At 71.6% G+C, this 53167-nt stretch carries 60 protein-coding genes and 1 pseudogene; 23 read left to right on the top strand and 38 right to left on the bottom strand.

Features of this window, described 5'->3' with window-relative positions:
* Nucleotides 1–82: 82 nt before the first annotated feature.
* Nucleotides 83–1900 carry an AMP-dependent synthetase/ligase gene (locus ACZ60J_RS19485; protein ID WP_469683397.1) on the bottom strand — a complete coding sequence of 606 codons (1818 nt, stop codon included), beginning with the start codon at nt 1898–1900 and terminating at the stop codon, nt 83–85.
* A 118-nt stretch (nt 1901–2018) separates the two neighbouring features.
* On the opposite strand from ACZ60J_RS19485, the gene ACZ60J_RS19480 reads away from it, so the two are divergent.
* Entirely contained in the window at nt 2019–3035 is a 1017-nt protein-coding gene (locus ACZ60J_RS19480) for an AraC family transcriptional regulator (RefSeq protein ID WP_469683395.1), read from the top strand.
* A gap of 33 nt (nt 3036–3068) precedes the next feature.
* Here the strand turns inward: ACZ60J_RS19480 and ACZ60J_RS19475 are convergent, their stop codons facing one another.
* The 4 genes from ACZ60J_RS19475 to ACZ60J_RS19460 form a co-directional block, all read right to left on the bottom strand.
* Complete coding sequence (locus ACZ60J_RS19475) at nt 3069–3617, bottom strand: hypothetical protein (RefSeq protein ID WP_469683393.1); 549 nt, start codon at nt 3615–3617, stop codon at nt 3069–3071.
* A 191-nt stretch (nt 3618–3808) separates the two neighbouring features.
* Nucleotides 3809–4195: a hypothetical protein gene (locus ACZ60J_RS19470; RefSeq protein WP_469683392.1), complete on the bottom strand. Its 387-nt coding sequence runs from the start codon at nt 4193–4195 to the stop codon at nt 3809–3811.
* Nucleotides 4192–4821, bottom strand: a complete 630-nt coding sequence (locus tag ACZ60J_RS19465) for a DUF6232 family protein (protein ID WP_469683390.1) — start codon at nt 4819–4821, stop codon at nt 4192–4194. The genes ACZ60J_RS19470 and ACZ60J_RS19465 overlap by 4 nt, the downstream gene beginning before the upstream one ends.
* On the bottom strand, nt 4818–5465 hold the full coding sequence (locus ACZ60J_RS19460) for a DUF6232 family protein (RefSeq protein WP_469683388.1): 648 nt from the start codon (nt 5463–5465) through the stop codon (nt 4818–4820). The genes ACZ60J_RS19465 and ACZ60J_RS19460 overlap by 4 nt, the downstream gene beginning before the upstream one ends.
* 242 nt (nt 5466–5707) lie before the next feature.
* Here ACZ60J_RS19460 and ACZ60J_RS19455 point away from each other — a divergent pair, with 242 nt between their 5' ends.
* Nucleotides 5708–6883, top strand: a complete 1176-nt coding sequence (locus tag ACZ60J_RS19455; protein ID WP_469683386.1) for a lipase family protein — start codon at nt 5708–5710, stop codon at nt 6881–6883.
* 40 nt (nt 6884–6923) lie between these two features.
* On the opposite strand, the gene ACZ60J_RS19450 is transcribed toward ACZ60J_RS19455, so the two are convergent.
* From ACZ60J_RS19450 to ACZ60J_RS19440, 3 genes are all read right to left on the bottom strand, one after another.
* Nucleotides 6924–7529, bottom strand: a complete 606-nt coding sequence (locus ACZ60J_RS19450; protein WP_469683384.1) for a hypothetical protein — start codon at nt 7527–7529, stop codon at nt 6924–6926.
* A 52-nt stretch (nt 7530–7581) separates the two neighbouring features.
* Nucleotides 7582–9207, bottom strand: a complete 1626-nt coding sequence (locus ACZ60J_RS19445; protein WP_469683383.1) for an alpha/beta hydrolase — start codon at nt 9205–9207, stop codon at nt 7582–7584.
* A 156-nt stretch (nt 9208–9363) separates the two neighbouring features.
* Nucleotides 9364–11244: an AMP-dependent synthetase/ligase gene (locus ACZ60J_RS19440; protein WP_469683381.1), complete on the bottom strand. Its 1881-nt coding sequence runs from the start codon at nt 11242–11244 to the stop codon at nt 9364–9366.
* A gap of 205 nt (nt 11245–11449) precedes the next feature.
* On the opposite strand from ACZ60J_RS19440, the gene ACZ60J_RS19435 reads away from it, so the two are divergent.
* Both ACZ60J_RS19435 and ACZ60J_RS19430 read left to right on the top strand, forming a co-directional pair.
* A complete protein-coding gene (locus tag ACZ60J_RS19435) occupies nt 11450–12052 on the top strand; it encodes a hypothetical protein (RefSeq protein ID WP_469683380.1) in 603 nt (200 codons plus the stop codon).
* Nucleotides 12053–12164: 112 nt separating this feature from the next.
* Nucleotides 12165–12752: a DinB family protein gene (locus tag ACZ60J_RS19430; protein WP_469683378.1), complete on the top strand. Its 588-nt coding sequence runs from the start codon at nt 12165–12167 to the stop codon at nt 12750–12752.
* Nucleotides 12753–12765: 13 nt separating this feature from the next.
* Here the strand turns inward: ACZ60J_RS19430 and ACZ60J_RS19425 are convergent, their stop codons facing one another.
* The 4 genes from ACZ60J_RS19425 to ACZ60J_RS19410 form a co-directional block, all read right to left on the bottom strand.
* Entirely contained in the window at nt 12766–13461 is a 696-nt protein-coding gene (locus ACZ60J_RS19425; RefSeq protein ID WP_469683376.1) for a hypothetical protein, read from the bottom strand.
* On the bottom strand, nt 13461–13592 hold the full coding sequence (locus ACZ60J_RS19420) for a hypothetical protein (RefSeq protein ID WP_469683375.1): 132 nt from the start codon (nt 13590–13592) through the stop codon (nt 13461–13463). The genes ACZ60J_RS19425 and ACZ60J_RS19420 overlap by 1 nt, the downstream gene beginning before the upstream one ends.
* 152 nt (nt 13593–13744) lie before the next feature.
* On the bottom strand, nt 13745–14662 hold the full coding sequence (locus ACZ60J_RS19415) for a helix-turn-helix domain-containing protein (RefSeq protein WP_469683373.1): 918 nt from the start codon (nt 14660–14662) through the stop codon (nt 13745–13747).
* Nucleotides 14663–14923: 261 nt separating this feature from the next.
* On the bottom strand, nt 14924–15292 hold the full coding sequence (locus ACZ60J_RS19410; RefSeq protein ID WP_469684084.1) for an ATP-binding protein: 369 nt from the start codon (nt 15290–15292) through the stop codon (nt 14924–14926).
* A 160-nt stretch (nt 15293–15452) separates the two neighbouring features.
* Here ACZ60J_RS19410 and ACZ60J_RS19405 point away from each other — a divergent pair, with 160 nt between their 5' ends.
* The 3 genes from ACZ60J_RS19405 (at nt 15453) to ppnP (ending at nt 16911) form a co-directional block, all read left to right on the top strand.
* Nucleotides 15453–16310, top strand: a complete 858-nt coding sequence (locus tag ACZ60J_RS19405; RefSeq protein ID WP_469683371.1) for a helix-turn-helix domain-containing protein — start codon at nt 15453–15455, stop codon at nt 16308–16310.
* A complete protein-coding gene (locus ACZ60J_RS19400) occupies nt 16307–16492 on the top strand; it encodes a DUF397 domain-containing protein (RefSeq protein WP_469683370.1) in 186 nt (61 codons plus the stop codon). Before ACZ60J_RS19405 ends, ACZ60J_RS19400 begins: the two co-directional genes overlap by 4 nt.
* 137 nt (nt 16493–16629) lie before the next feature.
* Complete coding sequence (gene ppnP, locus ACZ60J_RS19395) at nt 16630–16911, top strand: pyrimidine/purine nucleoside phosphorylase (RefSeq protein ID WP_254387276.1); 282 nt, start codon at nt 16630–16632, stop codon at nt 16909–16911.
* A gap of 3 nt (nt 16912–16914) precedes the next feature.
* Here the strand turns inward: ppnP and ACZ60J_RS19390 are convergent, their stop codons facing one another.
* A complete protein-coding gene (locus ACZ60J_RS19390; protein WP_469683368.1) occupies nt 16915–17451 on the bottom strand; it encodes a GNAT family N-acetyltransferase in 537 nt (178 codons plus the stop codon).
* 199 nt (nt 17452–17650) lie between these two features.
* On the opposite strand from ACZ60J_RS19390, the gene ACZ60J_RS19385 reads away from it, so the two are divergent.
* The gene (locus ACZ60J_RS19385) at nt 17651–18229 is read left to right on the top strand and encodes an O-methyltransferase (RefSeq protein ID WP_469683367.1); all 579 of its coding nucleotides are present in this window, start codon (nt 17651–17653) and stop codon (nt 18227–18229) included.
* A gap of 22 nt (nt 18230–18251) precedes the next feature.
* Here the strand turns inward: ACZ60J_RS19385 and ACZ60J_RS19380 are convergent, their stop codons facing one another.
* Nucleotides 18252–18914, bottom strand: coding sequence for a DUF6461 domain-containing protein (locus tag ACZ60J_RS19380; RefSeq protein ID WP_469683365.1), 663 nt, complete (start codon nt 18912–18914; stop codon nt 18252–18254).
* A gap of 302 nt (nt 18915–19216) precedes the next feature.
* Between ACZ60J_RS19380 and ACZ60J_RS19375 the strand changes: the two genes are divergently transcribed.
* Nucleotides 19217–19780, top strand: a complete 564-nt coding sequence (locus tag ACZ60J_RS19375; RefSeq protein ID WP_469683363.1) for a TIGR03086 family metal-binding protein — start codon at nt 19217–19219, stop codon at nt 19778–19780.
* A 65-nt stretch (nt 19781–19845) separates the two neighbouring features.
* Here ACZ60J_RS19375 and ACZ60J_RS19370 read toward each other — a convergent pair whose 3' ends face one another.
* The 6 genes from ACZ60J_RS19370 to ACZ60J_RS19345 all read right to left on the bottom strand — a co-directional run bounded on the left by ACZ60J_RS19370 (nt 19846) and on the right by ACZ60J_RS19345 (nt 26041).
* Nucleotides 19846–21231, bottom strand: coding sequence for a dicarboxylate/amino acid:cation symporter (locus tag ACZ60J_RS19370; RefSeq protein WP_469683361.1), 1386 nt, complete (start codon nt 21229–21231; stop codon nt 19846–19848).
* Between the two features lie 445 nt (nt 21232–21676).
* Nucleotides 21677–21949: a DUF4229 domain-containing protein gene (locus ACZ60J_RS19365; protein ID WP_469684082.1), complete on the bottom strand. Its 273-nt coding sequence runs from the start codon at nt 21947–21949 to the stop codon at nt 21677–21679.
* A gap of 119 nt (nt 21950–22068) precedes the next feature.
* Nucleotides 22069–23631, bottom strand: a complete 1563-nt coding sequence (locus ACZ60J_RS19360; RefSeq protein ID WP_469683360.1) for a hypothetical protein — start codon at nt 23629–23631, stop codon at nt 22069–22071.
* A gap of 41 nt (nt 23632–23672) precedes the next feature.
* A complete protein-coding gene (locus ACZ60J_RS19355; RefSeq protein ID WP_469683358.1) occupies nt 23673–24209 on the bottom strand; it encodes a GNAT family N-acetyltransferase in 537 nt (178 codons plus the stop codon).
* Nucleotides 24210–24315: 106 nt separating this feature from the next.
* Entirely contained in the window at nt 24316–25479 is a 1164-nt protein-coding gene (gene mqnE, locus ACZ60J_RS19350; RefSeq protein ID WP_469683357.1) for an aminofutalosine synthase MqnE, read from the bottom strand.
* 106 nt (nt 25480–25585) lie between these two features.
* Nucleotides 25586–26041, bottom strand: coding sequence for an Lrp/AsnC family transcriptional regulator (locus ACZ60J_RS19345; protein ID WP_243340137.1), 456 nt, complete (start codon nt 26039–26041; stop codon nt 25586–25588).
* A 130-nt stretch (nt 26042–26171) separates the two neighbouring features.
* Here ACZ60J_RS19345 and ACZ60J_RS19340 point away from each other — a divergent pair, with 130 nt between their 5' ends.
* Nucleotides 26172–26306 (top strand): hypothetical protein, encoded by a 135-nt coding sequence (locus tag ACZ60J_RS19340; RefSeq protein WP_266905748.1) that lies wholly within the window; start codon nt 26172–26174, stop codon nt 26304–26306.
* Here ACZ60J_RS19340 and ACZ60J_RS19335 read toward each other — a convergent pair.
* Entirely contained in the window at nt 26303–26989 is a 687-nt protein-coding gene (locus tag ACZ60J_RS19335) for a UbiX family flavin prenyltransferase (protein WP_469683355.1), read from the bottom strand. The two genes, ACZ60J_RS19340 and ACZ60J_RS19335, sit on opposite strands and share 4 nt — an antisense overlap.
* Nucleotides 26990–27082: 93 nt before the next feature.
* On the opposite strand from ACZ60J_RS19335, the gene ACZ60J_RS19330 reads away from it, so the two are divergent.
* Nucleotides 27083–27703: a rhomboid family intramembrane serine protease gene (locus tag ACZ60J_RS19330; protein ID WP_469683353.1), complete on the top strand. Its 621-nt coding sequence runs from the start codon at nt 27083–27085 to the stop codon at nt 27701–27703.
* Here the strand turns inward: ACZ60J_RS19330 and ACZ60J_RS19325 are convergent.
* The 4 genes from ACZ60J_RS19325 to ACZ60J_RS19310 form a co-directional block, all read right to left on the bottom strand.
* Nucleotides 27700–28284, bottom strand: coding sequence for a Uma2 family endonuclease (locus ACZ60J_RS19325; RefSeq protein WP_469683352.1), 585 nt, complete (start codon nt 28282–28284; stop codon nt 27700–27702). The two genes, ACZ60J_RS19330 and ACZ60J_RS19325, sit on opposite strands and share 4 nt — an antisense overlap.
* A gap of 78 nt (nt 28285–28362) precedes the next feature.
* Nucleotides 28363–29289: a menaquinone biosynthesis prenyltransferase MqnP gene (mqnP, locus tag ACZ60J_RS19320; RefSeq protein WP_469683351.1), complete on the bottom strand. Its 927-nt coding sequence runs from the start codon at nt 29287–29289 to the stop codon at nt 28363–28365.
* 34 nt (nt 29290–29323) lie between these two features.
* Nucleotides 29324–29794 (bottom strand): hypothetical protein, encoded by a 471-nt coding sequence (locus ACZ60J_RS19315; RefSeq protein WP_469683350.1) that lies wholly within the window; start codon nt 29792–29794, stop codon nt 29324–29326.
* A complete protein-coding gene (locus tag ACZ60J_RS19310) occupies nt 29791–31248 on the bottom strand; it encodes a menaquinone biosynthesis decarboxylase (RefSeq protein WP_327305209.1) in 1458 nt (485 codons plus the stop codon). Before ACZ60J_RS19310 ends, ACZ60J_RS19315 begins: the two co-directional genes overlap by 4 nt.
* Before the next feature lie 116 nt (nt 31249–31364).
* Between ACZ60J_RS19310 and ACZ60J_RS19305 the strand changes: the two genes are divergently transcribed.
* A complete protein-coding gene (locus ACZ60J_RS19305) occupies nt 31365–31709 on the top strand; it encodes a PLD nuclease N-terminal domain-containing protein (protein WP_469683348.1) in 345 nt (114 codons plus the stop codon).
* Between the two features lie 31 nt (nt 31710–31740).
* Here the strand turns inward: ACZ60J_RS19305 and ACZ60J_RS19300 are convergent, their stop codons facing one another.
* The gene (locus ACZ60J_RS19300) at nt 31741–32652 is read right to left on the bottom strand and encodes a LysR family transcriptional regulator (protein WP_469683347.1); all 912 of its coding nucleotides are present in this window, start codon (nt 32650–32652) and stop codon (nt 31741–31743) included.
* 109 nt (nt 32653–32761) lie between these two features.
* Between ACZ60J_RS19300 and ACZ60J_RS19295 the strand changes: the two genes are divergently transcribed.
* A complete protein-coding gene (locus tag ACZ60J_RS19295) occupies nt 32762–34258 on the top strand; it encodes an MFS transporter (protein ID WP_469683346.1) in 1497 nt (498 codons plus the stop codon).
* 9 nt (nt 34259–34267) lie between these two features.
* Here ACZ60J_RS19295 and ACZ60J_RS19290 read toward each other — a convergent pair.
* Nucleotides 34268–34447 (bottom strand): annotated as a pseudogene (locus ACZ60J_RS19290) (cupin domain-containing protein); the annotation flags it as partial.
* A 229-nt stretch (nt 34448–34676) separates the two neighbouring features.
* On the opposite strand from ACZ60J_RS19290, the gene ACZ60J_RS19285 reads away from it, so the two are divergent.
* On the top strand, nt 34677–35117 hold the full coding sequence (locus ACZ60J_RS19285; protein WP_469684080.1) for a MarR family winged helix-turn-helix transcriptional regulator: 441 nt from the start codon (nt 34677–34679) through the stop codon (nt 35115–35117).
* 83 nt (nt 35118–35200) lie between these two features.
* Here the strand turns inward: ACZ60J_RS19285 and ccsB are convergent, their stop codons facing one another.
* The 7 genes from ccsB to hemL form a co-directional block, all read right to left on the bottom strand.
* Nucleotides 35201–36289 carry a c-type cytochrome biogenesis protein CcsB gene (ccsB, locus tag ACZ60J_RS19280; protein WP_469684078.1) on the bottom strand — a complete coding sequence of 363 codons (1089 nt, stop codon included), beginning with the start codon at nt 36287–36289 and terminating at the stop codon, nt 35201–35203.
* A complete protein-coding gene (gene resB, locus ACZ60J_RS19275; protein WP_469683345.1) occupies nt 36289–38154 on the bottom strand; it encodes a cytochrome c biogenesis protein ResB in 1866 nt (621 codons plus the stop codon). The genes ccsB and resB overlap by 1 nt, the downstream gene beginning before the upstream one ends.
* A 13-nt stretch (nt 38155–38167) precedes the next feature.
* On the bottom strand, nt 38168–38971 hold the full coding sequence (locus ACZ60J_RS19270) for a cytochrome c biogenesis CcdA family protein (protein ID WP_469683343.1): 804 nt from the start codon (nt 38969–38971) through the stop codon (nt 38168–38170).
* Nucleotides 38972–38975: 4 nt separating this feature from the next.
* Complete coding sequence (locus ACZ60J_RS19265; RefSeq protein WP_469683341.1) at nt 38976–39608, bottom strand: TlpA family protein disulfide reductase; 633 nt, start codon at nt 39606–39608, stop codon at nt 38976–38978.
* 88 nt (nt 39609–39696) lie between these two features.
* Nucleotides 39697–40938 (bottom strand): polysaccharide deacetylase family protein, encoded by a 1242-nt coding sequence (locus tag ACZ60J_RS19260; protein WP_469684076.1) that lies wholly within the window; start codon nt 40936–40938, stop codon nt 39697–39699.
* Nucleotides 40939–41120: 182 nt separating this feature from the next.
* Nucleotides 41121–41831 carry a histidine phosphatase family protein gene (locus ACZ60J_RS19255; RefSeq protein ID WP_469683339.1) on the bottom strand — a complete coding sequence of 237 codons (711 nt, stop codon included), beginning with the start codon at nt 41829–41831 and terminating at the stop codon, nt 41121–41123.
* Nucleotides 41828–43150, bottom strand: a complete 1323-nt coding sequence (hemL, locus tag ACZ60J_RS19250; RefSeq protein ID WP_469683337.1) for a glutamate-1-semialdehyde 2,1-aminomutase — start codon at nt 43148–43150, stop codon at nt 41828–41830. The genes ACZ60J_RS19255 and hemL overlap by 4 nt, the downstream gene beginning before the upstream one ends.
* Nucleotides 43151–43283: 133 nt before the next feature.
* Between hemL and ACZ60J_RS19245 the strand changes: the two genes are divergently transcribed.
* Nucleotides 43284–43880: a hypothetical protein gene (locus tag ACZ60J_RS19245; RefSeq protein ID WP_469683335.1), complete on the top strand. Its 597-nt coding sequence runs from the start codon at nt 43284–43286 to the stop codon at nt 43878–43880.
* A gap of 81 nt (nt 43881–43961) precedes the next feature.
* On the opposite strand, the gene ACZ60J_RS19240 is transcribed toward ACZ60J_RS19245, so the two are convergent.
* Nucleotides 43962–44858: an NADP-dependent oxidoreductase gene (locus ACZ60J_RS19240; protein WP_469684074.1), complete on the bottom strand. Its 897-nt coding sequence runs from the start codon at nt 44856–44858 to the stop codon at nt 43962–43964.
* Between the two features lie 144 nt (nt 44859–45002).
* Between ACZ60J_RS19240 and ACZ60J_RS19235 the strand changes: the two genes are divergently transcribed.
* Both ACZ60J_RS19235 and ACZ60J_RS19230 read left to right on the top strand, forming a co-directional pair.
* Nucleotides 45003–45431, top strand: coding sequence for a winged helix-turn-helix transcriptional regulator (locus ACZ60J_RS19235; RefSeq protein WP_469683333.1), 429 nt, complete (start codon nt 45003–45005; stop codon nt 45429–45431).
* Between the two features lie 42 nt (nt 45432–45473).
* Nucleotides 45474–46223 (top strand): Mut7-C RNAse domain-containing protein, encoded by a 750-nt coding sequence (locus ACZ60J_RS19230; RefSeq protein WP_469683331.1) that lies wholly within the window; start codon nt 45474–45476, stop codon nt 46221–46223.
* A gap of 45 nt (nt 46224–46268) precedes the next feature.
* Here the strand turns inward: ACZ60J_RS19230 and ACZ60J_RS19225 are convergent, their stop codons facing one another.
* Entirely contained in the window at nt 46269–46769 is a 501-nt protein-coding gene (locus ACZ60J_RS19225) for a hypothetical protein (protein WP_469683329.1), read from the bottom strand.
* Between the two features lie 105 nt (nt 46770–46874).
* On the opposite strand from ACZ60J_RS19225, the gene ACZ60J_RS19220 reads away from it, so the two are divergent.
* Together ACZ60J_RS19220 and ACZ60J_RS19215 are read left to right on the top strand one after the other, a co-directional pair.
* On the top strand, nt 46875–47210 hold the full coding sequence (locus tag ACZ60J_RS19220; RefSeq protein ID WP_469683327.1) for a YnfA family protein: 336 nt from the start codon (nt 46875–46877) through the stop codon (nt 47208–47210).
* A 62-nt stretch (nt 47211–47272) separates the two neighbouring features.
* Entirely contained in the window at nt 47273–48034 is a 762-nt protein-coding gene (locus tag ACZ60J_RS19215; protein ID WP_469683325.1) for an SDR family NAD(P)-dependent oxidoreductase, read from the top strand.
* Nucleotides 48035–48044: 10 nt separating this feature from the next.
* Here ACZ60J_RS19215 and ACZ60J_RS19210 read toward each other — a convergent pair whose 3' ends face one another.
* Nucleotides 48045–48767, bottom strand: coding sequence for a polysaccharide deacetylase family protein (locus ACZ60J_RS19210; RefSeq protein WP_469683323.1), 723 nt, complete (start codon nt 48765–48767; stop codon nt 48045–48047).
* A 203-nt stretch (nt 48768–48970) separates the two neighbouring features.
* On the opposite strand from ACZ60J_RS19210, the gene ACZ60J_RS19205 reads away from it, so the two are divergent.
* Nucleotides 48971–49543 (top strand): Uma2 family endonuclease, encoded by a 573-nt coding sequence (locus ACZ60J_RS19205; protein ID WP_469683321.1) that lies wholly within the window; start codon nt 48971–48973, stop codon nt 49541–49543.
* A 73-nt stretch (nt 49544–49616) separates the two neighbouring features.
* On the opposite strand, the gene ACZ60J_RS19200 is transcribed toward ACZ60J_RS19205, so the two are convergent.
* Nucleotides 49617–50810, bottom strand: a complete 1194-nt coding sequence (locus ACZ60J_RS19200; protein ID WP_469683319.1) for an RtcB family protein — start codon at nt 50808–50810, stop codon at nt 49617–49619.
* Nucleotides 50811–50979: 169 nt separating this feature from the next.
* Here ACZ60J_RS19200 and ACZ60J_RS19195 point away from each other — a divergent pair, with 169 nt between their 5' ends.
* From ACZ60J_RS19195 to ACZ60J_RS19185, 3 genes are all read left to right on the top strand, one after another.
* On the top strand, nt 50980–51834 hold the full coding sequence (locus ACZ60J_RS19195; RefSeq protein ID WP_469683317.1) for a DUF3558 domain-containing protein: 855 nt from the start codon (nt 50980–50982) through the stop codon (nt 51832–51834).
* A gap of 147 nt (nt 51835–51981) precedes the next feature.
* A complete protein-coding gene (locus ACZ60J_RS19190) occupies nt 51982–52782 on the top strand; it encodes a DUF3558 family protein (protein WP_469683315.1) in 801 nt (266 codons plus the stop codon).
* Between the two features lie 101 nt (nt 52783–52883).
* Nucleotides 52884–53167: DUF2637 domain-containing protein (locus tag ACZ60J_RS19185; RefSeq protein WP_469683313.1), on the top strand; the 284-nt coding region annotated here is incomplete at its 3' end.

Raw genomic sequence — 53167 nt, 5'->3', positions numbered from 1 at the left:
GCGACCCACGCAGCCGCCGGCCGGCCAGCAGTCCCCGGAGCACCTCGACACAGCTCGGCGCACCCGGCCGCGCCTCGGCGTCCTACGCGTACAGCTCCTCGATCTCCCGCGCGTACCGCTCCGCCACCGCCCGGCGGCGGAGCTTCAGGGTCGGGGTGAGGGTGCCCGATTCCACGGTGAACTCCCCGGGCAGGACCCGGAAGGCGCGGACGCGGGCCGGGCGGGAGACCGTGGCGTTGGCCGCCTCGACCGCTTCCGCGACGAGGGCCCGTACGGCGGGATGCTCGCCGGGGGCGGCCGGGTCCAGGGTCACCGATTCGCGGGCCGCCCAGGCGGCGATCTCCTCCGCGTCCAGGGTGATCAGGGCCACCGGATGCGGGCGGTTGTCGCCGATCATGACCGCGTGGGAGACGTAGCGGGAGCGCTGGACGGCGAACTCCAGCTCGGTGGGGGTGATGTTCTTGCCCGCCGAAGTGATGATGAGCTCCTTCTTGCGGCCGGTGATGGAGAGGTAGCCGTCCGGGTCGATCTCGCCCAGGTCACCGGTGTGCAGCCAGCCGTCGCCGTCCAGCACCTCCGCCGTGGCGGTGTCGTTGGCGTGGTAGCCCGGGAAGACCATCGGGCCCCGGGCCAGCACCTCCCCGTCCTCCGCGATGCGGACCTCGCACCCGGCGATCGGGCGGCCCACCGATCCGTAGCGGATCCCGTCCGGGTGGTTGAGGCTGATGACCCCGCCCGACTCCGTCATGCCGTAGCCCTCGAAGACCGCGATCCCGCAGGCCCGCAGGAAGTCGAGGGTGGCCGGGGCGATCGGGGCGCCGCCCGTGAGCGCCCATCTCAGCCGGCCTCCGAAAGCGCCCCTGACCAGTGAGTACAGGGATTTCTCGGCCGCTTCGTAGGCCTCCCGGTCCTCCGCCGGGAGCGCGCCCTCGGCCGCCAGCAGACCCAGCCTGACCGCCTGCTCGAAGCGGCCCGCACCGCCCTCCTGGGATTCCGCGAGGGAGAGGACCACGGAGTGCAGCTTCTCGAACAGGCGCGGCACGGACGGCAGATGGGTCGGGCGGGCCTCGGCGAGCTCGCCGATGACGTCCTCGATCCGGCCGCCGAAGTAGCAGAGCTCCCCGCCCTCCAGGAGGGTGGTGAACTGGATCAGCTGGGCCAGCACGTGGGCGAGGGGGAGGTAGAGGTACGTGGAGTCACCCGGGCCTCCCTTGACCAGCGGGAGGGTGGCGTCCTGGATCGCGCCGAGGTTCGCGTGCGTGAGGCGGCACCCCTTGGGCAGGCCGGTGGTGCCCGAGGTGTAGATGATGGAGGCGTCGGCCGCGGGGTGCACCGCCGCGGCGCGGGCCAGGAGTTCGGCCTCCGGCGCCGGGCCGGGGAGGCCGCGCAGCGCGTCCATCTCCACCACCGCGCGCAGTCCCGGGAGCTTCGGACGCAGCGCCTCCACCCGGGCCGCCTGCGCGGCGTCGTCGCAGACGGCCACCACGGCCGCGGAGTCCGACAGCACCCAGGCGAGCTCCTCCTCCCCGGCCGTCGGGTACACCGGCACGAGGACGGCCCCCGCGGCGAGGACCCCGAAGTGGGTGTACGTCCACTCCGGCCGGGTCTCCGCGAGCACCGCGACGCGCTCGCCGGGGGCCACCCCGAGACCGAGCAGGGCGCGGCCGGACTCCCTTACGCGGGACCGCAGTTGCGTGTAGGAGACGGTGTCCCAGCCACCCGCCCCGGGCTCCCCGGCCTCCCCGCCCTTGTGGCGGAGCGCGGTCTCGGCCGCGTACCGCTCGCCGGTCCACTCGGTGAACACCGCGAGCGTGCGCGGACGCACGACACGGTCCGTCCCGCCCACCGCTTCGATCGGGTCGATCGGATCCATCGGGCTCATCGGGTCAATCGGGCTCATCGGGCTCGCCTCCCCTGGGGTCGTACCGATGACGCTAGGCACCGGGGAGGCGTCCGCGGCATGACCGGAAGCGTCAGCCCCGCTGACCCCAGCGCTCATTGCGGCTACCGTCGGACCCATGGGGAGGCGGACGGTCACCGTGCACCACGTGCGTGCCGTGCTCGCGGGGGCGCGGGGCAGCGGGCTCGACACCGTGCCGCTGCTCCAGGAGGCGCAGATTCCGCCGCTGCTGCTGGGCGACGACCGGGCGCGGGTCACGCCCGCGCAGTTCGCGCGGCTGTTCCGGGCGCTGTACCGGGCGACGCAGGACGAGTTCCTGGGCCTGTCCGCCGTGCCCAGCCGGCCCGGGACCTTCGCGATGATGTGCAGGGCCGCCCTGGGCTGCCGCGATCTCGGTGCGGCGGTGGAGCGCTCCGCGACCTTCTACGGGCTGTTTCCGGGCGGGCCGGAGCTGGCGCTCGAAGTCGAGGGCGGGCAGGCGTGGTTCATGGTGCGGAACGAGTTCGCGCGGGACGAGGAGCGCTTCCTCACCGAGTGCGTGCTCGCCATCTGGCACCGGCTGAGCAGCTGGCTGATCGGCCGGCGCATCCCGCTGGCCCACGCCTCCTTCGCCTATCCGGCGCCGCCGCACGCGGAGGAGTACGAGCTCCTCTTCGGCTGTCCGGTCCGCTTCGGCGAGGCCCGCACGGGCGCGGCCGTGGCCTTCGACGCGCACTGGCTGACGGCCCCGCTGGTACGGGACGAACCCGCGCTCGACGCGATGCTGAGGCGGGCCCCCTTCGACCTCCTCTCCCGGCCGGCGTACGGGACCACGGTCGCGGAGCAGGTCCGCCGGACCCTGACCCAGGCCCTGCGCGGCTCACCGCGCCTGCCGGAGCTGGGCGAGGTGGCGGCCCGCCTGGCGGTCTCCCCGGCCACGCTGCGGCGGCGGCTCCAGCAGGAGGGCACGTCCTTCCAGCAGTTGAAGGACCACGTGCGGCGTGATGCGGCGATCGCCGGCCTGGCGGAGAGCGGCGAACCCATCGCGGAGCTGGCGGCCCGTCTGGGCTTCTCGGAGGACACGGCCTTCCACCGCGCCTTCCGCCGCTGGACGGGCACCACCCCGGGCGCGTACCGCATCGCGTCGGGGGGCTGAGGCCGGGGCCGGCGCCGCGGCGCCCTGCCCCCGCTATCGGGTCGCGGCGGGCACCTGGAGGGTGAACAGGCCGCACTCGCAGCCGCCCTTGCCGGTGCCGCAGGAGCCCTTCGGGGTCGTGGCGGCGGCCGGGGCGGGGGCGGCGCAGCCCGTGGGGGCGGCTTCGGCGCAGGTGTTGCCCGCGCAGGAGCGGCAGGCGTTCATCTCGCAGCTGCGGCAGGCGGAGGCGGGGGCGTTGCAGCCGCGGCAGGCGCTGACCGCGCAGGTGGCGCAGGCCGCGCCGGCGACGTCGCAGGAGGTGCAGGCGTTCATCTCGCAGCCGGCGCAGGCCGAGGCTGGGGCCGTGCAGCCCCGGCAGGCGCTGACGCCGCAGGACGCGCAGAGCTGCGTACCGCTGCCGCAACCGCCCCGCTCGGTGCGCGCGCCGCAGTCGCAGGCACGGGCGCCGCGGGCGCTCGGGGCGCTCCGGCCGTCACGGCGGACCGGGCCGGTCTCGGCGACGCGCAGCGTGGTCCGCAGCGTGGGGGCGGGACCCCGGTGGATGACCCGACGCTTGGCCGTCTGTCGCACTGCCGCGTTCATCTGGTGCCTCCTGGGCGGGGTGGGAATCGCTTTCCGAGGCGGACTCTAACAATTAACTCGTATATGAATGCAAATCGATGCGATGCGGGAAAGGCTTGCCTTCCCTAAGAAGGCAAGCCTCCCCTGCCATCGCCAGAGGGAATCCCCCGAAGGGAATCTATTCACTTAGCAAATACATGACCGCGGCTGAGCTAAGCCAAGCCCAACAGCTCCAGGACCCGGCTCACCGCCTCGATGATCGGCCGCCCGACCTCGCCCGCGAGGGTCGCGAGGCCCAGTACGGCCATCAGGGCCCCGTGCCGCGCCTCCGGCGCGCTCTCCGGGGAGACGATCACCGGCAGGTTGGTGTCGATGGTGCCCGCGCCGGCCGACGTGACCTGGGTACGGAGCTCCAGGAGCAGCCGCTCCAGCTGCTGGATCGCCTCCTGCGGGGTGACCGGGGCGGCCTGCGGGCCGCCGATGGTCGGGGACTGGTTCTTGACGATGCCGATGTTGCCCGAGCCGTTCACGGTGACGCTGTCCCCGATGTGGAAGGCATTGCCACCGCCGCTACTGCCGTTACCGCTGTCCGTCGTCATTTCTTCACCACTCCGATGTTTCCCGAGCCGTTGATGTTGGCGGTGTCCCCGACGTGGACGTAGTGCTCGATGTTCACCGTCGGCTGGGCCACGTAGAGGGAGAACTCCGTCTCCGGGCGCTCGATGGCGTCGACGATCCGTGCGACGAGCCTGCGCAGTTCGGCCCGGTCCGCCAGGGTCACCACCGCGACGGGTGCGCCGGAGGTCTCCACGCCCATGACGTACAGGTCGGGCCGGGTCAGCCGGCGCACGAGGTACGCGACGAGGAGGGCCATCGGGACGACCGTGGCGACGACACCCACGGGGTTGCCGTCCGCCAGGGACGCCACGAAGAACACCAGCACGAGGATGATCCACGGAGCGAAGTCGGCCATGGCCTTCTTGCGGTCGGGCGTGAGCACGAAGGTCTGCACCCGGACGATGTTGTGCAGCGGATAGACCGCCTCCCCGACCCACAGCAGGCGGTTGCTGACCCGGAGCACGAGGTCCGGCGCCCCGAAGTCCTCCGGACGGTTCTGCTTCGCCTGCGGGGTCGGCGCGGGCACCCACAACGGTGTCAGCGGTGGTGACTGGAAGGGCGGCTGCGGGGACTGCGGAGGCTGTGGGGGCTGCGGAGGGACGCTCACGACTTCACCACCCCCGTGTTGCCCACGCCGCCGTGGATGTTCACGCTGTCGCCGAAGTGGAAGCTCCTCAGGTTGACCTGCACCCGGTCCATCCGGATGGAGAACTCCGCCTCCGGGTGGTCGATGGCGTGCACGATGTGCTGCACGACCACTCCCAGCCGGCTCTCGTCCCGCATCGTCACCAGCGCGATGGAGGCGCTGGCCACTTCCACGGCCAGGACGTGCTGGTCCGGCCTGGTCACCCTGTAGACGAACTGCGCCACGAGGAAGAGCGCCGCGGTGATGCCGAAGGCGACGAGCGCCTCGACCTCGGAGCTCGTGTTGTCCTCGCAGTTGCCGTAGTAGTCGCACGAGCTGCTCGCCCCGTCGTCGACGTACTCCCCCAGCAGGAACAGGACCACGGCCAGGGCCGCCGCCCACTTCAGGAACTGCACGGCGGCCTTCGCCCGGTCGGGCGACAGGACCGTGGTGTACACCCGGACGATGTTGTGGAGCGGATAGGCGGCCGACCCCACCCACAACAGACGTCGGCTGATCCGCAGTTCGACGCCGTACGCTCCTGCGCCCGGGGGCAGGGGCGGCAGCGGCGGGGACGGTGGTTGTGGCGGTCGTGTCGGTGGCGGCGCGAACTCGTTGGCTTCCATGACTCCCCCAGTCAGTCGGCAGCGCGGTTGACGCGCGGGGAACCATTAAGCACGCCAAAGGTGTGTCGTGTAACCGTCAATTACTCGCCAACTGCCTTTGGGATCATTGCCGTTGGACTCTCCGCCGCGGCGAGGTGACCCCGGGCCAGGAAAGGTGAGCTGTGCGGTCAGCGACGTTCCTACCGGTCGGTCACTACCTTCTCCTCACCCACCCCCCACCGGACCCTTGGGAGAGCCGCCCCATGCGCATCCGAAGCTCAGCACTCGCCGCCGTGGCCGCCCTGGCCCTCTCGGCCGTCATCCCCTCCGCCTCGGCCTCCGCCTCGGCCTCCGCCTCCGCCCGGGCGGAGGAGGCCACCGCCCGCCCCGGCGACATCGTCAGCAGCGCGCCGTCCGCGTTCCACCCGTTGCCCGGCCAGCCGACCAACACCAAGGCCTGGAAGATCCACTACAACTCCACGACCGCCGACGGAGCCCCGAACGTCGTCTCCGGCACCGTCATCGTCCCGCAGGACGGCCGCACCGGCCCGCGCCCCCTGATCACCTACGCCGTCGGCACCGTCGGCATGGGAGACTCCTGCGCGCCGAGCAACAACCTCCCGTACGGCACCGCCCTGGAGGCCAACCTCATCCAGCAGCTCACCCTGCGCGGCTGGGCCGTCGTCGTCACCGACTACGAGGGGCTCGGCACCCCTGGTGTGCACACCTACACCGTAGGCCCCTCCGCCGGCCACGCCGTCCTCGACGCCGCCCGCGCGGCCACCCGCCTCCCCGAGGCCGGGCTGCCGGCCACGACGCCCGTCGGCATCATGGGGTACTCCCAGGGCGGGCAGGCCAGCAGCTGGGCCGCCGAGCTGCAGGGCTCGTACGCACCGGAGTTGCGGGTGAAGGGCACCGCGACGGGCGGTGTCCCGGCCGACCTGCTGAAGGTGGCCGACTTCAACAACGGCTCCTACGGATCCGGCCTCATCTTCATGGCCGCCGCCGGCCAGGACGCCGCCTTCCCGGAACTGAAGCTCGACTCCTACCTCAACCCGGCCGGAAAGGCCCTGGTCGGCGCCATGAAGGACAACTGCGTCGCGATCGACGCCATCGCCGGCTCCTTCAAGCGGATCTCCGACCTGACCACCCGCAACCCGCTCGCGCAGCCGGACTGGCAGGCCCGCCTGAACCAGAGCAAGCTCGGGCGCACCGCGCCGGCCGCACCGGTGTACCAGTACCACGCGCTCGGCGACGAGCTCATCCCGTACTCCGTCGGGAGCCGGCTGCGCTCCGACTGGTGCGCGCGGGGCGCGAACGTCGAGTTCGACACCATCTGGATCGGGGAGCACGTCAGCGGGGTCATCACGCAGTCCCTGGCGGTGGGCAACTGGCTCGCGGACCGCTTCGCGGGCCGCACGGCACGCCCCAACTGCTGACGGGCCTGGCGGGCCGGGTGGGCTGACGGGCCGGGGCCGGCTACTTGCCGGCCAGGCCGAGGTTGGCGCCGGCCCGCAGGTCCGGGGAGCCCTGGGCGAGGACGGCCGCCGACTCCAGGCACGCCTGGCGGTCGGCGGCATCCGCCGGGTTCGTGCCGCAGCCCAGCTCCCGGTACCGGGCCGCGGACTTCTGGATCTTCTGTGCGGCCGAGGTCAGCGTGGCGAAGCCCTGGCGGCCGCCGATCTGGTTCAGGGCGAAGGCCGCGTCCTCGTCCGTCGCCTCGGCCGCGTCCGCGCACTCCTGCGTGAACGCCTTGGTGGACCCCGCGGAGCAGGGCGATCCGCCGCCGGAGCCGAAGCGGGTCTCGTGCGCGGCGAGCCGCGCCTCCACGGCGGACTTGACCCGCTCCGCGGCGGCCTGCTTCTGCGACACCGGGGCGGGGGAAGGGTCGGCGCCCAGCTCCGGCAGCTCGGACTGGACCGGGTCCGGGTCGGCCTGCGTGCCGCCGGCACCGCCGCCGTAAATGGCGTCGCCGGTGTCAGCGGCGTCAGCGGCTTCACCGCCACCGCCGCCACTGCAGGCCGCGAGCACAGCGGCCCCGACCATGACGCCGCAGGCCACCAGCCACCGCCGTGTGCGCTTCACGGTCCTCTCCCCACCCTCGATCCCGATCACCGCACCCTAACCCCGCCCCAGGTCAGGGCTCCCCCGCGGGGCAGGAGCGCGTCCCGGAGGGCAGCCGGCCGTCGATCAGGAAGTGGTCCACGTACCCCTGCACGCAGCGCGAGGCGGTGTAGCCGGTGTGCCCGTCGCCCTTGTAGTCCACGATCACGGTGTTGCCGAGCCGCTTCGCCGTCTCCTCCGTCCACTCGTACGGGGTGGCCGGGTCTCCGCGCGTACCGACGAGCAGGATGCGCGGGATCCCGGCGGGGCGGTCGATCCTGCGGATGAAATCGGTGCCGGCGGGGCGCCCGTAGCAGGCCAGCACCGTCATCAGCTGGCGCGGCCCGAAGATCGGCGAGGCCGCCAGGAAGACCGGCTGGAGCTCCTCCAGCTCCTGCGCGACGGCCGCCGGGGTGGCCTTGGCGTCGCCCCGGTCCGGGTCGTCGGCGCAGTTCACGGCGACCAGCGCGGCGGCCGCGTTGTCGGCGGGCACCGCGACGGCGCCGGCCACCTCCTCCCGGGGCGGCGGCGGGTCGTCCGGACCGCCGAGCTGCATCAGCCCCACGGGGTCGCCGTTCCGCTCGACCAGGGCGAGCGCGTCCGCGAGGTCGGGCCACGACTTCTGCGAGTACAGGGCGATCGCGATGGCGTCGGCCACGTCCTGCCCGGTGAAGCGCAGTCCGCCCCCGCCGGTCAGCGGCGCTGCGTCCAAGCGGGTGACGAGGGCCTGGACTTTCTCCTTGGCGGTACGGGTGTTCGTGCCGTAGACGCAGCCCTGCCGGTGGGCGCACCAGACGAGGAAGCTGTCCAGCGCCCGCTGCTGGCCGACCGCCGACAGCAGGGCCTGCTCGCCGAGCGGCTCGGTCAGGGTGTCGACCCCGTCGAGGGCCATCCGGCCGGTGTGGCGGGGGAACAGCGCGGCGTAGACGGCGCCGAGGCGCGTGCCGTAGGAGAAGCCGAGGAAGTCGAGCTTGTCCTCCCCGAGGGCCTGGCGCAGCAGGTCCATGTCGCGGGCCACGCTGACGGTACCGACGTACGGGAGCACCGGGCCGGAGTCGAGCGCGCAGCGCCGGGCGACGGCGCGGAGCGCGGCGAGCTCGGCGGCGGGCCCGGCGGGGGCCGCGCCTTCCGGCGGGGCGCCTCCGCCACACGTGACGGGGGCGCTGCGGCCGACGCCGCGGGGGTCGAAGGCGACGAGGTCGTAGCGCTTGTTGAGCTCCGCGAAGGCGTTGGGGTCGGCGGTGAGGGTGGAGATGCCGGGGGCTCCGGGGCCGCCGAAGTTCAGCACGAGCGAGCCGAGCCGCTTGCCGCCGGGCGCGGTGGCGGGAAGCTTGGCGACGGCGATCCGGAGCGTGCCGCTGCCGTTGCCGTTGCCCGTGCCCTTGGCGCCGCCCCTGCCGTTGCCTTCGTAGTCGAGCGGCACGGTGAGGGTGCCGCAGCGCATCCCGGCGGGCACCGGCGTCTCGGGACACGCGCCCCACTCGATCCCCGGGCGCGCAGGCTCGGGCGCGGGTCCCGGGCCGGGCACGGCGGCGAGCAGGGCACCGGCCAGGGCGGTGCCGACGACTGCGGTGCCTATCCGGGTACGAGCCCGCGATGCCGAGCCGGCACGGGACCCGGAACCGGAACGGCTGCGGGAACGGGAACGGGAACGGTGCACTGCACCCTCCTGGAGCGGCCCCCCGGACCAGTGAGCCCACCATAGGCGCGCCCCCGGCCCCCCGCTCCGCAAGCCCATCACCCATCCGGCCCCTTGACGCGGACCGCCCGGCCGACACCGCTGCGCGGGTCGGTCCGCGTCAAGGGGCCCGCCCCGTCACGGGCGGCGGTACAAGGACTCGATCTCCCGCTCGAAGTCCCGCGCGACCGCGCCCCGCTTCAGTTTCAGCGAAGGGGTCAGGTGCCCGCGCTCCTCCGTGAACTCCCCCTCCAGCACCACGAACCGCCGGATCGACTCCGCCCGCGACACCAGCCGGTTCGCGTCGTCGACCGCCCGTTGCAGATCCGCCCGCAGTTCCTCGTCGGCGACCAGCTCCCGCATCGGCACGCCCGCCTTCTTCCGCATCTGCCGCCAGTGCTGGAGCCCTTCCGGTTCCAGGGTGATCAGCGCGGTGACGTAGGGCCGGTTGTCGCCGACGACCATGCACTGGCCGACCAGTGGGTGGGCCCGTAGCCAGTCCTCCAGGGGCGCGGGGGCCACGTTCTTGCCGCCCGACGTGATGATCATGTCCTTCTTGCGGCCGGTGATCGTCAGGTAGCCGTCCTCGTCGAGCTCCCCGATGTCCCCGGTGGCGAGCCACTGCTCCCCGCCGACCGCGACGCCGCTGTTCCAGTACCCCGCGAACACGTGCGGGCCCCGCAGCAGCACCTCCCCGTCGTCGGCGATCCGTACCGCCGTCCCCGGCAGCGGCCACCCCACCGTGCCCAGCCGGGGCCGCAGCGGCGGGGTGACGGTCGAGGCCGCGGTCGTCTCCGTGAGCCCGTACCCCTCGAAGACCTCCACCCCCGCGCCCGTGTAGAACGCGGCGAGCCGCCGTCCGAGCGGGGAGCCGCCGCTCAGGACGTACCTCACGCGTCCGCCCAGCGCCGCCCGGATCCGCCGGTACACGAGCGGTTCATACAGGGCCCGGCCCAGCCGCAGGCCCAGCCCCGGCCGCTTGCCCTCCGCCAGCTCCCCGAGGCCGCGCGCGACCCGCGCCGCCCGGTCGAAGGAGGACGCGCGGCCCATCTTCTCGGCCGTCGCCCGGCCGGTGTTGTAGACCTTCTCCAGGACGTACGGGATCGCCAGCAGGAACGTCGGCCGGAAGCCGGCCAGGTCGGCGAGGAGGTCCTCGCTGCGGATGCTCGGCGCGTGCCCCAGCTTCACCCGCGCCCGCATGCAGCCGACGGCCACCATCCGCCCGAAGACGTGCGACAGCGGCAGGAACAGGAGCGTCGAGGCGGGGTCCGTGCTGACCGACTTGAAGACGGGGTGCAGCAGCTCCACCGCGTTGTCGACCTCGGCGAAGAAGTTGGCGTGCGTCAGCACGCACCCCTTGGGCTGCCCCGTCGTCCCGGAGGTGTAGATCAGCGTCGCGACGGACTCCGGCGCGCACCCGGCCCGCCGGGCCGCCACGACCTCGTCGGGTACGTGTTCCCCGGCCTTGACCAGCCGGGCCACCGCCCCCGTGTCGAACTCCCAGAGGTGGCGCAGCCAGGGCAGGTTGGCCCGCTCGGAGCTGATGATGCGCGCCTGCGCGGTGTCCTCGACGGCGCAGGCGACGGCGCCCGAGTCCTGGATGATCCAGCGCGCCTGGAGCGCGGAGGAGGTCGGGTACACCGGTACGGTGATCAGCCCGGCCGCCCAGCCCGCGAAGTCCAGCAGCGTCCACTCGTAGGTCGTCCGCGCCATGATGGCCAGCCGGTCACCGGGCCGCAGCCCCTCGGCGATCAGCCCCTTCGCGACGGCGAGCACCTCACCGGCGAACTCGGCCGCCGTGACGTCCCGCCAGGTCCCGTCCCGATCCTTTCGGGCCAGTACGGGTGCCCGCGGCTCCTCCCGGGCATTGTCGAAGGGGATGTCCCCGAGGGAGCCGCGGACCTGCGCCGGGGCCAGCGGAGGCACCCACACCTGGCGCACCCGACCCTCGATCACGGTCTTGACGGGCTCGACGGTCTTCGGGGGACCGACCCTCACCAGGCTCGTTTCAGCGGTCACGGTGTGCCTCCCTGGCCGGAACGGAGTGTTACCGCCGGTAATTTACTCAGGGGTAACCACCCCTGACCACCCCTGCGCCCGCCCTTTCACCGTTGCTCCACGCCGCCCGGCCCACACCCCCACACCCCTCACACCCGCCCCCGCGGGCGCGGGAGCCGACCGCGGACCCGAATGGACCCGGCACGCTGGAGGAGGAAGGGGACGTGTGCCAGAGTTGATTGCCGAATCCCGAACCCCGAATCCAACCGACTTCGCACGAGAAGAGTGCTCGATGTCCCATGGATTTCCCAGTGGAAAATTCCGCATCTTCCACGTAGAGACGCAGAGGTATCTCTTCAACCGAGGCGGAAAGGTCCACGCGGCGGACACGTCCGCGACGTACGACGCACCGGGCGGCAGCGTCAAACCGAAGCCCGGAATGCGCGCCGGCCTCAAGAGCAGCACGGACGAGCTGTGGTCCTACGACAGCGGAGGCCGCCTGGTCAGCGCCGTGGAGGAAGACGCCGGTCGGGGCTTCTACGCCCTGCGGGCCTTCAATCAGGGCTGGGTCGAGATGATCGGCACGGGCAGTGACTACGGGGCGCGGTGGGAATTCACCGACGGCTTCATCAAACTCAGGAACGAGGACCTGTTTCTGGCCGCCTCGACCAGTAGCGACGACCCCCGCATGACCGACGGCTACTCCACGCGCCTCACCCAGTACAACATGCGGGAATTCATCGGAGAGGTGGATCCGTCCGACTCGACCCCGCCTCCGGACAAGGCGAAGGTGGAAGCGCCCCAGAAATGGCAGCTGAAGTCGGCCTGACGCCGGGGCCACGAGGGATCCCGGCCGCCGACAGCGGGTGAGCCGGGCCCCCGGCCCCGGGTGACTCGGGGCCGCCGACGCCGGAAGATCACCCGTCGGGAAGACTTCCGCCATGACCGAACCCGCCCCGAACCCCAAGGCCGAGCTCCACTTCTACCTCCAGTCGGCCCGCGACACGCTCCTCTGGAAGCTCGAAGGGCTTTCGGAGTACGACGTCCGCCGCCCGCTGACCCCGACCGGCACCAACCTCCTCGGCCTGGTCAAGCACGCGGCCACCTCCGAACTGGGCTACCTCGGCGACACGTTCGGCCGCCCGTCCGGCGAGCCGCTGCCCTGGATCGCGGAGGACGCGGAGCCCAACGCGGACATGTGGGCCACCGCCGACCAGTCGCGCGCCGACATCGTGGCGCTGTACCGCCGCGCGTGGGCCCACTCCGACGCGACGCTCGACGCGCTCCCCCTGGACACGGTCGGCACGGTCCCGTGGTGGCCGAGCCACGACGACAAGGTGACCCTGCACCACGCCGTGGTCCGCATCATCGCCGACACCCACCGGCACGCCGGCCACGCCGACATCCTGCGCGAACTCCTCGACGGCGCGGTGGGGATGCAGCCGAACAACCTCGGGCTTCCGTCCACCGACACCACCTGGTGGCAGGCCCACCACGCCCGCCTGGAGCGGGCGGCGCGCGAGGCCTGAGGCCCGCCCGTCGTCAGCCGGCGTCCCAGACGGTCACAGCGATCTCGAACTCCGCGGGTCCGGGCACGGCGGTGACCGTCAGGTAGCCGAGGCGGCCCTGCCGGGTCATGAGGCAGGCCATGTCCCCCGCCCGGACCGCGAGCGAGCGCGATGCCAGCAGGCCCTTCTTCGCAGCGCAGTCCTGGTAGCCGGGTGGCTTCGCGCTCTTCCACGCCACGATCGCGAGTCCTTCGATCGTGCCCGGGTGGCAGTCGCACGACAGGCCGAGGTCGCCGTTGACCGCGTGCGCGGGCGGATCGTCGTCCAGCCACCAGCCCGTCGGCCACCCGCCGCTGTAGAGCAGAACCTCCCCCTGCCAGCGCACCTTCGGCCCCGGGGCCTCCTTCGACGGCTGCGGCTGCGGCTGCGGCTTGGGCTTCGACGGGACGGGGGCGCTCGACGAGGGCGCCGTCTCGGGAGGGGCGGAGGGCGGCGGATCCGGAGGCGGGGACTGGTCCGACGCCACAGGCGGGGACGGCGGGGCGGGGCTCTCACCGCCGACGCTTCCGCCCTGCCCGACCTCGTTGTTGTCGTGGCCCGCGCACTCCGCGCCGCCGCTGCAGTTGTTCTGCGTACCGATCTCCGTCCCCCCGCACGCCGACAGGGCCAGCACGGCGCTCGCTGCCAGCACGGCCCACCGGACGGCCGCGGACGGCCGCCTGCCCCTCATCAGCCCTTCTGGTTGATGTCGTGCCCCGCGCACTGGGACGAGTTGCTGCAGTCGTTTTTGACCTCCCCCTTGTCGGAGTTGGTCAGGAGCATCGCCGCCGCGGTGATCAGCGCGGCAACGATCGTGCCCACCACCGATAACACCGCTATCCATTGGTTCCTGGTCAAACCCGCCACGATCCGTCCTCCCTCTCAGCGGCCTTCAACGAGAAGAGCACTGCTCGACACGCCCCAGCCGTACGGATGGTTCCCCATATCCCGTACGCCCAGAACCAGTTCGGTGCTCAGGCCGCCGCGGTCACCGTGTCCGGGGGTGGGCAGGTACGGCAGCGGCCCGGTTCCGGGGCCCTGAAGGCCCGGTCGCAGCCGTCGCAGTTCTGGAGCGGATCCGGGCGCCGCAGGTCCCCCGCCGCCCGCACGGGAGGCAGCGGCGGTGGGAGCAGGATGCGGAGCCGGTAGTCGAGCACGGAGGCCGCGTTGCGCAGCGGCTCGGGGAGCCGTCCGGACAGCGCCCGCTCGATCCCGCCGGGTTCCACCCCGCGTTCCAGCCAGGCCGACACGGCGGGGGCCAGCCGCGCGATGTCCCGCTCGGAGAGCAGCAGCCGGGGGTCGTACCGCCGCAGCCCGGCGAGCAGCTCGGCCGCTTCGGGCGCCGGGGCCGGTGCGGGTACGGACGCGATCCCCGGCGGCGGCCCGTCGGCCTCCGGAGCTGCAGCCTCCGCCCCTGGTGCGGGCTCCGGGTCAAGCGCGGGCTCCACCTCCTGCCCCTCCGGCACGAGGCCCTCGTCAGGCGGCGACGGAGGCGGAGGAGCCGGGGGCTGCGGCCCTCCGCATCCGCCCCCCGGCTTGTTGTACGAGTAGGTCCGCGTCACCACGCGCCCGCCGTCGAGCCGTTCGCGCCGCCGCTCCAGGTAGCCGTGCCGCTCCAGCTCCCGCAGGGCGGACCCGATGCGGACCTCACCCTCCGGGAACCGCCCGGCGAGCGCCTTGATGCCGACGGTGGCCCCGTCGGGCAGCGACTGGATGTGGGCGGCGAGGCCGATCGCGACCAGCGACATCGAGCGGTGCTGGAGGAGGTGGTTGCCGACCACCGTGTAGTGACTGGTGTGCCACGTGTTGACGTGGATGACACCGGATCGGGCGGTCCCGGCCCGAAGGCGGGACGATGCGCGCGAGGGAGCGCTAGGGTGCTCAAGAGCCATGGGGAAGGGGTAACTTCCTGCTTGGTCAGGCCCTCGGCCGGGATTGCAGTCCCGTCGGGGGCCGTCTCATGTCCGCTGTTGTTGTCGGGGCGAGCATATGCCCGCCAACCGGTCCGAAATCCAGCTCAGTTGACCAAGTTCACCCGACCGAGCGACTCGGCTTGAACGACGGCCGGTTGGGTTGGGTTGGTTGGTTTTTTCTCCCGGTTCTTTGGTCTTTTACGTCGTGCAGCGCCGCGTCTCGGCCACCCGCGACCCGGCTCAGAGATCGACCTCCGCCCAGACCACCTTCCACGGAGCCGGCCCTTCCCGTACGCCCCACCGGTCCGCGAGCGAGGCGACCAGGACGAGCCCCCGACCCGGGTCGCGGATTTCCGGGATCCGGTCACTCCGGGTGTCCGTCACCTCGATGAGCAGCAGCCCGGGAGTGACGGACATCCCGAGCCGGAAGTCCCGCCCGGCAACCCGCCCATGGGTCACGGCATTGGCGGCGAGCTCGGCAACGATCTGCGCGGGCCCGTCCAAAGGGAGCCCCCAAGACCTCAGTTGCTCGACTGCGAGCACCCGCCCGAGTCGGGCCCCGCGCGGGGTGGCGGACAGCTGGACGTGGAAGTCGACGAGTTGAGTCATCACGTCACTCAGCGTGGCCATCCGTGCGTACCGTGAGAAGCCGCACCGGCCGTACGTCCCGGCTTTGTCCGGAGCTTGTCCGGCCCTGTCCGGCCTGTCCGGACCGGCCCCACGGGTACGGGGGCGCTGAGGGACATCGGCTCGTCGGAGGTGGGCGCGCATGAGCGTGGACAGTGACGGTACGGAAGACGCGGGCTGGGACGTCGACCCCGAGGACGAACAGGGCGTGGCGGTCCTGGCCGCGCTCGGCCGCCAGCTCAGGGCTTGGCGCGAGGAGGCGGGCATCCGGGCCGCGGAGTTCGGCACCCGGATCGGCTACGGCGAAGACCTGGTCCGCAAGGTCGAGGGCGGCAAGCGGATCCCGCGACCGGAGTACCTGGACAGGGCGGACAGCGCCCTGCGGGCGGGCGGGAAGATCTCCGCGATGAAGCCGGACATGGAGCAGGTCCGCTACCCGAAGAAGATCCGGGATCTGAAGAACCGCGAGGGCAAAGCCGTCGAGATCGGCGCCTACAACAACCACAACATCCATGGCCTGTTGCAGACCGAGGAGTACGCGCGGGCTCTGCTCCGTACGCTGCGCCCCGCCTACTCATCCGACGAGATGGAGCGGATGGTGTCCGGCCGGATGGCTCGGCAGTCGATCTTCCAGCGGACTCCTGGACCGGCCCTGGGTTTCGTCCAGGAAGAGGTCACCCTCCGGCGTCCGATCGGAGGCACAATGGTGCTGCGCCGACAGCTCGAACACCTCTTGGAGGTAATCCAGTTGCCGAATGTCGAGTTCCAGGTGATGCCGACCAACCGTGAGGATCACGCGGGCATGGAGGGGCTGATCCAGTTCCTCAAGTTCAGCGACGGTTCGGCGGTGGGCCGGGCGGACGGAGTGTTCTACGGGCGCCCGGTCTCCGACCCCAAGCAGCTCCGGATCCTGGAGCTTCGCTATGGCATCATCCGAGCTCAGGCGCTCACGCCCCGGGAGTCGCGGGGCTTCATCGAGGAACTGCTGGGAGAAACATGATTGACCACCCCAAGCTGGATTGGTTCAAGAGCAGCTACAGCGACAGCAGCAACGGCAACGACTGCGTCGAGGTGGCCCACGCCCCCGCCGCCGTCCACGTCCGCGACTCCAAGGACATCCAGCAGCCCCACCTGACCTTCGCGCCCGGCGCCTGGGCGGGATTCCTGGCGCACACCTCGTAGACCGCACCGGGCCGAGGCCGGACCGGGGTCGGGACCGGGGCCGGGGCGGGGCCCACCTGCTGGACTCGCCCCCTGCCCGGGAGCCACCGCGAGGTAGCCTGCGGCGACATCGCTCGCGCGCTCCACCTGGGGAAATCATGTTCAAGGTCAACGAGTACTTCGACGGCACGGTCAAGTCGATCGCCTTCGACCAGGAGGAGGGCCCGGCGACGATCGGCGTCATGGCTCCCGGTGAGTACGAGTTCGGCACGGCCGCTCCGGAGGTCATGCACGTGGTCAGCGGCGCCCTGACGGTCAAGCTCCCCGAGGCCGCCGACTGGCAGACCTTCGGCGCGGGCACCCGGTTCAGCGTCGCGGGCGACAGCAAGTTCCAGGTCAAGGCCGAGGTCGCGACGGCGTACCTCTGCGAGTACCGCTGACCCCTACCCGAGCGCGAAGCTGAGCTGGAACCCCAGCTCGGCGAAGCCCAGCGCGGCGGCGACCCGCCGGGACGCGGGAACGCGGGCGCGCCATTGCGGCAGCAGGCCGGCGGCGAGGGCGTGGGCGGTCGCCGCCGAGCCGGTCGCCCGGGCCAGGCCCCGCCCCCGCGCGCCCGGCGCGGTCAGCACGCCGATGTGGGCCGTCCGCCACGGCCAGACCTGATACCCCGCAGCGGCGACGACCCGGCCGCCCCCGTCCCGTACGACGAACACCGGCGAGGTGCACTCGTCGAGGGAGGCCTCCCCCGCGTCCTCGGCCCCGGCGGCCCGCTCCAGATCCCGTACCTCCGGATGGCCGGCCGCCAACGGCTCCACCCGCACCGCACCCCCCACCACCGGCCGGAACCCCTCCGCCGACACGTACGCCAGCGCCGCAGGCCCGAGCATCCGGGCCACGGGAAGCACCCCCCGGACCGAGGCCACGTCCCCGACGGCCCCCACCGGCAGCCGCCCCAACGCGTCCCGCACGACCGCCAACACGTCCCCGCCCCTCGGCACGGTCACGATCGCCGAGCCGCCCAGGGCCACCCTCCCGCGCGGCAAACGAAACCGGCACCCGGGCAAGGCCCTCCCAGACCCCCCGGGCCCGCCCCACCAACGGATCCACGGCCACAGCCCCTCCCCCGCTCCGCACGGAATCCCCTTGCCCGGGAGCTGCGCCCCCTCCCATGATCTCCACATGGACGACACTCCGCACCAACTCCCCACCACCCTGCCCGCGTTGCGCGCAAGGGCGGCCGACGCGGGCTTCGCGATGTCCTGCGAGGACCGCACCGGCAAGCTCCTGGCGGTGCTCGCCGCCGCCCGGCCCGGGGGCCGGATCCTGGAGCTCGGCACCGGCGCGGGCGAGGGCGCGGCGTGGCTGCTCAGCGGGATGGACCCCGCCTCCCGCCTGACCACCGTCGAACTCGACGCCGACGTCCAGGCCATCGCCCGCGAGGAGCTGGGCTCCGACCCGCGGGTCGGCTTCGTGGCCGGGGACGGCGGAGCGTGGCTGGAGGAGTACGACGGCCCGCCCTTCGACCTCGTCTTCGCGGACACCTGGCCGGGCAAGTTCACCCACCTGGACCGGGCCCTGGAGCTGGTGGCCCCGGGCGGGACCTACCTGATCGACGACCTCCTCCCCCAGCCCGGCTGGCCCGAGGACCACCAGACCGCCGTCGACCACCTCCTGACCACCCTGACCGCCCGCAAGGACTTCCACTCCGTCCGCCTGACCTGGTCCACCGGCCTCCTGATGGCCGTACGCACGCCCTGACCAGCCCGGCACGGTGCGACCCCTACCCGAGGGACTCCTCGCGCACCTCGCCCGTCACGTACGCGGCGTCCCGCAGGAGCGCCTCCGTCACCCGGACCCCCGTGAGCCGCTCGGCGAGCGCGAACACCGCCGCCTTCTCGTCGACTCCGGGGTCCGGGTCGCCCGTCGGGTTGAGGCCGAGCTCGCCCATCAGGGCGTTCAGCGCGTCGGGGGTGCTGCCGGTGCGGTCCGCCGGGTACTCGAAGGTCGTCCTCAACTCGCCGTCCTCGTACCAGTGGAAGAAGTCCATCGGCTTCCCCCCGTTGCTCGTGTGCGAGACGGCGCGCGACCCGGCGGACAGGGCCTCCATGAACCGCGGCCGCGTCCCCACGTCACCGCCGAACTCCAGCACGAGGGTCCAGTCCCCGCCCTCGCCCGGCACGGTGAAGGCCCCCGCGAGGAAGGAGTCGGGCGAGTACCCGTACGCGTCGAGGAGCTCCGTGTGCTCGAAGACCAGGTCCTGGAACCCCTCGCACACGCCCTGCGGCTCGGCCTCCACCACCTCCAGCACCTCCGCGGGCGAGAGGCCCCGCACCAGCGTCAGGGTGTACCCGCCCTCCAGCGCGTACGCGAACAACGCGGGCGAGGCCCGTATCCAGCTGTAGTCGGCGGCGGTGGCCGGGGCGTGGGAAGCGGCTGTGGTCATGCGGCTCATTCTTCCCGCCCCCACTGACACCGTCGGTGCGATCGGCTGGGCGCCGCCACGGAGAACGCCCAGATCCACTGACCCGGCCGGCCCTGCCGTGACGGAGTGTTGCGGTCGGACACTGAGCGTTCCACGGGGCCGCACCGATCCATTGCGGACCGAAACTGTCCGCAAGTCCGTGCACTCTGAAGTTGCTGGTGAGTTTCCCCGGCCTTCGGATGGATTCCGGGGCCCGGCCGCCGGCGGGCCCCGCGGCCCTGTCGCCGCCCAGGCCCCTCACACTTCCGAGGAAAGGCGCAACCATGACCGACATCGTGCTGCTGGAGAAGGCCCTGGGCCACACCACCGGGCTGCTGCGCAACGTCACCCCCGACCAGTACGGGCGACCGACCCCGTGCGAGGACTTCGACGTGCGGGCCCTGGCCAACCACCTCGTGGCCGGCAACCCCTACTACGTGGGCCTCGCCCAGGGCGGCGGACCGGACTTCTCGCTCTTCGCCCGGGACCAGATCGCAGGCGAGCAGCCTGGTGACGTCTACGCACGCGGCGCCAAGGAGGTCCTGGCCGCGTGGCAGAGCGAAGGGGCGCTGGAACGCCGGATGCCGCTGCCCGGCGGCGGACTCGGACCGCGGCTGGCCGATCTGCACCTGCTGGAGACCGTCCTGCACGGCTGGGACCTGGCCACCGCCACCGGCCAGGACCGCACCGGTGAGCCCGACGCCGTCCAGGCCGCCCTGCGGACCTGGTACGGCAACTACCCCGACGAGGTCCGCGGAGCCACCGGCATGTTCGGCCCGTCGAAGCCCGCACCCTCCGACGCCCCGGACATCGACCGCCTCGCCGCCTACTTCGGCCGCGCCGTCTGACCCGCTGACAACGCCGCAGCCCCCGCCCGGACGGGGGCGGGGGCTGCGGCGTGAGCGGAATGACCTCAGGCGGTGACGAGGACCTTGTCCTGCGCAGCGGCGTCCGTGGACGCGGCGTCGGCGTCGGCGTCGGCCGGGGCCTCGGGGTCCTCGTCCAGCGGGGAGCCTGAGGCGGTGGCGTAGGCGACCTTGTCGAGGATGCCCTCGCGGGCTGCGACGACGACCGGGACCAGCGCCTGGCCGGCCACGTTGGTGGCGGTGCGCATCATGTCCAGGATCGGGTCGATCGCCATCAGCAGGCCCACGCCCTCCAGCGGGAGGCCCAGCGTGGAGAGGGTCAGGGTCAGCATGACCGTGGCGCCGGTCAGGCCCGCCGTGGCGGCGGAGCCGACGACCGAGACGAAGGCGATGAGGAGGTAGTCGCCGATGCCCAGCTGCACGTCGAAGATCTGCGCGATGAAGATCGCGGCGAGCGCCGGGTAGATCGCGGCGCAGCCGTCCATCTTGGTGGTCGCGCCGAACGGGACGGCGAAGGAGGCGTACTCCTTCGGGACGCCGAGGCGCTCGGTGACCTTCTGGGTGACCGGCATGGTGCCGACCGAGGAGCGGGAGACGAAGGCCAGCTGGATGGCCGGCCAGGCGCCCTTGAAGAACTGGAGGGGGTTGACCTTGGCGACGGTCCACAGGAGCAGCGGGTAGACGCCGAACATCACGAGCGCGGAGCCGACGTACACGTCCACGGTGAAGGTGGCGTACTTGCCGAGCAGGTCCCAGCCGTAGGTGGCGATCGCGGTGCCGATGAGGCCGACGGTGCCGATCGGGGCGAGGCGGATGACCCACCACAGGGCCTTCTGGAGCAGCTCCAGCACGGACTCGGCGAGGTTCAGCACCGGCTGGGCCTTGGTGCCGAGCTGGAGGGCGGCGATACCGGCGACGGCGGCGAGGAAGACGATCTGCAGGACGTTCAGCTCGGTGAACGGCGTGATGATGTCGGTCGGCACGATGCCGGTCAGGAAGTCCAGCCAAGAGCCCTCGCGCTTCGGCAGCTTGCCGTCCTGCGGGGTGAGGCCGGTGCCGGCGCCCGGGTTGGTCAGCAGGCCGATGGCGAGGCCGATGGCCACCGCGATCAGCGAGGTGATCATGAACCAGAGCAGGGTGCGGGAGGCGAGCCGCGCGGCGTTGTTCACCTTCCGGAGGTTGGTGATCGACACCAGGATGGCGAAGAAGACGAGCGGGGCGACGGCCAGCTTCAGGAGCTGGACGAAGATGTCGCCTATCTGCTCCAGGGTCGTACCGAGCCAGCTGATCTCCTGGCTGCGGGAGACCCAGCCGAGCAGGACACCGAGCACGAGGCCGGTGACGATCTGCGCCCAGAAGGGGAACGAGAAGGACTTCTTCGTCTCGGCCGGGGCCTTGACGGCAGGGGTCTGCGGTGACGCGGACACGGACACTCTCCGGGTGGTTCTGCGGTGCGTGCGGTGGGGTGGTGGTGATGACGCGGTGCGGCAGCACCCGGAAAAGCCGATTGCCGGGCGGGCGGGACCGCTGCTGGTGCCAGGGCTGGTCGCGGGACTCAGCGACAGCAGCAACAGGCCGCGGATACGCGGCGGCAGAGGTCGACGTGCAGGCGCGCCACGAGCGGAACGCTCGTGATCGTCTGGTGCGCGGCTGTCGTCAACATGTTGAAGACGCTAACACTTCACCTTTGAGAACCCCAAAGCATTACTTTGAGCGGAGCGGGTGCGGGAGCCCGGGCGAACCCGACCGAACCCCACCCGACCCCCGGAAAATGCCCGCAGGAACGCCGAAAGCCCCGGCATCACGGGCGGTGGGCCCGGAGCCGAGGCATTTCGGTGTGTGATGAAGCTAACTGCTGTAACTACCGCAACTGCCGCGCTAGCTGGCGCGCGCGGCCTCGTCGACCGCGTCGTCCTCCTGGCTGCGGTTCGCGGCGAGCTTCTCCTTCGCGCCCGCGACGCGTCCGGCGATGACCGCGGACATCTCGTCGCGCTGCTTGCGCAGCAGTACGAAGGAGAGCGGTGCGGAGAGCACGAGGGCGAGCAGCACGACCCAGGCCGGGTTGGCGTCACCGAGCCCGGAGGGCACCCAGCCCAGCCGGACCAGCCCGGCGACGAGGACGAGGCACCCGACGAAGATCCCCAGACGCATCGCGGTGTAACGGATCGTCGGGTTCGGCTTGAGGGCCACGGAGAACCCCTTCTCTCTTCGTCGTGGTCGTACGTCGGCTCGTGCGTGTGCTCGTGCCCGTCCAGTGAAGCACGACGCGGTCATCCGCAGGGCTGGAGGGGGGCATCAACGGGCACAAGCCGCAGCGCGGACAGGGGGATCTTGAGCGCGGACTTCTCCCGCGGATCCCACAGAACGGCCGTTCCGCCCGCGTCGCCGAGCGAGAGGTAGGGACGTACGGGGTCCAGCACACCCCCGTCCACAGGCACTTGGGCCACGTCCTTGACCGGGCGGACGCAGACCCACTCGGGCTTGACCCCGTAGTAGTGGCTCGGGGTCCTCCCCTCCGCCGCCGCGAGGACCGCCTTCTGCCCGGCGGTCGCGGCCGACATGAAGGCCAGGCCGACCACACCGGCCATCAGTGCGTAGACGCTCACGAACGCGACGGCGGTGTATCCCACCCAGCTGCCCGTGATCATGCGGTGCGTGTGGCGCATGTAGCCGAGAACGGCAGGGGCGATGAGCAGGACCAGCACCGCGGCGAGCAGTCTGAACGTCGCCAGCAGGCGCATCGCCGCCGGGACGTCGACGTCCTCCATGTCCACGTCGAAGGCGTCCAGGTAGAAGGTGGGAAGTGACAGCCCGAGGCCGGGGAACAAGCCGGGCAGGAAGGCCAAGAGCGCGGGCAGCAGCCAGGGCAGGGTGAGCGCCCACCGCGACTGCCGCACCCAGAGCCACACCCCGGTGAGCACCAGGTAGCCGAAGCCGATCCCGATCACCACGAGCCCGAAGCCCATCCGCCGGTCGGGGGCCGTCGCCACGGAGAAGGCCCCGAGGGCGGCCGCCAGCAGGGGCGCGCTGCACCCCAGCACCAGGAGCTTCACCCCGGAGAACTCGGGGAGCGCCCAGCGGGCGATCATGAGCGCGGCCGCCATGGCACCGAGGAGGAACGGCAGCGGGGGGACCACCGACCAGAGCGGCCCGGCGCCCCACAACCCCGCCGTCCAGGCTCCGCAGACCAGCCCGACCAGTGCCGGGAACCTCACCATGGCCATCCGCCGCGAGGGACCGCGCCGCAGGGGCCAGACCGACGGCGGTGGCGGCGGCGTCACGTCCATGGAGCGGCGTACGGCCACCCCGGCCGACGCCCCCGGCACCCCGGGCAGCGCACGGGCCGCAAGGACCAGGGCCTCCTCCTCGCTGCCGGCCCGGACCTGACGGCCCGTGTCCCGGCTGCCCAGGGTGCGGGCGGCCCAGGCCGCCGCACCCGCCCGCCACCGGCCCGCCCGGGTCTGCGGCGGCTGCTCCCCGGCCGCCGGGGGCCGGTACACGTACCAGACGGGCAGGTCCACCGGATCCCGCTCGACGCACTGCACGGCCTCCACTACGAGGTCGAGCACCAAGCGGTCGGATATGACTTCGAGGTGTTCCCGGGCGGCGATCGACGCCCGGATCGCCGATCCGGGAAACCTGACCTCGACGGTGTACCGGCACGTGGCCTCCCCCCGGGGCCCGGAGGCCTGCTCCTCGCGCCGGTTCAGCACCGGCCAGCCCCGCGCCTGCAGTTCGGCCTCGAACAGCGTGCAGTCCGTGGCGGTCCCTTTCAGCACCGCCAGCGCCACGGCCCGCTGGTCCCAGCGCTGCCCCGATCCCGTCACTCCCACCCCGGCCTCCCCCGTACGCCTCGACCGGGCGACCGTACCCCTCAGCCCAGCGGCAGCAACATCGTGATGTCGTCCCGGTCGTCCCCGGGGGCCACCCGGATCGCGGCGGGGACGCGGCCGACCTCCTTGTAGCCGCAGGCTGCGTAGAAGTGCTCCAGGCCCAGGCCGCCCCGGCAGCCGAGGCGGACCGCTTCGATGCCCTCCATCGTGCGGGCGGCGTCGGCGACGGCCTCCATCAGCGCGCGGCCTGCGCCGCGGCCCTGGAGGGCGGGGTCCACCATGACGGTGTAGGCCCAGACCCAGTGCCGCTGCAGGCGGTGCTGGTTGAGGGCGATGACGGCGGTGGCGCGCACCCGGCCGGCGGCGTCGCGCCCGACGAGCAGGCGGCTGCGGCCCTCGGCGACCGCGGCGAGGTGCTTGCCGACCTCGGGGCGGACGTCCTCGATGACGACGGGCGCCACGAAACCCACCGCGCCGCCGGCGTTGGAGACGTCGGTCCAGAGCGCGGCGAACTCTTCGGCCAGGGAGGGGTCGAGGGCGGGGTCGACGACCGGGTCGAAGGTGAAAGTAAGGGTCATGGGGCTAGAGTAACCATTACCTCACCGCGTGCGCAAAGGGCCCCGGCCACCCCCCGTCAGGGGGAACCGGGGCCCGGAGCGTCAAGGGCTCACAAAGCCGAGGGCGTCAGAGCCGCATCGCCTGCGGGGTCTCGCGGAGCTCCGCGTCGGGGCCGGGGTACTCGCGGATGATCTCGTAGCGCGTGTTGCGCTCGACCGGGCGGAAGCCCGCCTCGCGGATCAGGTCCAGCAGGTCTTCGCGGCCCAGCTTGTTCGGGGTGCCGTAGTTGTCCGCGTCGTGCGTGATCTTGTACTCGACGACCGAGCCGTCCATGTCGTCCGCGCCGTGCTGGAGGGCGAGCTGCGCCGTCTGCACGCCGTGCATCACCCAGAAGACCTTCACGTGCGGGACGTTGTCGAAGAGCAGGCGGGAGACCGCGAAGGTCTTCAGCGCCTCGGCGCCCGTCGCCATCGTCGTGCGCGCCTGGAGCTTGTTGCGGACCTTGCCGTCCTTCATGTCCACGAAGTCGTGCTGGTAGCGCAGCGGGATGAAGACCTGGAAGCCGCCGGTCTCGTCCTGCAGTTCGCGCAGCCGGAGCACGTGGTCCACGCGGTGGCGCGGCTCCTCGATGTGCCCGTAGAGCATCGTCGCCGGGGTCTTGAGGCCCTTGGAGTGCGCGAGGCGGTGGATGCGCGACCAGTCTTCCCAGTGGGTGTTGTGGTCGACGATGTGCTGGCGGACCTCCCAGTCGAAGATCTCGGCGCCGCCGCCGGTCAGCGATTCCAGGCCCGCCTCGATCAGCTCGTCCAGGATGTCGGAGGCCGACATGCCGGAGATCGTTTCGAAGTGGTGGATCTCTGTCGCCGTGAACGCCTTCAGCGAGACGTTCGGCAGCGCCTCCTTCAGCGCGGAGAGCGAGCGCGGGTAGTACCGCCACGGCAGGCTGGGGTGCAGGCCGTTGACGATGTGCAGCTCGGTGAGGTTCTCGTTCTCCATGGTCTTGGCCAGGCGGACGGCTTCCTCGATGCGCATCGTGTACGCGTCCTTCTCGCCCGGCTTGCGCTGGAACGAGCAGTACGCGCACGAGGCCGTGCACACGTTCGTCATGTTGAGGTGACGGTTGACGTTGAAGTGGACGACGTCGCCGTTCTTACGCGTCCGCACCTCGTGGGCGAGGCCGCCGAGCCAGGCCAGGTCGTCCGACTCGTAGAGGGCGATGCCGTCCTCACGGGTCAGCCGCTCGCCGGAGCGAACCTTCTCCTCCAGCTCACGCTTCAACCCAGCGTCCATGCCGGTCCTCTCCTCTGTCCTCTGCCCCATGCCATGCCCGCCCTGCGCGGTCCGCGGCGCGGTACGTGTGCCCCACAACCGCGCCCCAACCGTACTCTCAGCGCCCTCAGGCTTCCTCCGGCAGGCCCCCGACCCGGTTCTCCCACTTGGTGGAGAGCACGATCGTCGTGCGCGTGCGCGAGACGCCCTTGGTGCTGGAGAGCTTGCGGATGATCCGCTCCAGCCCGTCCACGTCACCGGCCCGGACCTTGAGCATGTACGAGTCGTCGCCGGCGATGAACCAGCAGTCCTCGATCTCCGAGAGGTCGCGCAGCCGGCGGGCCACGTCCTCGTGGTCCGCGGCGTCGGAGAGCGAGATCCCGATCAGCGCCGTGACGCCGAGGCCGAGCGAGGCCGCGTCCACGGTCGCGCGGTAGCCGGTGATGACTCCGGCCGTCTCCAGCCGGTTGATCCGGTCGGTGACGCTGGGGCCGGAGAGGCCCACGAGCCGGCCCAGCTCGGCGTACGAGGCGCGTCCGTTCTCACGAAGTGCCTGGATGAGCTGCTTGTCCACCGCGTCCATATACCTGGAGCCTTCCATTATTCGGCAATCCCTCAAGTTTACGTATAGAATCTAAGGTGCACAGGGTCGACACCCTGTGAATCTTTCAACAGATCAACGACGATCTGACAATTTTCAGGAGTGGTTCACCGTGTACACGATCGAGATGGCCTACGCGCACATGCGACAGCTCCAGGAGCTGGCCAACCGATCCCGCACCGATCAGCCCGTCGCCGCACACCGTGTCGACAAGATGCGCAAGCCGGGGCGCGCGAAGAAGCGCTAAGCGCCACCGCCTGCCACCCCGGAACGGGAGCCTCCGAGCTCCCCTTCCCACCGGCGGTACAGCCCGTGCGGCACCCCTGCCGCGTCGAGCACCCGCCCCGCGACGAAGTCCACCAGATCCTGGATGTGCGTCGCACCCGCGTAGAACGCCGGAGAGGCGGGCAGCACCACTGCGCCCGCCTCGTCCAGGCTCACCAGATGCTTCAGCGTCTGCCCGCTCAGCGGGGTCTCCCGCAGCGCCACCACCAGCCGGCGCCGCTCCTTGAGCGTCACGCTCGCGACCCGCTGGAGCAGGTCCTTCGACAGCCCCAGCGCCACCCCTGCCACGCAGGCCGTGGACGCGGGCACGATCAGCATCCCCTTCACGGGGTACGAGCCGCTGCTCGGTCCGGCCGCCAGATCCCCGGCCGCCCAGTGGCGTACGCCGTCCAGGTCCGGGCGGGCGAAGGTCGCGGGCTTGCCGTCGGCCCCCCGTTCCAGCCATTCCGCCAGGTCGTCGCGCCAGTGCGCGTCGCGGAAGGCGATCCCCGTCTCGTCCAGCAGCGTCAGGCGCGAAGCCCGGCTCACCACCAGGTCCACGCTCTCGCCCGCCGCCAGCAGCCCGCGGATCACCGCCGCCGCGTACGGAGTCCCGGACGCCCCGGAAACCCCGACCACCCACGGGGTGCGCTTGCGCTCAGTCATACCTCCGAGACTATCCGGCCACCGCCGACGGGCACTGGCTAAGGTGTCCGCACGTTCAAGGGGTGGACACGGCAGAGCAGGGACGGTGACGTCATGAGCGAGCGCGGGACGGGTCCGGCCGGTACGCGGGCGGGCCAGTGGAGCCGCAGCGGCCGGGTCGGGGCTGCGGCGAAGCTGATGCTGGGCTGGGTGGCGCTGCTCTGGCTGATCGAGGCCGTCGACTACGCCACGGGCCACGCGCTCGACGCCTACGGCATCACCGCGCGGGAGGCCGACGGCCTGAGCGGGATACCCCTCGCGCCCTTCCTGCACTTCGGCTTCGACCACGTGGCCTCCAACAGCATCCCGCTGCTGGTCCTCGGCTTCGTCACCGCGCTCAGCGGCATCGGCCGCTTCCTGGCCGTCTGCGCGGCCATCGTCCTGGCCGACGGCTTCGCCGTCTGGCTGATCTCCCCGCCCCACAGCATCACGGCCGGCGCCTCGGGCCTGGTCTTCGGCCTCTTCGGCTACCTGCTGGTCCGCGGCTTCGTGGAACGCAGCCCCCTGGGCATCGCGGTCGCCGTGGTCATCGCCGCCGTCTGGGGCACGACCTTCCTGGCCGGAGCCCTCCCGACGGACTCGATGGTCAGCTGGCAGGCCCACCTCTTCGGCCTCCTGGCCGGCGCGGCAGTGGCCCTGATCGCCCGCCCCCGCCCGGAGGTGGCGGCGCTCTAGCCTCCGACGCCGGGGTCGACGGGGAGGGTCGACGTGTCCAACGAGACTTCGCCGATGCCGGTCCGGACGGCGATCTTCTCCCCGTACGGGAACACGTCGCGCCCCAGGTAGCCGTCGGGCCCGGGGTTCCACAGCGTCGTGCACTGCGCCTTGTACGGGTCGAAGATCAGGTAATGCGGGATGCCGCGCCGGGCGTAGGCCCGGTCCTTGACCTCGTAGTCGTTGCGCACGCTGCTCGGGGAGACGACCTCGATGACCAGTTCCACGAGGTCCGGCGGGTAGGCACTGAGGTTCTTGTCCGCCTCCACGCCGGGAACGACGGCCAGGTCCGGGCAGAACTCGTTGTCGCCGTCGAAGGGGACGGCCACGTCGCTGATGAACCCCCACTCCGACGGAATCTGGTCTTCCAGCGTGTTCCACAGCAACCGGATGGTCCTGGCGTGGTGCGGCTTCAGCGGACTCATCACGATGGCGCCCTCGACCATCTCCATCCGGTAACCGGGGAACATGTCCTCGAACCGGCTGAGCTGTGAGTGCAGGCGCTCGGTCTCCGAGACGGTCACGTCGGCCTCCCTGTCCATGCACTCGATGGTAGGCCGCACGCTAGACACCGGGGCAGGTCTCGCACCGCCGGATCCTCCGGCGTACACCCGTCCGAGCTACAGCGACAGCCCCCGCAGCACCAGGTCCAGCAGTGCGCACGCGAAGAGCGCCATGCCGATGAAGCCGTTGACCGTGAAGAAGGCGCGGTTGAGGCGGGAGAGGTCGTGCGGGGTGACGATGGTGTGCTCGTAGAGGAAGGCGCCGACCACGATCAGCAGGCCGAGCCAGAACGGCCACCCCGCGTCCGTCGCCACCGCGTACCAGGCCAGAAGGGCCGTGGTGACGACGTGTGCGCCGCGCGCGCCCCACAGGGCGGCCGGGATGCCGAAGCGGGCCGGGACGGACTTGACGCCCTCCGCCCGGTCCGCGGCCACGTCCTGGCAGGCGAAGATCAGGTCGAAGCCGCCGATCCACACGCCCACCGCGAGACCGAGGATCACCGCGTCCCAGGACCACTCGCCGGTGATCGCGATCCAGGCCCCGACCGGGCCCATCGCCTGGGCGATGCCGAGGATGGCGTGCGGGAAGTTCGTGAACCGCTTCCCGTACGGGTACACCACCATCGGCACGACCGCGATCGGCGCGAGCATCAGGCAGAGCGGGTTCAGCAGCGCCGCCGCGCCGAGGAACACCACGAGGGCGATCCCGGCCCCGGTCCAGGCGGAGCGGACCGAGACGGCGCCCGTCACCAGCTCGCGCCCGGCGGTCCGCGGGTTCCGCGCGTCGATCTCCCGGTCGATGATCCGGTTGGCCGCCATCGCGAAGGTCCGCAGACCCACCATGCAGACGGTGACCAGGAGCAGCTTGCCCCAGTGCATCCGCTCGTCGAGCTTGTACATGGCGGTGAGCGCGGCGATGTAGGCGAAGGGCAGCGCGAAGACCGAGTGCTCGATCATCACGAGCCGAAGGAACGCCTTGACCTTGCCGACCGGCTGGGGCGCCGGGCCGGACGAGCCGAGCAGTTCGTCGGCGGTCGTCATCATGCGGGGTTCCTCCGGAACACGGTGGTGCGGGATCTCACGCCAGGCTCCGGCGGAACTCTTCCAGGTCTGCGAGCAGCTCCGCCGCGGGAACGGCGCCCAGGTCCAGGGACCGGGCCGCCGCGTCCTCCTCGTCCTCGGGCGGGGTCACGTGGGCGGTGAGGACCCATGCTCCGCCGGACGGGCGGGCTTCGAGGCGCAGGAAGTTCCCCGCCTCGGCCGTGAACGGCTCGGCCGACGCCAGCGCGAGCTGCAGCTGCTCCGCGAAGCCGTCCGCCTCGGTGTCCCGGGCGCCCGGCAGCTCGAAGCCGCCTCCGTCCTCGGCCACCTCGAACATCACGGCCCAGGTGTCCCCGGCGCCGGCGAACTCCTCGGGACTCACCCCGGCCTCGCGTGCGGCCGACACCACGCCGGGCTGGGCCGGGTCGATCTCCGGGCGCGCCAGGGCCACGTAGGCGTCGGGCGTGCCGATGACCAGCTCCGGGCCGCCCACCTCGATCGGGCTCACAGGCCGTACTCCTTCCAGCGGCTGTCGACCAGGGCCGCGGTCGCGGGGTCGGACTCGACCATGTCAGGCCAGCCGCCGTCGCGGGTGTAGCCCTCGGTCGGCAGCTTCTTCGTGGCGTCGATGCCCGCCTTGCCTCCCCAGAACTGCTGGTAGGAGGCGTGGTCCAGATGGTCCACGGGGCCCTCCACGACGGTGAGGTCGCGGGAGTAGTCCGTGTTGCCGAGCGCCCGCCAGGAGACCTCGTGGAGGTCGTGGACGTCGCAGTCCTTGTCCACCACGATGATCAGCTTGGTCAGCGACATCATGTGCGCGCCCCAGATGGCGTGCATGACCTTCTGCGCGTGCTTCGGGTACTTCTTGTCGATCGAGACGATCGCGCAGTTGTGGAAGCCGCCCGACTCGGGGAGGTGGTAGTCCACGATGTCCGGGACGATGATCTTGAGGAGCGGCAGGAAGAAGCGTTCCGTCGCGCGCCCCAGCGGGCCGTCCTCCGTCGGCGGCCGGCCGACGACGATCGACTGGATCAGCGGACGCTTCCGCATCGTCACGCAGTCGATCTTCAGCGCGGGGAACGGCTCCTGCGGGGTGTAGAAGCCGGTGTGGTCCCCGAAGGGGCCCTCGGGGAGCGTCTCCCCGGGCTCCAGCCAGCCCTCGATGACCACCTCGGCGTGGGCCGGGACCTGGAGCGGGACCGTCTTGCAGTCCACCATCTCGATCCGCTTGCCCGCCACGAACCCGGCGAAGAGGTACTCGTCGATGTCACCCGGCAGCGGCGCGGTCGACGCGTACGTCACGGCCGGCGGGCAGCCGAAGGCGATCGCGACCGGCAGCCGCTCACCGCGCGCCGCGGCCACCGCGTAGTGGTTGCGGCTGTCCTTGTGGATCTGCCAGTGCATGCCGATGGTGCGCTTGTCGTGGCGCTGGAGGCGGTACAGGCCGAGGTTGCGGACGCCCGTCTCCGGGTGCTTGGTGTGCGTCAGGCCGAGGTTGAAGAAGGAGCCGCCGTCCTTGGGCCAGGTGAAGAGGGCCGGCAGCTGGTCCAGGTCCACGTCGTCGCCGGTGAGGACGACCTCCTGGACGGGCGCGGACTCGCCCTTCACCTTCTTCGGCGGCACGTGCACCATCGAGCCGAGCTTGCCGAAGGCCTCGCGGACGCCGATGAACCCCTGCGGCAGCTCCGGCTTGAGCAGGCCGCCGATCTTCTCGCTGATCTCGGCGTACGACTTCAGCCCCAGCGCCTTCAGCAGGCGCCGGTCGGTCCCGAAGACGTTCATGGCCAGCGGCATCGCCGAGCCCTTGACGTTCTCGAAGAGGAGGGCCGGACCCCCCGCCTTGTTCACTCTGTCGACGATCTCCCCGACTTCCAGATACGGGTCGACTTCGGCCTTGATGCGCTTGAGGTCGCCCTCCCGCTCCAGAGCCCGGAGCAGCGAGCGGAGATCGTCGTAAGCCATGCGGCAATTGTGGCATCCCCGCTCAGAGCCCGAACCGCGGCGGGGCCTCTACCCTGGAAGAGTCCACGGCGGACCTGCCCGGTCCGCGCCGTTCTTCTGGGGGTCGGTCCCACACCGTGCTGCGCTATCTGCCGTTCCTGCTGATCATCGCGCTGACCATCTACGCCTTCATCGACTGCCTGAACACCCCGGAGGAAGAGGTCAAGCACCTTCCGAAGGTCGTCTGGGTCCTGATCATCCTGCTCTTCTCGATCGTCGGTCCGGTGGTGTGGCTGTTCGCGGGCAAGAAGCGGGTGCCCGGCGGCGCCGGAGGCCGGCCGCGGCCGGGCCGCCGCACGTGGGTGGCCCCCGACGACAACCCGGAGTTCCTGAAGTCCCTGCGCGAGGAGCGGGAGGAGCCGCAGCGGGAGGAACCTCAGCGGGACGAGAAGGACAAGGACAAGGACAAGGAGAAGGAGTAGGACGAGGAGGTGGCGGGGAGCCCGCCGCCTCCTACGGGGCGTCCGCGCCCGTCCGCCGCGCCGCGCGCTGCGCCGCCTGCGCGAAGGCCCGTACCGCCCCGGTGTCCTCGCCCGCACGCCAGACCAGCCCGTACCCGACGGGGTCCGCGTCGGCCACGGGCACGTGGGTGACGCCCGGCCGGGCGTGGTACGCCGCGGCGTGGGCCGAGGTCAGCAGGGCGCCCTGACCGGCGGCGACCAGCATCAGGGCCTCCTGGAGGTTCGTCACCTCCGGGCCGCGCCGGATCGGCCGCCCGGCCGGGGTGCGTGCCGGGGCGTGGTGTTCGCGCAGGTACGCGGGCAGGTCCCCGGCGATCGTCAGCAGCGCGACCCCCGCCAGTTCCTCCAGCGTCACCGACTCCCGCGCCGCCAGCGGGTGCCCGGCGGCCACGGCCAGCGACCGGGCCTCGCTCAGCAGCGTCGGCCCCTCCCCCAGGTCGGGCTCGCGCACCGGGAACTCCGCGAAGGCCACGTCGAAGCCCCCGCCGCGCAGTTGCCCGTACGGGTCGGAGAGCGGGACCTCGCACACCTCGACGATCAGCCCGGGGTGCGTGCCGCGCAGGTCCTGCGCCGCCCGCAGGACGAGCTCGCCCGCGGGCGGGGTGGTGAAGCCGACGTGGAGCACGCCGTCGGCGGCGCGGGCGGTGGCGGCGGCCCGCTCCAGGGCGGCGGTGATGCCGCGGTGGTGGGGTTCCAGGTCGGCGCGGAGCTGGGCACCGAGCGAGGTGAGGGCGACGCTGCGGCTGGTGCGCAGGAACAGCCGGGCGCCGACGCGCCGTTCGAGGCGCTGCACGAGCTGGCTGACGCGGGCCCGGGAGAGCAGCATGCGCTCGGCGGTGCGGCCGAAGTGCAGTTCCTCGGCCAGGATCAGGAAGCAGTCGAGCTCATCGCGATCGGTAAGCATGACTGAACGAGCGTTGAGATCTTCGCCGTTGTTCCCGATCGGCGGTCGGACGAAAGTGGTTGAGCCGGCAACTTCCGCTCCTCACTCTTCCGTCCTGCGAGGTCCCACCATGGATTCAACGGCATCAACGGCATCAACGAACCCCACCACGACGATCCGCGGGCGCCGGCTCGGCATCCTGCTCGTCCTGGCCGGCGCCATCTTCCTCGAAGGCATCGACGTCGCGATGCTGAACGTGGCCCTGCCGTCCATCCGCGCCGACCTCGGCCTCGAAACGGGCACGCTCCAGTGGGTGATGAGCGCCTACGTGCTCGGCTACGGCGGCTTCATGCTGCTCGGCGGCCGCGCGGCCGACCTCTTCGGGCGCCGCCGGATGTTCATCGGCTGGCTGACGGTGTTCCTGCTCTTCTCCGGGCTCGGCGGGCTCGCCACCGAGGGCTGGCAGCTGATCGCCGCCCGCTTCGTGACCGGGGTCGCCGCCGCCTTCATGACCCCGGCGGGCCTCTCCATCATCACCACCGGCTTCGACGAGGGGCCCCAGCGGGACAAGGCGCTGCTCGTGTACTCGGGCACGGCCGCCGCCGGGTTCTCCGTCGGGCTGGTCGCGGGCGGGCTGCTGGCCTCGGTGGGCTGGCGCTGGGTGTTCTTCGCTCCCGTGGCGCTGGCCGCGCTGATCCTGGCGGGTGCGCTGGCCTTCGTACCGAAGTCCTCCGAAGCGGCTCCGGCCGTGCGCCGGGGCCGGATCGACGTGTGGGGCGGGGTGCTGGTGACGGCGGGCGTGGTCCTGCTCGTCCTCGGCGTCGAGGAGGTCTCGGTAGCGGCCGTACTCGCCGGGATCGCGCTGCTCGGGGCGTTCGCCCTCGTCGAGCGGCGCACGGCCGAGCCCCTGGTCCGGCTCGGGATCCTGCGCTCCCCCGGGCTGCTGCGGGCCAACGCGGCGGCGCTGCTGTTCTCGGCCGCGTTCTTCGGATTCCAGTTCCTGGTGGTGCTCTACCTCCAGGAGGTGCGCGGCTGGTCGACGCTCCAGACCAGCCTGGCCATGCTGGTGATCGGGATCGACGCGGTCCTGTCCCCGACCGTGGTGCCGAAGCTGGTGGGGCGGTACGGGAACGGCCGGCTGATCTTCGGCGGCCTGCTGCTGGCGGCCCTGGCCTACGGCCTGTTCCTGCCGCTCGGCGCCGACTGGTCCTACCTGGTGATGCTGCCGAGCCTGGTCCTGCTCGGCCTGGCCTTCGCCCTGGTCTACGGACCGCTGACCATCGTCGCCACCGAGGGGGTCGCGGAGGAGGAGCAGGGCCTGGCGGGCGGCCTCCTGTACACGGCGTTCCAGTTCGGCGCGGCGCTCGGGCTGGCCGCGGTCACCGGGGTGGCGGCCGGCGCCGCCGAGCCCCTGGAGGGGTACCGGGCGGCGCTGCTCGTCCCCTTCGCGGCGGTGCTGGCGGCCGCGGCCGTCACCCTGCCGGGGCTCCGGCGGGGTTCACACCGCCCAGGGCAGGGGCCGGTCGCCGTCGGCGCCGGGCACGCGGACGCGGCCGTCGGCGCGCATGGCGACGTACACCTCGGTGTCGGCCAGGGCGTGGACCCGGCGCAGCACGTCCGGGGGTAGCACCACGGCGTCACCCGCGGCGACCGTCTCCGTGCGGCCGCCGCAGGTGACGTCCAGGGCTCCGGCGGCGACCGTCCAGACCTGCTCCCGGCTGACGGAGTGCTCGGGCCCGGTGACCCCGGCGGGGATGGCGGCGTGCCAGGTGCTCAGTTCGGCGCTTCCCCGGCCGGGGGAGGCGTGGCCGGTCATGGTCGCGTTCGGGGTGGTGGTGACGTGGTCGGGGGACGGGGTGATGACGCGCACGGCGGGCCCTTCCTTCGGTTTCTCTCGGGCAGGAACATGTGAGTCAAGCTGCTTTACTCGCCACGAGTAAAGCAGCTTGACTCGCTTGTGTCACCATGTTTCCGTGACCGACACCGACACCGACACCGACACCGAGCAAGACGCCGCCCGCGAAACCGCCGCTCCGGACATCGAGCTGGCCTTCCTGCTCGGCCTCGGCTTCCAGCTCCTCCTCGGCGAGTTCACCCGCCGCCTCGACGAGGCCGGGCACTCCGACGGGCTGCGCCCCCTGCACGGCATGGCCTTCCAGGCCCTGGGCGCCTCCGGCGCCACCGCGACCGAGCTCGCCGAACGGCTCGGGGTGACCAAGCAGGCCGCCGGACAGCTCGTCGACGACCTGGAGCGGCGCGGCTACCTGTGCCGCACCCCGCACCCCGAGGGCGGCCGGAAGAAGCTCGTCGTCCTGACGGAGGCCGCCACCGCCCACCTGGGGGCCGCCGGCCGGGTCCTGCACGAGCTGGAGGCCGAACTGGGCCGCGGCAGCGTCGACCTCGCCGCCCTGCGCACCGAACTGGGCCGCCTGGTCCGCACCCTGAACGGGGACGGCCCCCTCCCGCCGCTGCGCCCCTCCTGGTGACGGAGCGGCGGTCCCGGGAACGCCGGAGGGGCCGGGCCGCCTTTCGGCTGCCCGGCCCCTCCGTTCGTTGTCCGATGTCCGGCTCAGACGCCCGCGTACGAGTGCTTTCCGCTCAGCAGGATGTTCACGCCGTAGTAGTTCCAGATCCAGCAGGCGAACGCGAAGAGCGCGAGGTACGCGGCCTTGCGGCCCTTCCAGCCGGCGGTGGCGCGGGCGTGCAGGTAGCAGGCGTACGCCACCCAGGTCACGAAGGACCAGACCTCCTTGGGGTCCCAGCCCCAGTAGCGGCCCCACGCGTCGCCGGCCCAGATCGCGCCCGCGATGATCGTGAAGGTCCACAGCGGGAAGACGGCAGCGTTGATGCGGTACGAGAACTTGTCGAGCGAGGCCGCCGACGGGAAGCGCTCCCAGACCGAGGTGGCGAACTTGCCCGGCTTGCCGCCGCGCGCGAGCTTCGCCTCGTAGGAGTCGCGGAAGAGGTACATGACCGCGCCGGCCGCGCCGATGTAGAAGACCGCACCGCAGATGATCGCGGTGGACACGTGGATGACGAGCCAGTACGACTTCAGCGCGGGGACCAGCTGGTCGCTGTCGGTGTAGAGCACCGTCGTGGCGATGCCCAGGTCGAGCAGGACCGTGGTGACCAGGAACAGGCCGAGCCAGCGGACGTTCTTCTTCAGCACCAGGAGCAGCAGGTACGCGCCGACGGCCACCGTGGAGAAGGTGATCGAGAACTCGTACATGTTGCCCCAGGGGGCCCGCTCCACCGACATGGCGCGGGCGACGACCCCGCCCGCCGCGAGCAGGAACCCGAGGGTGGTCAGCGAGACCGCGATGCGCCCGTACAGGTCGCCCTGGACGGTGCCGCCGGCCGCGCCGGGACCGTCCGGGACGTCACGGGTGCCGGCGGCGCTGCGCGTGATCACCTTGGGCTTGTCGAGGACGGCGGTGCTGCCCTTGCTCCGCACCTGGACCGCGGGTGCGGCGGAGGCGGCGGACGCCTCCCCGGTACGGGTGAGCGCGGCGGCCGTACGGGCCACCTTGCTGCGGCTGCCGAAGATCCACTCGGCGATGTGGGCGAAGAAGGCGAGGGTGTAGACCGCCATCGACGCGTAGATCAGGTTGTTGCTGAGGTGAGCCAGGCTCTCGTTGGCTGCGACCGCGAGCTGCATCACGCGCGCTCCCCTTCGACTTCTTCGGCTTCGGCAGGATCTTCGGCTTCGTCGGCGTCTTCGGCGTCTTCGGCGTCATCGGCGTCATCGGCGTCTTCGTCGACCAGCGGGGCGGGCGGCGGCGCCGGGACGTCCGTCGTGGGCGCCTGCTCGTGGAGGGCTCCGGCCAGGACGGCCAGCTCCTCCGCGACCTTCGCGGACTCGCTGCGGCCCAGGCCCGCCATCTCGACGACGGTCACGCCGTCCTCGCCGCGGACCGCGCGCACCCAGATGCGGCGGCGCTGGATGAAGAGCGAGCCCGCGAGTCCGGCGATGGCGGCGATGGCGCCCGCGAGCGCGAGACCGCTGCCGGGCTGGTGGGTGATCGAGAAGGTCGCCCAGCGCTCGATGCCCTCGAACTTCACGGTGCCCTGGCCGCCGGGCAGTTCCATGCTCTCCCCGGGCAGCATCCGCTTCGCGAGCGGCTGGCCGTCCTCGGTCTTGAACTGCTCCATCTTGGAGGTGTCCAGCTGGTACACGTTCTGCGGCAGGCCCGAGTCCACCCCGAGGCTGCCGTGCCAGGCGTTCAGCGCGAGGGCCGGGAAGTCCAGCTCCGGGAACTGCGAGAACATCGTGCCCTGGCCGGCGCCCGCGAAGGTCGGCACGAACATCGCGGCGAAGCCGAGCTGCGTCGTCTTCCCGTCCTTGTCCTTGTAGCCGTCGGTGACCTTGATGGCGCCGGTGGAGGTGAGGTTGCCGTCCTGCGGCAGCATCGGCACGGCGTCCTTGTAGATCATCTTGCCGGTGGAGTCGGTCACCGAGATGACCGGCGCGTAGCCGTGGCCGAGCAGGTAGACCTTGGAGCCGTCCACCTCCAGCGGCTTGTTGACCTGGATCTCGCGCTTCTCCGGCTTGCCGTGCGCGCCGTTGCTGAAGGTGACGTACGCCTTGAAGTCGCGCGGGGTGCCCTTCTGCGGGCCCGTGCGCTCGAAGGTCGCGTCGAACTTGTCCAGGGTGAAGGAGAACGGCGGCAGGTCGTCGGGGTCGAAGAGGCCGCCGGCCTTGAAGTCGTCGTACTGGGTGAGCGTGTTCGAGAAGCCCTTGCCGCGCAGGACGAGCTTGCCGCCCTCGGACTTGAAGTACTGGCCCCAGGCGAAGGCCACCAGCATGACGATCAGCGCCACGTGGAAGACCAGGTTCCCGGCCTCGCGCAGGTAGCCCTTCTCGGCCGAGACCGAGACGGACGCGGATGCCGACCCCGATCCCGCACCGGCCTCCGTACGGAAGCGGCGGCGGCGGAGCAGGCCGTGCGCGGTGGCGAGCACCTCGTCCGGGGAGCTGTCCGTGCGCCACGTGGTGTACGCGGGCATCCGGTTCAGCAGCTTGGGCGCGGCCGGCGGCCGGCCGCGGAGCTGGCCGACGAACTGCCAGGAGCGCGGCAGGATGCAGCCGATCAGCGAGATGAACAGCAGCAGGTAGATCGCGGAGAACCACACCGAGCTGTAGACGTCGAAGAGCTGGAGCTTCTCGGCGACGCCCACCCAGGAGGCGTGCTCCTTCTTCCAGGCGGCGACCTTCATCAGGTCGACCTGGTTCTGCGGGATCAGCGAGCCCGGGATCGACGCCAGGGACAGCATGAAGAGCAGGATCAGCGCCACCCGCATCGAGGTGAGCTGCCGCCAGAACCAGCGGGCCCAGCCGAGCACCCCGATGCCCACGGGGCCGCCGGGGGCGTCCTCCAGGGGGGCGGTGGACAGCTGCGCTCCGGCGGCGGCCTCTGCGGAGGCCTCGGCGGAAGCGGAAGCCGAAGCGGAGGCTGAAACGGAATCCGCGGACTCCGGGGCTTCGTGCGGCGCCTCGGCGGACGCCTTGTCGGTCGTACTCATGTCCGTGTAGTCCTCAGATCCCCACCGTGAAGCCGTTGGTCCAGCTCTGCATCTCGCTGACGATGCTGCTCCACATTCCTGTGACGAGCAGCAGACCGGTCAGGATCAGCATGCCGCCGCCGATCCGCATCACCCACGCATAGTGCTTCTTCACCCAGCCGAACGCGCCGAGCGCCTTGCGGAAGGCGAGGGCGGTGGCGATGAACGGCAGCCCCAGCCCCAGGCAGAAGACCACGGTCAGCAGCGCCCCGCGGGCCGCGGTGGCCTGTTCGATGGAGAGGCTGCCGACGGCGGCGAGGGTCGGACCCATGCAGGGGGTCCAGCCCAGGCCGAAGAGCACGCCGAGGACGGGCGCGCCGACCAGGCCGACCGCCGGCTTCTTGTGGAAGCGGAACTCGCGCATCGTCAGGCCCGGGATGGCACCCATGAAGAACAGGCCCAGCAGGATCACCAGCCCGCCGAGCACCTGGGAGATGACGTCCTTGTTGGCGTCCAGGGTCCGCCCGAAGAAGCCGAACAGGGCTCCGCCGGAGGTGAACACGGCCGTGAAGCCGAGGACGAACAGGGTCGCCCCGCCCAGCATCCGGCCGCGCCGGGCCTCGGCGAGGTCGGCTCCGCCGACGCCCGTCACGTAGGAGAGGTAGCCGGGGACGAGGGGCAGCACGCAGGGCGAGAAGAAGGAGATCAGCCCGGCGAGCAGGGAGATCGGCAGGGCGAGGAGCAGGCCGCCGTTGAGGACGGTCGTGTTCACGGTCTCGTCCGTGGCGGCGAGGGCGACGCCGGAGAGTTCGGTGAGCCCGGAGAGTGCGGAGACCACGAGGTCACTTCTCCGCGAGGACCGGGTCGATCATCGAGCGCAGCTTGGCCTCGTTGACCGCGGCCAGGGTGCGGGCGGCGATCTTGCCGTCCTTGTCGAGGATCAGCGTGGAGGGGATCGCCTGCATGTTGAGCGTGCCCTTGGGGAAGCGGAGCATCAGCTTGCCGTCCGGGTCGAAGAGGCTCGGGTAGGTGATGCCGTAGGTCTCTTCGAAGGAGGCCGCGTTCTGCTTGGTGTTGTCGCGGGTGTTGATACCGACGAAGGCCACCGGCTGGCCGGCCGCCTCCATCTCCTTGGCGACCTTCGCGAAGTACGGGGCTTCGGCGCGGCACGGCGGGCACCAGGAGCCCCAGACGTTGAGGACGACGACCTTGCCCTTGAGGGTGGTGGTGTCCAGCGTCTTGCCGTCCACGGTCTCGCCGTCGAGCTTGGGGGCGTCCGTGCGCTTGCCCTGGGCGACCTTGGAGATGCCGTCGGGGCCCATCACGTAGTTGCCTCCGGCGGAACCGGAGGGCTTGCCGCCGTCCGCATCGGTGCACGCCGTGAGGGTGAGGGCGCTCGCGAGGGTCACCGCGGTCAGCAGGATGGCGCGGCCGCTGGTCGAGCGGCTGCGGCGGGGGGCGCGGCTAAGGCTCATGTGAAAAGTTTCGCATGTGCGGTTTGCGGATCTTCCGCACCCCCCGGGGGTCCGCCAATCCGCTGGTCAGGTGCCGAACGGGGGCGGGTCAGACCGTCGCGAGATACGTGCCCCAGCCACCGGTCGGCGCCTGGCCGGGGCCGAGCGTGCGCAGTTTGGCCAGCACCTTGGGGTCCTGGACGTCCAGCCAGTCGGCGAACTGCCGGAAGGATACGAGCCGTACGTCCTTTTTGTCCGCCATGCCCTTGAGTGCTTCCTCGACGGCGTCCATGTAGATGCCGCCGTTCCACTGCTCGAAGTGGTTGCCGATGAACAGGGGTGCGCGGTTGGTGTCGTAGGCCCGCTTGAAACCGCCCAGGTAGGCGGCGGTGGCCTGGGTCCGCCAGGCCGGGTAGTTGGACGGGACGCCCCTGGTGGTGTTCTTGGACTGGTTCGCGAGGATGTTGTAGTCCATCGACAGCACCTCGAAGGAGTGCCCGGGGAAGGGCAGCGACTGCAGCGGCAGGTCCCACAGGCCGCCACGCTTGACCGGCCACTGCTGGAGGCCGCCGGGCGAGCTGGAGTCGTAGCGCCAGCCCAGCTTCTGGGCCGTGGGCAGCAGGTTGTCCTGGCCGAGCAGGCAGGGGGTGCGGGCGCCGGTCAGCTCCTTGCGGTAGTCGAAGGGCAGCGGCTCGATGTCGGTCCAGCCGGTGTTGGTGCGCCAGTTGGTGACGAAGGACACGGCCTGGTCGATCTCGCTCTGCCAGTCCTCCGGGGTCCACCTCCCGACCGAGCCGGAGCCCCCGCAGAAGTGCCCGTTGAAGTGGGTCCCTATCTCGTGGCCGTCGAGCCAGGCCTCGCGCACGTACTTCAGGGTGTTGCGGACGTTCTCGTCCTTGAGGTACCCGATGTCGGAGGCGCCGACGGGGTTCTTAGGCGGCCGGTAGAGGTCCTTCTTCGACTCGGGCAGGAGATAGAGGCCGGAGAGGAAGAAGGTCATCGCCGCGCCGTGGTCCTTGGCGAGCTTGAGGAACCGGGGGAAGAGGCCGTTGCCGATCTCGCCCGCGCCGTCCCAGCTGAACACCACGAACTGGGGCGGGGTCTCGCCCGGCTGGAGGGGTACGGGGGCGGCCGGCTGGTGTGGCTGCGGCCCCGTGTCGGCGGTGGATCCGTCGCCGATGACCTTGACCGCGGGGGCGCTCGGGCCGGTGGGCTGCGGGGCGCCCGACGGGTTGACCGGTCCGGGGTTGCCCGTGCCGGACGACCCGCCGACGCTGCAGCCGGCGACGCCGGCCGCGGCGACGGCCCCAAGTCCGAGCCCGAGCACTCCCCTTCGACTGAAGCCGCGCATATCGCTCATGAAAAGTCATACAAACGGACATTTCAGCGAGCGCGGTGGGCGACACGGGCCTGTCGCTCAATTTGTATGAAATAAGGCCAAACCTTGACCTCTTGCACACAGGTCGGCCACATGACACCGGGCCCGGCCCCCTCGGGGGGCCGGGCCCGGTCGTCGTACCGCCCGGCCGGGGCCTACGCCCCGAACGCCTTCGACTTGCCCTTCACCGGCTTCGCCCCCGCGAGCAGGTGCGACGGGACCAGGTCCCGGGCCGGCTCGCTGTAGCCCACCGACACCAGCGTGTCGCCCTGGTACGTGAACGAGGTCAGCGAGGCCAGCGTGCACTGGCGGCGGCGCGGGTCGTGCCACAGCCGCCGCTTCTCCGCGAAGCTCCGCACGATCCAGATCGGCAGCTGGTGGCTGACCGCCACCGCCTCGTGGCCGCGGGCCGCGTCACGGGCCGTCTCGATCGCGCTCATCATGCGTACGACCTGCTCGACGTACGGCTCGCCCCAGGACGGCTTGAACGGGTTCGTCAGGTGCTTCCAGTTCGCGGGCCTGCGCAGCGCGCCGTCGCCGACCCCGAAGGTCTTGCCCTCGAAGACGTTCCCGGCCTCCAGGAGGCGGGCGTCGGTCGCCAGGTCCAGCCCGTGCGACTTGGCGATCGGCGCGGCCGTCTCCTGGGCCCGCTCCAGCGGGGAGGCCACGACGTAGGTCACGTCCCGGTTCTCCAGGTGCTCCGCGACCCGGTCCGCCATCTTGCGGCCCAGCTCGGAGAGGTGGTAGCCGGCGCGGCGGCCGTAGAGGACCCCGTCCGGGTTGTGCACCTCGCCGTGGCGGACCACGTGGACGACGGTGATCTCGCTGCCACCGGCTGCGGCCGATGCTCCGGCTGCGGCGCTCATGCGGTGGCCTCCGCGGCGGCCCGGGCGGCGGCCGGCAGGGCGGCCGCGATGCGCTCGATCGCCTTGTCGTCGTGGGACGTCGACACGAACCAGGACTCGAACGCCGACGGCGGCAGGTAGACGCCCTGCGCCAGCATCGAGTGGAAGAAGCCGTTGAAGCGGAAGGCCTCCTGCTTCTTCGCGTCGTCGTAGTTCCTGACCTCGTCCGCCGTGAAGAACACGGAGAACATGTTGGAGGCGGTCTGCAGCCGGTGCGCGACGCCCTCCTTGGTGAGCGCCTCGGTGACCAGCCCCTGGATCTGGAGCGACACCGCGTCGACCTTCTCGTACGCCGCCCCGTCCAGCAGCCGCAGCTGCGCCAGACCGGCCGCCGTCGCGATCGGGTTACCGGACAGCGTGCCCGCCTGGTAGACGGGACCGGCGGGGGCCAGGTGGCCCATCACGTCGGCCCGGCCGCCGAAGGCCGCCGCCGGGAAGCCGCCGCCCATGACCTTGCCGAAGGTCATCAGGTCCGGCTTGACGCCGTCCACGCCGTACCAGCCGGCGCGCGAGGTACGGAAACCCGTCATGACCTCGTCGGAGATGTACAGGGCGCCGTTCGCCCGGCACAGGTCGGCGAGCCCCTGGTTGAAGCCCTCCCCCGGGGTCACGACGCCCATGTTGCCGGGCGCGGCCTCGGTGATCACGCAGGCGATCTCGCCGGGGTGCGCGGCGAAGACCGCCCGGACCGCTTCGAGGTCGTTGTAGGGGAGCACGATCGTGTCCCCGGCCTGCGCACCCGTCACCCCGGGGGTGTCCGGCAGCGCGAAGGTCGCGAGCCCGGAGCCCGCGGCGGCCAGCAGCGAGTCCACGTGGCCGTGGTAGCAGCCGGCGAACTTCACGATCTTGGCGCGGCCGGTGAACCCGCGGGCGAGGCGGATCGCGGACATGGTCGCCTCGGTGCCCGAGGACACCAGGCGGACCTGCTCCACGGGCTCGATCCGCGCGACGATCTCCTCGGCGAGCGCGACCTCCCCCTCACCGGGGGTACCGAAGGAGGTGCCGCGGGCGACGGCGGCCTGGATGGCCTCCACCACGGCCGGGTGGGCGTGGCCGAGGATCATCGGCCCCCACGAGCAGACGAGGTCGACGTACTCGCGCCCGTCGGCATCGGTCAGGTACGGACCGGTACCGGACACCATGAACCTGGGCGTTCCGCCCACGGCGCGGAAGGCGCGCACGGGAGAGTTCACGCCGCCAGGCGTCACGAGGGACGCGCGGTCAAAGAGAGTCTGCGAGACTTTGGCTTCATACGGGTACGGGTAGCTCACACCAGCCATGGTCTCAGAGGCCGCGACTGACTTGCGGACGGGCGTTTCACCGCGCCGCCCCGGGGGAGGTCACTGCCATGATGATCAGGCTGCGTGGCGGGGGCCGCGGGGCCGGGGCAGGCAAGACCAGTCGGGTGGAGATATGCAACGCGGTGGTGGACCGGGCGAGGGCACGGACGGCCTCGACCCGCAGCGCGCCCGCGAACGGCGCCGCGGCAGGCACCGCCGCCGCGCCACGGACGCGGCAGAACCCGTACCGGGCCCCACGCAGGACCCCGACGGTCTCCCCAGGGGCCGCGGCATGGGCGTGACGTACAAGTACTTCGGCGCCCCCGACGGAGCCACGGCCGCCCGCGTCCCGGTGACGATGCGGCCGGAGGAGCTGGGCGGCGACGAGCTCGGCATGGGCGGCCTCTTCACCAAGATCAAGCCGGAGACCGTCGCGGCGATGGTCCTCACCGGCATCGAGGGCATACCCCTGCACAAGGTGCCCCCGCTGGAGCTGGTCGTCCTCCACCCCGACTACGCCGTCGTGAAACTCCCGATGACCGTCGTCGACCCGCTGCGCGGCATCGGCGAGGAGTCCGTCGGCGCCGCCGCCTTCATCTGGTCCACGGTCCCCGACCGCGGCGGCCCCCGCGACGCCTTCAACGTCTACCAGCTGCTCCACGAGTGGCAGGATTTCAGCCATCGCCTCCACGAAGCGGGCCACCAGCCGTACTGCCTGGTCTGGCCGTAGGCCCGAGGGCGGGGCGGGCCTCATGCCGGGGCCGGAGGCCGGAGCCCTGTGCGGGCAGGACTCCGCGGACCGCAGTGCGGCTCAGGCCGTCAGGATGATGCGGCCGCGCGTGCCCGGGTCCGCGAGGTGGGCGTGGGCCTTGGCGGCCTCCGCCAGCGGGAAGGTGCGCGCCACCCGCAGCGCCAGTTCCCCCGCGTCGACCAGCTTCACCAGGCGGGCCAGGTGGGCGCCGTCCGCCGCCACCTCCTGCTCCACCACGCGGACGCCCCGCTCCGCGGCCGGGGCCGCGTGGGGGATCAGGCCGACGTAAGCGCCGCCGTCCCGGACGAAGGCCAGGGCCGGCCCGCCGAGGACCGCCGTGTCCACGACCCCGTCCACGGCCTCGGCCGGAGCCCCGCCGCGCGCAACGAAGCGGGTCGCACCCAGGGACCGTACGAGCTCCTCGTCATCGGCACCCGCCAGCGCCGTCACCACGTAGCCGGCCCGCGCCGCCAGCTGGACCGCGAGCCCGCCGACCATGCCCGCCGCGCCCGTGACCAGGACCGAAGCCCCCGGGGCCAGTTCCAGCAGGTCCACCGCACGGGCGGCCGTCAGGCCGCTCAGCGGCAGCGCCGCCGCCGTCACCTCGTCCACGCCCGCGGGGGCCGGAGCCAGCGCCGACGCGTCGAGCACCACGTACTCGGCGTGCGTGCCGAGCGGCTTGACCGTCCCGTAGTGCAGGCCGACCACCCGGTCGCCGACCGCCCAGCCGCCCGCCTCCGCACCGAGCTCCTCGATCTCCCCCGCCACGTCCCACCCGAAGCCCAGCCGCTGCCCCTCGCCGCCGAAGACACCGGCCCGCACCGCGCCGTCGACCGGGTTCAGGCCGGCCGCCCGGACCCGTACGCGGACCTGCCCGGCGCCCGGCCGCGGGATCGCGACCCGTACGACCTCGACCCGCTCGGGTCCGCCGAAGCCCTCGACCACTGCCGCCGACATCGTGCTGCTGCTCATCGCCATCGCCTCTTCCGCAGGCTCGCTCTCTCGTTCCGGTGTTCCCGGTGAGAACTAACCTAGGGAGAGTTACTCTCGATTCGTAAGTACGTACCTCGGAGTGCGTACCCGACCCGGAAGTGGGCACCCATGGCCACCCGTACCGCCGAGGCCCGCCGCGAAGAGGCCCGTCACGCCTACGACGCCTTCCTCAAGGAGTGCCCCACCAGCCAGCTCCTGGCCCGCATCAGCGACAAGTGGGTCGGCCTCATCGTCAGCGCGCTCGGCCAGGCCGAGGACCGGACCATGCGCTACAGCGAGCTCGGCCGCAGGATCCCCGGCGTCAGCCAGAAGATGCTGACCCAGACCCTGCGCTCCCTGGAGCGCGACGGCCTGGTCGCCCGCACCGTCACGCCCACCGTCCCCGTCCGCGTCGACTACCGCCTCACCGAACTCGGCGGCAGCCTCGGCTGCCTGCTCAGCTCCGTGAAGCAGTGGGCCGAGAACCACTTCGACGAGGTCAACGCCCACCGCGACCGCCACGACGCGCAGGCGGCGGGCGCTGGCCCGGACGCGTAAATCCGCAGCCGAACCCCGCCCCCCGATGGCATATTGGGCCGCGTGAACGGACCCGGCATTCAGCTCACCCTCGCCCCCGAACTGCACGTGTTCGCGGCGCCCGCGCGCCGCGGCACCCGCGTGCCGACCGCCACCGACGGCGTCTCCAGCCTCGGCCACGTCGTCGAATCGGCCGGCGTCCCGCTCACCGAAGTCGGCCGGATCCTCGTCGACGGCGCCGAGACACCGCTCGCCCACGTGCCCCTGGCCGGCGAATCCGTGGAGGTCTTCGGCGTCGACCGCCCCCAGCAGCTCCCCGGCGTCCCCGAAACCACCCCGCTGCGCTTCCTCCTCGACGTCCACCTCGGCACCCTCGCCCGCCGCCTGCGGCTGCTGGGCGTGGACGCCGCGTACGAGAACGAGGACATCGGCGACCCCGCCCTGGCCACCCGCTCCGCCGCCGAGCAGCGCGTCCTGCTCTCCCGCGACCGCGGACTGCTGCGCCGCCGCGAGCTGTTCGCCGGCGCGTACGTCTACAGCGACAACCCCGACGAGCAGCTCCGCGACGTCCTGGGCCGGTTCGCCCCGGCCCTCGCCCCGTGGTCCCGCTGCACCGCGTGCAACGGGACCCTGCGCGAGGCCGACAAGGACAGCGTGGGCGACCGGCTGGAGAGCGGTACGCAGCGCTCGTACGAGGTCTTCGCCCAGTGCACCGACTGCGAGCGCGTCTACTGGCGCGGCGCCCACCACGCCCGCCTGGAGCGCATCGTCGACGAGGCCGTCGCCGAATTCGGCGGCGTGGGCACGCCGTAACACGGCGCACGCACCGGCCGGTCGGCTGCCCGGCCGGCCGTCGGCTCAGAACGCGTACGTGTCGCCCGTGTCCAGCGCCAGCACCACGTGCTCGTTGTTGGCGTGGTTCCGGTCGGTCGCCCCGCCGTTCCACCAGGTGTCGACCCGCACCACCACCTCCGCGGCCGGCTCCTTCAGCCGCAGCACCAGCCCGATGTGCCGCCCCCGCCCGTGCAGCGGCAGCTCCCCCGTCTCGCACACCACCTCGCGCAGCCCGGCCCGCGCACAGCCCTCCGCCAGTTCCTGCCGGTTCGCGAGGTCGGCCGACAGGCGCAGCCGTACGGTCGCGTTCGCGAGGGCGGACGGCCCCTCGTTCTCCGGGACCAGCAGGATCCGCAGCCGGCCCCCGTCCAGGGCGACCCGCCCGTGATAGGCCACGTCGGCCTCCGGCCCGGCGGCCCCGGTGCGGGCCGCACCCACACCGCTCCCCAGCCCTCCGAGCAGCACCAGCAGCCCGGCCATCACCACACTCCGTACGGCACCTCGGCGCACCGCGACCACCTCCACGCGCGGACGCTAGCCCTCCCACCCGCCCGATGGTCGGACCATCACACGAACGAGGGCGAGCCGTCCCGCGCCGCGCGCGCATTCGCTCCGCATAGGGTTCCGGCCATGCTCATCGCACGTTCCGCCGCCCTCTTCGTCCTCGCCGCCCTCCTGGAGATCGGGGGCGCCTGGCTCGTCTGGCAAGGCGTCCGCGAGCACAGGGGCTGGACCTGGATCGGCGTCGGAGTCATCGCCCTCGGCCTCTACGGGTTCGTCGCCACCCTCCAGCCCACGGGCGACTTCGCCCGCGTCCTCGCCGCCTACGGCGGGGTCTTCGTCGCCGGATCCCTCCTCTGGGGCGTGGTGGCCGACGGCTACCGGCCCGACCGCTGGGACATCGCGGGCGCCCTGGTCTGCCTCGCAGGCATGGCGGTGATCATGTACGCCCCGCGCGGCCGGTGACCTGCGCGGCGACCCGCCTATGCTGGCCAGTACTCACCCGTACGAACGCACGAGGAGCCAGCATGAGCACGGCCACCCGAACCGCCGTAGTCACCGGCGCGAGCAGCGGCATCGGCGCGGCCACCGCCCGGCAGCTCGCCGCGGCCGGCTACCACGTCGTCCTGACCGCCCGCCGCAAGGACCGCATCGAGGCCCTCGCCGCCGAGATCACGGCCGCCGGCCACGAGGCGACCGCCCACGCCCTCGACGTCACCGACCGCGCCGCCGTCGACGCCCTCGCCGCCTCGCTCGAACGCTGTGACGTGCTCGTCAACAACGCCGGCGGCGCCATCGGAGCCGACCCCGTCGCCACCGGCGACCCCGCCGACTGGCGCACGATGTACGAGACCAACGTCATCGGCACCCTGAACGTCACCCAGGCTTTGCTCCCCGCGATCACCGCCTCCGGCGACGGCACGGTGGTCGTCCTCTCCTCCACCGCCGGCCACGCCACCTACGAGGGCGGCGCCGGCTACGTCGCCGCCAAGAACGGCGCCCGCGTCCTCGCCGAGACCCTCCGCCTGGAGATCGTCGGCCGGCCCGTCCGCGTCATCGAGATCGCCCCGGGCCTGGTCAAGACCGAGGAGTTCGCCAAGACCCGCTTCCGCGGCGACGCCGAGAAGGCGGAGAAGGTCTACGCCGGCGTGGCCGAGCCCCTCTCCGCCGACGACGTGGCCGACACCATCACCTGGGCGGTGACCCGTCCCGGCCACGTCAACATCGACCTCCTGGTGGTCCGCCCCCGCGCCCAGGCCTCGAACACGAAGCTCCACCGCGAGCTGTAGGCGGGCTCCCCTACGGGACCAGCCCGGCACTCTTCAGGTGCGGCATCAGGGCCGCCGGCTTCAGCCCGGCGGCCTTCGCCGCGTCCAGGGCCCGCTTCAGGTCCGCACCCAGCGTCGGCGTGAAGTGCAGCAGCACGATGTCACCGGCCTTCAGCTGCGGCGTCGCCGGCGTCTCGCCCCACGTCGTGAAGTCGTGCGTCCACGTGATCAGCGCCTTGACCCCGCACGCCTTCGCGGCCAGCCGCACGTCGTCGTTGACGGTCCCGTACGGCGGCCGCAGCAGCTTCGGCTCCCGCCCGAAGGCGGCGTCGATCTGCGCCCCGGCCCCGCACACCTCGGCGTCCTTGCCGGCGGCGTCGAGCGCCGTCAGGTCGGGGTGGTTGACGGTGTGGTTCTCCACGTTCACGGACCGCCCCTGCTCGACCAGCCCGGTGAAGTACTGGGCGTCGTACGAGAACGCCCCCGGCAGCAGGAACAGCGAAGCGGGCACCCGCTGATCGACGAGCGTCTGCGCGACGGCGGGATCGTGCGCCCAGCCGTCGTCGATGGTGATGAACACGACCTTCTCACCGGTCGGCACGTGCGACACGACGGGCGGCAGCCCGACGGCCCGCACCCCCGCGACGGCGGCCGGAGCAGCCCCCTCAGCCCCGGCAGCCCCGGCGGCCTGAGCCCCGCCGACGGTGAGCGACAACGACGCGAACGCGGCAAGTACCGCACGAGATCTCCACATGCGGCACACCTTGGTCTAGACCAAGTTGCTGCGTCAATCCCCCGACGGGCACTTCCTCCGCTCGAAGGCGCCAGCAGAAAAAGGGAGTTGGGCGTCTCAGCGCCTCGACGGCGCGCCGGACATCCCCGTACGGGTGAAGTCGAGCCAAATGTCGACCTGCGGGACTACGCTCCGGAAGCGTGAGCCAAGAAAAGGAGGAAGCCATGGCCGTGATACAGCACGAGACCACGATCGCGGAGGCCGCCGATCGACTCTCCAGAGAGCTTCCCGGACACCGAGTGGAGATTCTCCACGGGAGGCTCACCGTGACACCACCTGCTGACGGCAGGCAGGCCCGGACCCTGACCCGACTCACCGTGGCCTTCCACGAAGCCGGGGCCGCTGCGGCGGGCCTGGAGTTCCTCCAGGGCATCGGCATCTGGCTGCCCACCGGCACGGACGACTACGCGGTCCCGGACTTCTCGCTCGTCGAGGCCGACTTCCTGGACCACAAGGTGACGAAGAACTGCTACCGGCCCGACGTCTTCCGGATGATCCTGGAGGTCACCTCCTCCAACTGGGCGGACGACATCGGCACCAAGGTGGAGAGCTACGCCAAGGCCGACGTCCCCGTGTACGTCATCGCCGACCGCCAGCACGACGAAGTCGTGATCTACACGGACCCCCGCGCCACCTGCTACCGCTTGCGCAGGACCTTCAAGCGCGGCATGACGCTCCCCCTCCCCGACTACCTCGGGGTGACCCTCGAACTGCCGGTGGACATGCTCCTCGACTGACCGCTCCGCACGACAGGGCCCGGACCGATCCCGGTCCGGGCCCTGTCGTTCCGCCGTCGGCCGGACGTCGGCTTCAGCCCTTGACGCAGATGACCTGCTTCAGCTTCGCGACGACCTTCACCAGGTCCGTCTGCTGGTCGATGACCTGCTCGATCGACTTGTACGCGCCCGGGATCTCGTCCACGACTCCGGAGTCCTTGCGGCACTCCACGCCCTTGGTCTGCTCGGCCAGGTCCTTCTCCGAGAACCGCTTCTTCGCGGCCGTCCGGCTCATCTTCCGGCCCGCGCCGTGCGAGGCCGAGTTGAAGGACTTCTCGTTGCCGAGGCCCTTCACGATGTACGAGCCGGTGCCCATGGAGCCGGGGATGATCCCGTAGTCACCGCTGCCGGCACGGATCGCGCCCTTCCGGGTGACCAGCAGGTCCATGCCGTCGTACCGCTCCTCCGCCACGTAGTTGTGGTGGCAGCTGATCTCCCGCTCGAAGGAGACCTTCGCCTTGCGGAACTGCTTGCGGACGACCTCCTTGAACAGGCTCATCATCGCGGCGCGGTTGAACTTCGCGTACTCCTGAGCCCAGAAGAGGTCGTTGCGGTAGTCCTGCATCTCCGGGGTCGCCGCGAGGAACACCGCGAGGTCACGGTCGATCAGGCCCTGGTTGTGCGAGAGCCCCCGGGCCACGTTGATGTGGAAGTCCGCCAGCTCGTTGCCGATGTTCCGCGAGCCGGAGTGCAGCATCAGCCAGACCGAACCCGACTCGTCGAGACAGAACTCGATGAAGTGGTTGCCGGATCCGAGCGTTCCGATCTGCTTTGTGGCGCGCTCTCGCCTGAATTTGACCGCATCGCTGATGTAGTCGAACCGCTTCCACAGATCCCCGTAGCCGTCCGCCGAGAACCCGTACAGCCGCCCCGGATCCACCGCCTCCCGGTGCATCCCCGCGCCCACCGGGATCGCCTTCTCGATCTGCGAGCGCAGGCCCGACAGGTCGCCCGGGAGGTCGTTGGCGGTCAGGGAGGTCTTCACCGCGGACATGCCGCAGCCGATGTCCACGCCCACCGCCGCCGGGCAGACCGCGTCCTTCATGGCGATGACCGAGCCGACCGTGGCGCCCTTGCCGTAGTGGACGTCCGGCATGACGGCGAGGCCCTTGATCCAGGGAAGGCCGGCGGTGTTCTGGAGCTGGCGCATCGCGCTGTCCTCGACCGACGCCGGGTCGGTCCACATCCGGATGGGAACGTTCGCCCCGGGCACTTCTACGTATGACATTTCACCCTCAACACCCCGTCATCACCACAAAAGTCTCTCAACGCAAAAGCCTCGCTCATGGCCTCAAATACGACATGAGACCGGCGCCGGCACCAGCGTGTGCGATAGACATTGTGTCCAGCGGCGCCCCAGCCGCGGCAACGCATTTTCCGAAGGGAGCCGGTGGAACGTGCAGCGCAAGATGGTGCCGGTACGTCGAGTACGCAGAGTCCTGCCCGCCATCGCGATGCTCACCGCCCTCGCGGCCGGCCTCACCGCCTGCACCGACGGCGGCGGATCAGAGACCGTCGGCGATTCCAAGGCCGGAAAGAACGCCGGTACGGTCCCCCAGCCCGGCAAGTACCGCAGCCTGCCCATGCCCTGCAAGGCCGCCGACGCCAAGAAGGTCAAGGCGATGCTCCCGGCCCCCGACGCCCTCGCCCCCGAGGCCCGAGAGGCGCTCTACGCCGGGGTCGCGGACGCCTCGTACGACGCCGACCGGCGCGTCGGCTGCCGCTGGACCGCGCAGACGCCGACCGAGACGCGGCTGCTGTCGGTGGGCTTCGAGCGCGTGGTCTCCTACGACCGGGCCACCACGAGCGACGACGACAAGGCCCAGCAGGTCTACGGCCGCCAGCTCACCGCCGCCAACCTGCCCGCCCCGGCGCCGTCCTCGAGCCCGGCCCCGTCCGGGTCCGGCGCGCCCGCACCCGGAGCCTCCACGCCGAGCACCGGCGCGAGCACGGGCCCGGGTGCGAGCGGCAGCCCCGGTGCGAGCGGCGGCCCCTCCCCCGCGCCCGAGCTCGGCTCCCGCGTGCTCGAAGAGCTCGGCAACGAGGCCTTCCTCGACGACAAGCTCGCCGCCGCCGGCGCCAGCGCCGCCCAGGCGCGCACCGTCCGCATTGTGTTCCGTACCTCGAATGTCATCGTCACCGTCGAGTACAGCGTCCAGCCCGCACTGCCCGGTACGGTCCCGCCGAGCGGTGAAACCCAGGACAGGGCACGGCAGTTGGCGCAGGCCCTGGCGGAGCGGTTCAACGAATAGCCGGGCCCGCCCGAGGGGGGCGTACGGGCCCTTCGTGACGGCGCGCACAGCAGCCGGGCGCCGGGTCGGGCTACCGTTGCTCGGGTCCCGCGCCCCGCAGAGGGGCCGAACGAGCCCGCACGAAGACCCACAACGTCTGAAGGAATCATGCACCGATCAGCCTCGCGCCTCACCCGCGTCCTCGCCTGCGCAGCCGTCCCGGTGATCCTCACGGTCGCCGGCTGCTCGTCCGACTCGGGCACGAAGTCGGGCACCGACAGCGGCAAGAAGTCCGAAGCGTCCTCGTCCGCCCAGCCGAGCTCCAAGCCCTCCAAGAAGGAGGAGCTGGAGAAGGCCGTGTACGCCACGCTGCCGGAGCCGTGCAAGGCGGTCGGTGCGAAGACCATCGAGACGATCGTCCCCAAGGCGAAGGACGCCAACGGCACCGCCGCCAAGTCCAACGACCTCGCCAGCCGGGCCACCTGCACCTGGAACGGCCTGGACGAGGCCGGTCTGAAGGGCTCGCAGTACCGCTGGCTCTCGATCTCCCTGGTCCGTTACGACTCCCTCGCCTCGGTCGGCACCGGCAGCAAGCGCGCCGAGGGCGAGTACGCCAAGCAGGTCGAGAAGGCGAAGGCCGTCGAGGGCGCGGAGAACGTGAAGCCGGAGGAGGCGGGCGGCATCGGCGACCAGGCCACCTCCGTCACCTTCACCACCAAGAAGGACGGCGACTTCTTCAACACCACGGTCATCGCCCGCACACACAACGTCGTCGTCACCCTCGACTACAACGGCACGGCCTACGAGGGCGCGACCGCCCCCGACCAGGCCAAGCTGCTCCAGGACGCCATCGCGGCGACGAAGGAGACCGTGGCCTCGGTCGCGGCCGCCAACGGGGCGCAGCAGCCGGAGCAGTCGGCGCAGCCCGAGCAGCAGCCCTCGGCTTCCTCCTCGCCCGCGGCCTCCTAGCACCTCGGGGGCCACCCCGCTTCCGGACCGCCGACGTCCCCTTCCCCGTACGCGCGTACGCTGTGCCCTGCCGTAGCTCGACAAGGGGAAGGGGATCGCGGGTGGCCGCGATGCAGCTGACTCGTACGCACCGGATATTGATCGGTGTGGTGGTCGCCGGAGCCGTCGTCATCGCGGGGATCGGATTCGCCGGTTCGTACTCCGCCGTGCGCGCCCTGGCCGTGAAGAAGGGGTTCGGCTCCTTCTCGCTGGTCTTCCCGATCGGCATCGACATGGGCATCTGCGTCCTGCTCGCGCTGGACCTGCTCCTGACGTGGATCCGGATCCCGTTCCCGCTGCTGCGCCAGACGGCGTGGCTGCTGACGGCGGCGACGATCGCCTTCAA

Source organism: Streptomyces sp. NPDC104226 (assembly GCF_055584085.1).
This window is presented reverse-complemented; position numbering and strand designations above follow the sequence as displayed.

What these genes read in the sequence shown, in the direction of transcription:
- ACZ60J_RS19485 (WP_469683397.1), bottom strand. Translation starts at nt 1,900, where the DNA reads ATGAGCCCGATTGACCCGATGAGCCCGATGGATCCGATCGACCCGATC.
- ACZ60J_RS19480 (WP_469683395.1), top strand. Translation starts at nt 2,019, where the DNA reads ATGGGGAGGCGGACGGTCACCGTGCACCACGTGCGTGCCGTGCTCGCG.
- ACZ60J_RS19475 (WP_469683393.1), bottom strand. Translation starts at nt 3,617, where the DNA reads ATGAACGCGGCAGTGCGACAGACGGCCAAGCGTCGGGTCATCCACCGG.
- ACZ60J_RS19470 (WP_469683392.1), bottom strand. Translation starts at nt 4,195, where the DNA reads ATGACGACGGACAGCGGTAACGGCAGTAGCGGCGGTGGCAATGCCTTC.
- ACZ60J_RS19460 (WP_469683388.1), bottom strand. Translation starts at nt 5,465, where the DNA reads ATGGAAGCCAACGAGTTCGCGCCGCCACCGACACGACCGCCACAACCA.
- ACZ60J_RS19455 (WP_469683386.1), top strand. Translation starts at nt 5,708, where the DNA reads ATGCGCATCCGAAGCTCAGCACTCGCCGCCGTGGCCGCCCTGGCCCTC.
- ACZ60J_RS19430 (WP_469683378.1), top strand. Translation starts at nt 12,165, where the DNA reads ATGACCGAACCCGCCCCGAACCCCAAGGCCGAGCTCCACTTCTACCTC.
- ACZ60J_RS19425 (WP_469683376.1), bottom strand. Translation starts at nt 13,461, where the DNA reads ATGAGGGGCAGGCGGCCGTCCGCGGCCGTCCGGTGGGCCGTGCTGGCA.
- ACZ60J_RS19415 (WP_469683373.1), bottom strand. Translation starts at nt 14,662, where the DNA reads ATGGCTCTTGAGCACCCTAGCGCTCCCTCGCGCGCATCGTCCCGCCTT.
- ACZ60J_RS19410 (WP_469684084.1), bottom strand. Translation starts at nt 15,292, where the DNA reads ATGACTCAACTCGTCGACTTCCACGTCCAGCTGTCCGCCACCCCGCGC.
- ACZ60J_RS19405 (WP_469683371.1), top strand. Translation starts at nt 15,453, where the DNA reads ATGAGCGTGGACAGTGACGGTACGGAAGACGCGGGCTGGGACGTCGAC.
- ACZ60J_RS19400 (WP_469683370.1), top strand. Translation starts at nt 16,307, where the DNA reads ATGATTGACCACCCCAAGCTGGATTGGTTCAAGAGCAGCTACAGCGAC.
- ppnP (WP_254387276.1), top strand. Translation starts at nt 16,630, where the DNA reads ATGTTCAAGGTCAACGAGTACTTCGACGGCACGGTCAAGTCGATCGCC.
- ACZ60J_RS19385 (WP_469683367.1), top strand. Translation starts at nt 17,651, where the DNA reads ATGGACGACACTCCGCACCAACTCCCCACCACCCTGCCCGCGTTGCGC.
- ACZ60J_RS19380 (WP_469683365.1), bottom strand. Translation starts at nt 18,914, where the DNA reads ATGACCACAGCCGCTTCCCACGCCCCGGCCACCGCCGCCGACTACAGC.
- ACZ60J_RS19375 (WP_469683363.1), top strand. Translation starts at nt 19,217, where the DNA reads ATGACCGACATCGTGCTGCTGGAGAAGGCCCTGGGCCACACCACCGGG.
- ACZ60J_RS19365 (WP_469684082.1), bottom strand. Translation starts at nt 21,949, where the DNA reads ATGCGTCTGGGGATCTTCGTCGGGTGCCTCGTCCTCGTCGCCGGGCTG.
- ACZ60J_RS19355 (WP_469683358.1), bottom strand. Translation starts at nt 24,209, where the DNA reads ATGACCCTTACTTTCACCTTCGACCCGGTCGTCGACCCCGCCCTCGAC.
- mqnE (WP_469683357.1), bottom strand. Translation starts at nt 25,479, where the DNA reads ATGGACGCTGGGTTGAAGCGTGAGCTGGAGGAGAAGGTTCGCTCCGGC.
- ACZ60J_RS19345 (WP_243340137.1), bottom strand. Translation starts at nt 26,041, where the DNA reads ATGGACGCGGTGGACAAGCAGCTCATCCAGGCACTTCGTGAGAACGGA.
- ACZ60J_RS19335 (WP_469683355.1), bottom strand. Translation starts at nt 26,989, where the DNA reads ATGACTGAGCGCAAGCGCACCCCGTGGGTGGTCGGGGTTTCCGGGGCG.
- ACZ60J_RS19330 (WP_469683353.1), top strand. Translation starts at nt 27,083, where the DNA reads ATGAGCGAGCGCGGGACGGGTCCGGCCGGTACGCGGGCGGGCCAGTGG.
- ACZ60J_RS19325 (WP_469683352.1), bottom strand. Translation starts at nt 28,284, where the DNA reads ATGGACAGGGAGGCCGACGTGACCGTCTCGGAGACCGAGCGCCTGCAC.
- mqnP (WP_469683351.1), bottom strand. Translation starts at nt 29,289, where the DNA reads ATGATGACGACCGCCGACGAACTGCTCGGCTCGTCCGGCCCGGCGCCC.
- ACZ60J_RS19310 (WP_327305209.1), bottom strand. Translation starts at nt 31,248, where the DNA reads ATGGCTTACGACGATCTCCGCTCGCTGCTCCGGGCTCTGGAGCGGGAG.
- ACZ60J_RS19300 (WP_469683347.1), bottom strand. Translation starts at nt 32,652, where the DNA reads ATGCTTACCGATCGCGATGAGCTCGACTGCTTCCTGATCCTGGCCGAG.
- ACZ60J_RS19295 (WP_469683346.1), top strand. Translation starts at nt 32,762, where the DNA reads ATGGATTCAACGGCATCAACGGCATCAACGAACCCCACCACGACGATC.
- ccsB (WP_469684078.1), bottom strand. Translation starts at nt 36,289, where the DNA reads ATGCAGCTCGCGGTCGCAGCCAACGAGAGCCTGGCTCACCTCAGCAAC.
- resB (WP_469683345.1), bottom strand. Translation starts at nt 38,154, where the DNA reads ATGAGTACGACCGACAAGGCGTCCGCCGAGGCGCCGCACGAAGCCCCG.
- ACZ60J_RS19265 (WP_469683341.1), bottom strand. Translation starts at nt 39,608, where the DNA reads ATGAGCCTTAGCCGCGCCCCCCGCCGCAGCCGCTCGACCAGCGGCCGC.
- ACZ60J_RS19260 (WP_469684076.1), bottom strand. Translation starts at nt 40,938, where the DNA reads ATGCGCGGCTTCAGTCGAAGGGGAGTGCTCGGGCTCGGACTTGGGGCC.
- ACZ60J_RS19255 (WP_469683339.1), bottom strand. Translation starts at nt 41,831, where the DNA reads ATGAGCGCCGCAGCCGGAGCATCGGCCGCAGCCGGTGGCAGCGAGATC.
- hemL (WP_469683337.1), bottom strand. Translation starts at nt 43,150, where the DNA reads ATGGCTGGTGTGAGCTACCCGTACCCGTATGAAGCCAAAGTCTCGCAG.
- ACZ60J_RS19245 (WP_469683335.1), top strand. Translation starts at nt 43,284, where the DNA reads ATGCAACGCGGTGGTGGACCGGGCGAGGGCACGGACGGCCTCGACCCG.
- ACZ60J_RS19240 (WP_469684074.1), bottom strand. Translation starts at nt 44,858, where the DNA reads ATGTCGGCGGCAGTGGTCGAGGGCTTCGGCGGACCCGAGCGGGTCGAG.
- ACZ60J_RS19235 (WP_469683333.1), top strand. Translation starts at nt 45,003, where the DNA reads ATGGCCACCCGTACCGCCGAGGCCCGCCGCGAAGAGGCCCGTCACGCC.
- ACZ60J_RS19220 (WP_469683327.1), top strand. Translation starts at nt 46,875, where the DNA reads ATGCTCATCGCACGTTCCGCCGCCCTCTTCGTCCTCGCCGCCCTCCTG.
- ACZ60J_RS19215 (WP_469683325.1), top strand. Translation starts at nt 47,273, where the DNA reads ATGAGCACGGCCACCCGAACCGCCGTAGTCACCGGCGCGAGCAGCGGC.
- ACZ60J_RS19210 (WP_469683323.1), bottom strand. Translation starts at nt 48,767, where the DNA reads ATGTGGAGATCTCGTGCGGTACTTGCCGCGTTCGCGTCGTTGTCGCTC.
- ACZ60J_RS19205 (WP_469683321.1), top strand. Translation starts at nt 48,971, where the DNA reads ATGGCCGTGATACAGCACGAGACCACGATCGCGGAGGCCGCCGATCGA.
- ACZ60J_RS19200 (WP_469683319.1), bottom strand. Translation starts at nt 50,810, where the DNA reads ATGTCATACGTAGAAGTGCCCGGGGCGAACGTTCCCATCCGGATGTGG.
- ACZ60J_RS19190 (WP_469683315.1), top strand. Translation starts at nt 51,982, where the DNA reads ATGCACCGATCAGCCTCGCGCCTCACCCGCGTCCTCGCCTGCGCAGCC.